Annotated in this window: 58 protein-coding genes and 2 tRNA genes (2 of these 60 only partly in view); 28 read left to right on the top strand and 32 right to left on the bottom strand. The window is 64.4% G+C overall.

Annotated elements, in window-relative coordinates; all coding sequences use genetic code 11:
• The 15 genes from H0274_RS13760 to trxC form a co-directional block, all read left to right on the top strand.
• A protein-coding gene (locus tag H0274_RS13760) for a hypothetical protein (RefSeq protein ID WP_264295652.1) crosses the window boundary here: on the top strand, positions 1–543 show its 3' portion. 321 nt of this gene lie to the left of the window's left edge; only the last 543 of its 864 coding nucleotides appear in the window; the start codon falls outside the window, past its left edge; its stop codon occupies positions 541–543.
• A gap of 40 nt (positions 544–583) precedes the next feature.
• Positions 584–659: transfer RNA gene (locus H0274_RS13755), tRNA-Thr, on the top strand.
• Between the two features lie 164 nt (positions 660–823).
• Entirely contained in the window at positions 824–2,080 is a 1,257-nt protein-coding gene (locus tag H0274_RS13750; protein WP_226796060.1) for a tyrosine-type recombinase/integrase, read from the top strand.
• A 96-nt stretch (positions 2,081–2,176) separates the two neighbouring features.
• Entirely contained in the window at positions 2,177–2,611 is a 435-nt protein-coding gene (locus H0274_RS13745; RefSeq protein ID WP_226796059.1) for a hypothetical protein, read from the top strand.
• Positions 2,604–2,870 (top strand): hypothetical protein, encoded by a 267-nt coding sequence (locus H0274_RS13740; protein WP_226796058.1) that lies wholly within the window; start codon positions 2,604–2,606, stop codon positions 2,868–2,870. The genes H0274_RS13745 and H0274_RS13740 overlap by 8 nt, the downstream gene beginning before the upstream one ends.
• Positions 2,871–3,266: 396 nt before the next feature.
• Entirely contained in the window at positions 3,267–3,923 is a 657-nt protein-coding gene (locus H0274_RS13735; RefSeq protein ID WP_226796057.1) for a hypothetical protein, read from the top strand.
• 95 nt (positions 3,924–4,018) lie between these two features.
• Positions 4,019–4,267: a hypothetical protein gene (locus tag H0274_RS13730; protein WP_226796056.1), complete on the top strand. Its 249-nt coding sequence runs from the start codon at positions 4,019–4,021 to the stop codon at positions 4,265–4,267.
• 3 nt (positions 4,268–4,270) lie between these two features.
• Entirely contained in the window at positions 4,271–4,507 is a 237-nt protein-coding gene (locus H0274_RS13725) for a hypothetical protein (RefSeq protein WP_226796055.1), read from the top strand.
• Entirely contained in the window at positions 4,504–4,707 is a 204-nt protein-coding gene (locus tag H0274_RS13720) for a hypothetical protein (protein ID WP_226796054.1), read from the top strand. Before H0274_RS13725 ends, H0274_RS13720 begins: the two co-directional genes overlap by 4 nt.
• A gap of 34 nt (positions 4,708–4,741) precedes the next feature.
• Positions 4,742–5,812 carry a MarR family winged helix-turn-helix transcriptional regulator gene (locus tag H0274_RS13715; protein ID WP_226796053.1) on the top strand — a complete coding sequence of 357 codons (1,071 nt, stop codon included), beginning with the start codon at positions 4,742–4,744 and terminating at the stop codon, positions 5,810–5,812.
• A gap of 74 nt (positions 5,813–5,886) precedes the next feature.
• On the top strand, positions 5,887–9,657 hold the full coding sequence (locus tag H0274_RS13710) for a hypothetical protein (RefSeq protein WP_226796052.1): 3,771 nt from the start codon (positions 5,887–5,889) through the stop codon (positions 9,655–9,657).
• Positions 9,658–9,720: 63 nt separating this feature from the next.
• On the top strand, positions 9,721–10,170 hold the full coding sequence (locus H0274_RS13705) for a hypothetical protein (RefSeq protein ID WP_226796051.1): 450 nt from the start codon (positions 9,721–9,723) through the stop codon (positions 10,168–10,170).
• A complete protein-coding gene (locus tag H0274_RS13700; RefSeq protein ID WP_226796050.1) occupies positions 10,167–10,847 on the top strand; it encodes a hypothetical protein in 681 nt (226 codons plus the stop codon). Before H0274_RS13705 ends, H0274_RS13700 begins: the two co-directional genes overlap by 4 nt.
• Positions 10,848–11,200: 353 nt before the next feature.
• Positions 11,201–12,052 (top strand): hypothetical protein, encoded by an 852-nt coding sequence (locus tag H0274_RS13695; RefSeq protein WP_226796049.1) that lies wholly within the window; start codon positions 11,201–11,203, stop codon positions 12,050–12,052.
• A gap of 199 nt (positions 12,053–12,251) precedes the next feature.
• Positions 12,252–12,695 (top strand): thioredoxin TrxC, encoded by a 444-nt coding sequence (trxC, locus tag H0274_RS13690; protein WP_226796048.1) that lies wholly within the window; start codon positions 12,252–12,254, stop codon positions 12,693–12,695.
• 6 nt (positions 12,696–12,701) lie between these two features.
• Here the strand turns inward: trxC and queF are convergent, their stop codons facing one another.
• Entirely contained in the window at positions 12,702–13,169 is a 468-nt protein-coding gene (queF, locus tag H0274_RS13685) for a preQ(1) synthase (protein WP_226796047.1), read from the bottom strand.
• Between the two features lie 59 nt (positions 13,170–13,228).
• Complete coding sequence (locus H0274_RS13680; RefSeq protein ID WP_226796046.1) at positions 13,229–13,384, bottom strand: hypothetical protein; 156 nt, start codon at positions 13,382–13,384, stop codon at positions 13,229–13,231.
• Here H0274_RS13680 and H0274_RS13675 point away from each other — a divergent pair.
• The 9 genes from H0274_RS13675 (at position 13,383) to H0274_RS13635 (ending at position 21,676) form a co-directional block, all read left to right on the top strand.
• The gene (locus H0274_RS13675) at positions 13,383–14,531 is read left to right on the top strand and encodes a hypothetical protein (RefSeq protein WP_226796045.1); all 1,149 of its coding nucleotides are present in this window, start codon (positions 13,383–13,385) and stop codon (positions 14,529–14,531) included. The two genes, H0274_RS13680 and H0274_RS13675, sit on opposite strands and share 2 nt — an antisense overlap.
• Before the next feature lie 68 nt (positions 14,532–14,599).
• On the top strand, positions 14,600–15,457 hold the full coding sequence (gene sseA / locus H0274_RS13670; RefSeq protein ID WP_226796044.1) for a 3-mercaptopyruvate sulfurtransferase: 858 nt from the start codon (positions 14,600–14,602) through the stop codon (positions 15,455–15,457).
• On the top strand, positions 15,450–16,673 hold the full coding sequence (gene metC, locus H0274_RS13665; protein WP_226796043.1) for a cystathionine beta-lyase: 1,224 nt from the start codon (positions 15,450–15,452) through the stop codon (positions 16,671–16,673). The genes sseA and metC overlap by 8 nt, the downstream gene beginning before the upstream one ends.
• Positions 16,673–17,668, top strand: a complete 996-nt coding sequence (locus tag H0274_RS13660) for a mechanosensitive ion channel family protein (RefSeq protein ID WP_226796042.1) — start codon at positions 16,673–16,675, stop codon at positions 17,666–17,668. Before metC ends, H0274_RS13660 begins: the two co-directional genes overlap by 1 nt.
• Positions 17,669–17,743: 75 nt before the next feature.
• Complete coding sequence (gene cobA, locus H0274_RS13655) at positions 17,744–18,523, top strand: uroporphyrinogen-III C-methyltransferase (RefSeq protein ID WP_226796041.1); 780 nt, start codon at positions 17,744–17,746, stop codon at positions 18,521–18,523.
• Positions 18,520–18,819: a DUF2849 domain-containing protein gene (locus tag H0274_RS13650; RefSeq protein ID WP_226796040.1), complete on the top strand. Its 300-nt coding sequence runs from the start codon at positions 18,520–18,522 to the stop codon at positions 18,817–18,819. Before cobA ends, H0274_RS13650 begins: the two co-directional genes overlap by 4 nt.
• A complete protein-coding gene (locus H0274_RS13645) occupies positions 18,819–20,453 on the top strand; it encodes a nitrite/sulfite reductase (protein WP_226796039.1) in 1,635 nt (544 codons plus the stop codon). Before H0274_RS13650 ends, H0274_RS13645 begins: the two co-directional genes overlap by 1 nt.
• Positions 20,446–20,886: a DUF934 domain-containing protein gene (locus H0274_RS13640; protein WP_226796038.1), complete on the top strand. Its 441-nt coding sequence runs from the start codon at positions 20,446–20,448 to the stop codon at positions 20,884–20,886. The genes H0274_RS13645 and H0274_RS13640 overlap by 8 nt, the downstream gene beginning before the upstream one ends.
• Positions 20,873–21,676 carry a phosphoadenylyl-sulfate reductase gene (locus H0274_RS13635; RefSeq protein ID WP_226796037.1) on the top strand — a complete coding sequence of 268 codons (804 nt, stop codon included), beginning with the start codon at positions 20,873–20,875 and terminating at the stop codon, positions 21,674–21,676. Before H0274_RS13640 ends, H0274_RS13635 begins: the two co-directional genes overlap by 14 nt.
• Before the next feature lie 1,122 nt (positions 21,677–22,798).
• Here H0274_RS13635 and H0274_RS13630 read toward each other — a convergent pair.
• The 29 genes from H0274_RS13630 to H0274_RS13490 form a co-directional block, all read right to left on the bottom strand.
• The gene (locus H0274_RS13630; protein ID WP_226796036.1) at positions 22,799–23,707 is read right to left on the bottom strand and encodes an NAD-dependent epimerase/dehydratase family protein; all 909 of its coding nucleotides are present in this window, start codon (positions 23,705–23,707) and stop codon (positions 22,799–22,801) included.
• Entirely contained in the window at positions 23,704–24,837 is a 1,134-nt protein-coding gene (gene proB / locus H0274_RS13625; RefSeq protein WP_226796035.1) for a glutamate 5-kinase, read from the bottom strand. Before proB ends, H0274_RS13630 begins: the two co-directional genes overlap by 4 nt.
• A gap of 44 nt (positions 24,838–24,881) precedes the next feature.
• Positions 24,882–25,940, bottom strand: coding sequence for a GTPase ObgE (gene obgE / locus H0274_RS13620; protein WP_226796034.1), 1,059 nt, complete (start codon positions 25,938–25,940; stop codon positions 24,882–24,884).
• A 132-nt stretch (positions 25,941–26,072) separates the two neighbouring features.
• Positions 26,073–26,148: transfer RNA gene (locus H0274_RS13615), tRNA-Ala, on the bottom strand.
• 109 nt (positions 26,149–26,257) lie between these two features.
• A complete protein-coding gene (locus H0274_RS13610) occupies positions 26,258–27,172 on the bottom strand; it encodes a hypothetical protein (RefSeq protein WP_226796033.1) in 915 nt (304 codons plus the stop codon).
• Between the two features lie 191 nt (positions 27,173–27,363).
• A complete protein-coding gene (locus tag H0274_RS13605; RefSeq protein WP_226796032.1) occupies positions 27,364–28,110 on the bottom strand; it encodes a Bax inhibitor-1/YccA family protein in 747 nt (248 codons plus the stop codon).
• Positions 28,111–28,222: 112 nt separating this feature from the next.
• Complete coding sequence (locus H0274_RS13600; RefSeq protein ID WP_226796031.1) at positions 28,223–29,038, bottom strand: pyrroline-5-carboxylate reductase family protein; 816 nt, start codon at positions 29,036–29,038, stop codon at positions 28,223–28,225.
• A gap of 130 nt (positions 29,039–29,168) precedes the next feature.
• A complete protein-coding gene (locus tag H0274_RS13595) occupies positions 29,169–29,672 on the bottom strand; it encodes a type III secretion system chaperone family protein (protein WP_226796030.1) in 504 nt (167 codons plus the stop codon).
• Between the two features lie 162 nt (positions 29,673–29,834).
• Positions 29,835–31,592 (bottom strand): tetratricopeptide repeat protein, encoded by a 1,758-nt coding sequence (locus tag H0274_RS13590; RefSeq protein ID WP_226796029.1) that lies wholly within the window; start codon positions 31,590–31,592, stop codon positions 29,835–29,837.
• A 138-nt stretch (positions 31,593–31,730) separates the two neighbouring features.
• A complete protein-coding gene (ftsZ, locus tag H0274_RS13585) occupies positions 31,731–33,401 on the bottom strand; it encodes a cell division protein FtsZ (RefSeq protein ID WP_226796028.1) in 1,671 nt (556 codons plus the stop codon).
• A gap of 133 nt (positions 33,402–33,534) precedes the next feature.
• Complete coding sequence (gene ftsA, locus H0274_RS13580) at positions 33,535–34,815, bottom strand: cell division protein FtsA (RefSeq protein ID WP_226796027.1); 1,281 nt, start codon at positions 34,813–34,815, stop codon at positions 33,535–33,537.
• Entirely contained in the window at positions 34,815–35,780 is a 966-nt protein-coding gene (locus H0274_RS13575; RefSeq protein WP_226796026.1) for a cell division protein FtsQ/DivIB, read from the bottom strand. The genes ftsA and H0274_RS13575 overlap by 1 nt, the downstream gene beginning before the upstream one ends.
• Positions 35,781–36,743 (bottom strand): D-alanine--D-alanine ligase, encoded by a 963-nt coding sequence (locus H0274_RS13570; protein WP_226796025.1) that lies wholly within the window; start codon positions 36,741–36,743, stop codon positions 35,781–35,783.
• 1 nt (position 36,744) lies between these two features.
• Positions 36,745–37,680 (bottom strand): UDP-N-acetylmuramate dehydrogenase, encoded by a 936-nt coding sequence (murB, locus tag H0274_RS13565; protein WP_226796024.1) that lies wholly within the window; start codon positions 37,678–37,680, stop codon positions 36,745–36,747.
• Positions 37,677–39,092 (bottom strand): UDP-N-acetylmuramate--L-alanine ligase, encoded by a 1,416-nt coding sequence (gene murC / locus H0274_RS13560; RefSeq protein ID WP_226796023.1) that lies wholly within the window; start codon positions 39,090–39,092, stop codon positions 37,677–37,679. Before murC ends, murB begins: the two co-directional genes overlap by 4 nt.
• Positions 39,089–40,270: an undecaprenyldiphospho-muramoylpentapeptide beta-N-acetylglucosaminyltransferase gene (murG, locus tag H0274_RS13555; RefSeq protein ID WP_226796022.1), complete on the bottom strand. Its 1,182-nt coding sequence runs from the start codon at positions 40,268–40,270 to the stop codon at positions 39,089–39,091. The genes murC and murG overlap by 4 nt, the downstream gene beginning before the upstream one ends.
• On the bottom strand, positions 40,267–41,490 hold the full coding sequence (locus tag H0274_RS13550; RefSeq protein WP_226796169.1) for an FtsW/RodA/SpoVE family cell cycle protein: 1,224 nt from the start codon (positions 41,488–41,490) through the stop codon (positions 40,267–40,269). The genes murG and H0274_RS13550 overlap by 4 nt, the downstream gene beginning before the upstream one ends.
• Positions 41,491–41,555: 65 nt before the next feature.
• Positions 41,556–42,911 carry a UDP-N-acetylmuramoyl-L-alanine--D-glutamate ligase gene (gene murD / locus H0274_RS13545; RefSeq protein ID WP_226796021.1) on the bottom strand — a complete coding sequence of 452 codons (1,356 nt, stop codon included), beginning with the start codon at positions 42,909–42,911 and terminating at the stop codon, positions 41,556–41,558.
• A complete protein-coding gene (gene mraY, locus H0274_RS13540) occupies positions 42,908–43,978 on the bottom strand; it encodes a phospho-N-acetylmuramoyl-pentapeptide-transferase (RefSeq protein ID WP_226796020.1) in 1,071 nt (356 codons plus the stop codon). Before mraY ends, murD begins: the two co-directional genes overlap by 4 nt.
• Positions 43,978–45,465, bottom strand: a complete 1,488-nt coding sequence (locus H0274_RS13535; RefSeq protein WP_226796019.1) for a UDP-N-acetylmuramoyl-tripeptide--D-alanyl-D-alanine ligase — start codon at positions 45,463–45,465, stop codon at positions 43,978–43,980. Before H0274_RS13535 ends, mraY begins: the two co-directional genes overlap by 1 nt.
• Positions 45,465–46,952 carry a UDP-N-acetylmuramoyl-L-alanyl-D-glutamate--2,6-diaminopimelate ligase gene (locus H0274_RS13530; RefSeq protein ID WP_226796018.1) on the bottom strand — a complete coding sequence of 496 codons (1,488 nt, stop codon included), beginning with the start codon at positions 46,950–46,952 and terminating at the stop codon, positions 45,465–45,467. The genes H0274_RS13535 and H0274_RS13530 overlap by 1 nt, the downstream gene beginning before the upstream one ends.
• Positions 46,949–48,673, bottom strand: a complete 1,725-nt coding sequence (locus H0274_RS13525) for a peptidoglycan D,D-transpeptidase FtsI family protein (RefSeq protein ID WP_226796017.1) — start codon at positions 48,671–48,673, stop codon at positions 46,949–46,951. Before H0274_RS13525 ends, H0274_RS13530 begins: the two co-directional genes overlap by 4 nt.
• Positions 48,670–49,203: a hypothetical protein gene (locus H0274_RS13520; protein ID WP_226796016.1), complete on the bottom strand. Its 534-nt coding sequence runs from the start codon at positions 49,201–49,203 to the stop codon at positions 48,670–48,672. Before H0274_RS13520 ends, H0274_RS13525 begins: the two co-directional genes overlap by 4 nt.
• Positions 49,203–50,147 carry a 16S rRNA (cytosine(1402)-N(4))-methyltransferase RsmH gene (rsmH, locus tag H0274_RS13515; protein ID WP_226796015.1) on the bottom strand — a complete coding sequence of 315 codons (945 nt, stop codon included), beginning with the start codon at positions 50,145–50,147 and terminating at the stop codon, positions 49,203–49,205. Before rsmH ends, H0274_RS13520 begins: the two co-directional genes overlap by 1 nt.
• Complete coding sequence (locus tag H0274_RS13510; RefSeq protein ID WP_226796014.1) at positions 50,144–50,713, bottom strand: division/cell wall cluster transcriptional repressor MraZ; 570 nt, start codon at positions 50,711–50,713, stop codon at positions 50,144–50,146. Before H0274_RS13510 ends, rsmH begins: the two co-directional genes overlap by 4 nt.
• 269 nt (positions 50,714–50,982) lie before the next feature.
• Positions 50,983–51,762, bottom strand: coding sequence for an ABC transporter (locus H0274_RS13505; RefSeq protein WP_226796013.1), 780 nt, complete (start codon positions 51,760–51,762; stop codon positions 50,983–50,985).
• Positions 51,740–52,093, bottom strand: coding sequence for a hypothetical protein (locus H0274_RS13500; protein WP_226796012.1), 354 nt, complete (start codon positions 52,091–52,093; stop codon positions 51,740–51,742). The genes H0274_RS13505 and H0274_RS13500 overlap by 23 nt, the downstream gene beginning before the upstream one ends.
• Positions 52,094–52,131: 38 nt before the next feature.
• Positions 52,132–53,142: a cysteine synthase A gene (locus H0274_RS13495; protein WP_226796011.1), complete on the bottom strand. Its 1,011-nt coding sequence runs from the start codon at positions 53,140–53,142 to the stop codon at positions 52,132–52,134.
• Positions 53,143–53,308: 166 nt separating this feature from the next.
• The gene (locus H0274_RS13490) at positions 53,309–53,626 is read right to left on the bottom strand and encodes a 2Fe-2S iron-sulfur cluster-binding protein (protein ID WP_226796010.1); all 318 of its coding nucleotides are present in this window, start codon (positions 53,624–53,626) and stop codon (positions 53,309–53,311) included.
• A 105-nt stretch (positions 53,627–53,731) separates the two neighbouring features.
• Here H0274_RS13490 and H0274_RS13485 point away from each other — a divergent pair, with 105 nt between their 5' ends.
• The gene (locus H0274_RS13485) at positions 53,732–54,349 is read left to right on the top strand and encodes a DNA-3-methyladenine glycosylase family protein (RefSeq protein ID WP_226796009.1); all 618 of its coding nucleotides are present in this window, start codon (positions 53,732–53,734) and stop codon (positions 54,347–54,349) included.
• 92 nt (positions 54,350–54,441) lie between these two features.
• Entirely contained in the window at positions 54,442–55,251 is an 810-nt protein-coding gene (locus tag H0274_RS13480; RefSeq protein ID WP_226796008.1) for an SDR family oxidoreductase, read from the top strand.
• Positions 55,252–55,389: 138 nt separating this feature from the next.
• Here H0274_RS13480 and H0274_RS13475 read toward each other — a convergent pair whose 3' ends face one another.
• Entirely contained in the window at positions 55,390–55,680 is a 291-nt protein-coding gene (locus H0274_RS13475; protein WP_226796007.1) for a 4a-hydroxytetrahydrobiopterin dehydratase, read from the bottom strand.
• A gap of 53 nt (positions 55,681–55,733) precedes the next feature.
• On the opposite strand from H0274_RS13475, the gene ccmA reads away from it, so the two are divergent.
• Positions 55,734–56,315 (top strand): heme ABC exporter ATP-binding protein CcmA, encoded by a 582-nt coding sequence (ccmA, locus tag H0274_RS13470; RefSeq protein ID WP_226796006.1) that lies wholly within the window; start codon positions 55,734–55,736, stop codon positions 56,313–56,315.
• Positions 56,312–56,587, top strand: partial view of a heme exporter protein CcmB gene (locus tag H0274_RS13465; RefSeq protein WP_226796005.1) — the start only. The gene runs 384 nt beyond the window's last position; only the first 276 of its 660 coding nucleotides appear in the window; its start codon is at positions 56,312–56,314; its stop codon lies off the right edge, out of view. Before ccmA ends, H0274_RS13465 begins: the two co-directional genes overlap by 4 nt.

Genomic DNA, 56,587 nt, shown 5'->3' with positions numbered 1-56,587 from the left:
GCATCCACTCTCGTCGCCCATCAGGAAGCCCGCCGCCATTTCCGCCATCGGGGCGAGGAAGGCGACATGTTCGGCGGAGGTCGTGGCCGTTTCCGCGTGACCGAACATGCCCAGAGGCTGGCGGGCTGCAATCCCTATTCGAACTTCAACCTCGTCGGCGCGGCGCAGGTCGGCAAGTCGAGCCTTACGGGCATGCGCGTGCTGCACCGGCTGGCGGGCCGCGTGCCCGTCTGGCCTGTCGATCCGCTGCCGGGCGCGGGCGGTTCCGCCGTGGTGGAAATCTACACCTCGCTCGCCGCGATCCATGCCGGACGACGCGCGGGCCAGACCAAGCTGCACAGTTACGAGGAGCTGAACCACGCCCTCGCCGCGCTCGGCAGCGCACCCGTGCCCGCCCACGGCCCGGTGGACGATCACATCAGCGACGCCCTGCTGACCGCCGCATGGCTGCGCGAAGTGGCCCATCTGCCCGAATATTGGCAGCCTCCCGCCATGACGGAGGAAATCGCCCAAACCGAAGGCTGGACCTTCGGCGCAGTTTAGAGCAGAGGAGCGACGCACAGGCGCGTCCACAGCGCCACGGGCCGGCTTAGCTCAGTTGGTAGAGCACCTGATTTGTAATCAGGGGGCCACGGGTTCGAATCCTGTAGCCGGCACCATTTCAAGCATCGTGATGCATCGCATCACCCTTTACAACATCAGCATTTCTGCGGTATTTATCCACGCATAGCATCGTTTTGCGTCGGCATGGACCGCCTACATTCGGTGCATTTGTGGCCCCCAATGGGGGCCACGGACTGGAGCGCAGGGGGCCACGCCGCCGATGAAACTGACAGATGCACCCTTCCGGAACGCGAAGCCGCGCGAGAAGCCCTACAAGCTGAGCGATTCAGGCGGACTATTCCTTCTGGTGCAACCAACGGGCGGAAAGTTCTGGCGCCTGAAATATCGGATCCACGGCAAAGAGAAGAAGCTCGCCCTGGGCGCCTATCCCGAAACCGGCTTAGCCAAGGCCCGCGAGCTGCGCGACGCCGCAAAGGCCGAGCTGGCAGCGGGCAAGGATCCCAGCCGGGAGAAGAAGCTGGCAAAGGCCCGGCAGAAACAACAGGCCAGCCACACCTTTGCTGCAGTCGCGGCCGACTATTTCGACAAACGCAACAATGACGGCAACAAGGCATGGGCCAAGGGCACGGCCGCAAAGAACGACTGGCTCTATCGCCAACTCGCGCCGGCGCTGGGCAACGTCCCCGTCGCCGAGATCGAGCCGCTTGAGGTGTTACAGGCCTGCCAGAAGATCGAAGCTCGTGGGAACCGCGAAACCGCCATGCGCGCGATGCAGTTGGCAAGCAGCATCTTCCGCTATGCAGTGGCGACAGCCCGCCTCCGCTCAGATCCCACGCGCGACCTTAAGGGGGCATTGCGAACGCCGAAGACCAAGCACCATGCGGCCATTCTGGAACCGCTCAAGCTCGGCCAACTGCTCCGGGCGATCGATGGCTACAGCGGCCACTACGGCACGAAGTTCGCTCTCGAACTGGCCCCGCATGTCTTCCTGCGGCCCGGCGAGTTGAGGCAGGCCCGCTGGAGCGAGATCGATCTCGATGAAGGCGTGTGGATGATCCCAGCCGAGCGGGCGAAGATGCGCCGGCCGCACCACGCACCGTTGTCGCGGCAGGTTCGGGAGATGCTGCAGGGCCTCCGCGCGCTCACCGTACGGCAAGACGGCTTTGTCTTCCCGTCGATCCGGTCACACACCCGGCCAATGTCCGAGAACACCCTCAACGCCGCCCTGCGGCGGCTGGGCTACACCAGCGAGGAAGTCACCACGCATGGCTTCCGGGCCACGGCCTCCACCCTGCTCAATCAGGCGCGAGATCCAGAAACCGGCCGCTCGCTATGGTCGGCCGACGCCATCGAGAAGGCCCTCGCCCACGGCGGCGATGACAAGGTGAGACGGGCCTATCATCGCGGCGATCATTGGGATGAGCGCGTTGAAATGGCTCAGTGGTGGAGCGATTATCTCGATCAGCTCCGCAAGGGCGCCGACATCATGAAGTTCCCGGATCGCGAGGCCGGATAGAGTTCAGCGGGCGCGGTGCCCGATGAAACGGCCCGGCGAGGTGCTCGAACCACCCAGCCGGGCCTGATCACCAACCGACGACATAGGAGTCGATCAATGACTGAAATTGCACATACGGCAGCAGGCGCGGCGGGCAAGGCCAACCTGCCCACGCTCATCCAGAAAGACCTGACAGAGGCACGGCGCGCTCTGCCGACCTACCTCAAGGGCTCTTGGTCCAAGTTGCGGGCTGACTATACAGTCGCTCAGGCTGAGATGACTCTTGCCTATGCCCAAGCTGATTGTGCCGAGGTTTCCGACCAAGCGGAAACAAAGCACGAAATCCATACTACGGCGGTCAACGCCATCCTTCTGACTCCAGCCGAAACGGCAGCCGACATCCGGTTCAAAATCGAAGTGATCGCAGCCGAAGAGATCGCAGACGGCTGGTGGTGTGCAGAAGAAGCCATGGCACTTCTGGCGATTGATGCGAAACGCCTGTTGCCAGTGGCGAACGAAGCCCAACAGCCACTGGAGGCGTCCCATGTCTGAGGCAGGCATCTCCGCAGCTTGGAACGCCGTCTGCGCGCTCGACTGCTTCACGCTGGAAGTCCAAGCGCTTGGCGCAATCGCGGAGCTGTTGGCGTCGTCCGAGTATCTAGACAATCGAGAGCGGGCGGCTTTTCGCGGCTTCGACGATTCACTGAGGGGGATCGCGGCGCGAATGGAGGCGAAATGCAAAGAAATCGCGTCGCAGTATAGAGCCGAGGGCAACGTCGCCTGGATTAACCCAGCCGGTGCGCAGCGATGACCTCCGGTCACCCAGGCGGGGAGCGGGGCGACTTTAACATCCTGCCCTTCGCGCTCAAAGATCGCTGGGTTGTGACAGTTGAGAGCGAGCGGCGACTTGTGAAGGTCCGCCATCGCACTCGCTGGTATACCGTCGCGCGCCGCATTGGACATGACGAACGCCGCCATAGGTGCGCCAGCCGAGAAGACGCGCTTATCATTGCCGGCTGGCAACGAGAGGCTTTCGATCTTCTGGCTGCACTGTAGGGCCAGTTGTCCACAGATCGGCCGGCGCGGAGTTGCACAGCACCGGGCAGGGGGCGATTTTCGTGACAGGGGATAGGCCGGCCAGCCGAAAAGCGCACCCCCGAAGCGCCTGCCCCTCACCATCGCTCGGGACCGCATCGGAGGGCGGACAATGGCAACGACCAAAAGCCGTGTTTGGATCAACTTCGGTGAATTCTTCGAAGAGGCCAGCATCAAGGGTATTTCTGAACTTGATGCGGCTGAGGCCCTGCTTTCAGCCCTGAGACTGCGCGTGCATGCCTACGGTCATCGCAGGCGCTATTTCACCGACGGCAGCGAGTTGCTGCCGCGAGACATTCAACCGCAGCGAGTTCCCGTCGAACTCTGGCGAGAAATACAGGATGTGGCCCCTGATCTTTCTTCGCGCTGGGTTGATGATGAAGGTGACCCAGAGCAATGGGTCAATGTTGACTGGGTCTCGGGCAATCTAAACTCTGGAATCTGGGACCTTGGGACAATTACATTCCTGCTGAGAAACTACCATGCGCTTCGCATTCCCGCCGCGGACGGGAAAAAGATCCTCAGTTCCTTAACCGGCGCCCCGCTTAAGCGACGCGGGGCACCTGCCGGCCCTAGGTGCTCTAAAGAGCGGACTCTCGTCGCCCTGGGGTTTGATCGATGGGTTAAAGAAGGCGGCGATCAGCCAGGCGGTCCGTCAGTTGCAAAAATCGCCACCGAATTATGCGATATTAATCTGTCCGCTGATGATTTCGAGAATCAGAAACGCAGGATTCATGCGGGAATCAAGACGATTATCGATAGGCGGTAAATTCTCTGCCCGAATAATCCGATTTAACCGCTGCGGACTTAGACCGCCACTCAGCGATAAAACACGCCCCGTTCCAACATTGAACGGAGGCATTCGTGTCCAACTCCACCGTTACCCCAATCCGCTCCCGCACCAAGACGAAAGCTGCGCCAACCCGCACGGCCAAGCCGGTCCAAGCTGAGGCTGTCGCGGTTCGGCTTTCGCAAATGTGCCAGATGCTCAATGTGGGTCTGACCAAGGGCCAAGAGCTTGTGAAGTCCGGCGCGGTCGAATCTACGCTGGTGGGCAAAACCCGTCTCATCTCGGTGCGGTCGATCAAGGCCCTTGTCGGTGAGGTCGCCTGAGAGGTGGCCGACATCCTGCCCTTCAGTATGGCAGCCGAGCCATTCGCCCGCGTCGAGCAGGCCGGGGATCGCTTCTTCGTCGAGTTCGCCAACGCGCCGAAACTCTCCGCACTTAGCCGGCATTTCGAAGATGGATGGAAGGCCTACCGCCATGCCACAAGATACGCGACGGCCGAAGACATCTCCCTCGTCATCCGTCCCCGATTGTTGCAGCAGATCCTCCAGGGTGGCCCGCGATGACGGCGAACTACATTCGCGGGTCGCATCCCGAACTCGGCGACATGTTCGCTGCATGGGATCCGTCATCCCATCATGTCGAGCCCGCTGTCCGGCCAAGCCGCTTCGGCGCTCGGCTGGCACCGTTCCGCTCTCGTTTGGAAGCCGAGCAGGCCTTGCTCGAAGAGGGCGCGGTGATCGAGGCCGGGGGCGCGCTTGGCTAAGCCCCGGCTCTTCACAACACTTCCAACGCGAGCAATGGCAGACACGCGCCTGACCGCCCTCGATTTGCGTTGCCTTATGGCCATCTCGCTGCATGACGGTATGAGCCAGAAGCTCGGCAAGGGCAGCGGCTGCTACGCCAAGAGTTCGACGCTCGCCGGCTACGCCAAGACCGATATTTCCAACTTCAGTAAGGCGGCAAACCGCTTGCTCGAATACGGCTATATCAGCCGGAAGCGGCAGGAAGCTGATCAGCGCCGTTTCACGCTGAGATTGATCTTCACCGAAGGAGATAGTTGGCAGAGCGACCAACAATCCGAAGGCCCCCACGAGGTGCCCGAGAATCAGATAGTTGGTGAGGTGGCCAACAGTGCAGGGGGGATAGTTGGCGAGCCCACCAACAAGATAGTTGGTGAGCCAGAAACACAACCCGATGTAATTTCGAGCGAAACACCCCCCTACTACAGCCATAGACTAGATTCAGTAGAAACTGAGGAACTAGATTCAGTAGAAACTGCGCACCGCGCTGCGAGCGCGATGCGCCTCGATGATTATCCACCTCAGGACTGCGAGAATACCCTGTTCGGACAAGATCCCGCAGAAGCGGGGCTTGGCAGGAAAGAGCCTCGCTCGATCGCGGCACTCCTGCCGGCTGGGTTCTACGACATGGAACCGGATGCGCAGCTGTCAGCATTCGAGCGCGCCTTCGCGAAGATCGGCCGCGATCCGGATATTATCGAACCCACAGAGCGCGAAGTGCTGGAAAGCCTGCTCATGGCCCTGTGGGACGTGCATCACGGCGAGCCGACCGGATACCGCGCCGCTCGTCTGTTGGGTGAAATGGATACGCCGCGGAGTGTGATCAAGCGGCCCGAGTTCGACTTCCCCGACGCACTGCCGCTTGATGAGCTCCGCAAATGGGCTGCGGCAGCCGCACTTACACTGGGCACGGGCGGCGTAGGCAGGCTGGCAGAACAAGCTGGAATTCCGCCTCAGGTGTTGAGCCGGTTTCGTGGAGGCAAGGCACTGCCTGAGCAGCACCGCGTCTCCCTGCAGGAGGCCTGCGAGCGTGTCCTGCCAAACCAGAACTGGAGGGCCGCCGCATGAACCGCGCCCTCTCCCCCATCCCTCATGACGCTGCGCAGATCCTGCCGCGCGTCACCCCCGAAAGGAATTGAACCATGGGTGCACCCGCAGAAGTGTTTCCCGCATTCATCAAGTTGGAGCACAAAGACAGCCCCGAGGCCCAGGCAAGGTTCCAGGCTGAGGTCAATCGCATCCTCGGCGGCGCGAGCCGCAAGCTCGATGACTTCTCCGCCAAGGCACAGGCGACGCTCGACCGGGCGCTGTCCACGCAGCGCAATGCCGGTGGTAGTCTCGACCTCGGCATCGATCAGTTGAACGCCGCGGCACAGGCTCAGATGCAACGAGCGATGGCCGCACAGGAGGTTTATCAGGCGACACTGCAAGCTGCTCGGGCTGAAGGGCTCTATTCCGTCGAGACGCGCCAGTCGATCGCCGCAACGAAAGCGCTATGGCTCGAAGAGGAGCGGGCAGCGAAGGCCGCACAGGCCCACGCCCGCGCAGCAACCGCCGTCCAAGCCGAACTGAACAAGCAGGCCAGCGCGACCGACATTGTGGTGCAATCCACGCGCCGCGGGGCGATGGAACAGGCGAGCGTGGCCAATTCGATGAGGGCCAGCCGCACCGCCTACGCCCAGCTTGGCCAGCAGATGCAGGACATGACGATCCAGGCGCAAATGGGCACCAGCGCCTTCGTGATCTTCTCCCAGCAGGTTCCGCAAGCCGCATTCGCGCTCAGCCAGTTGGAGCGCAGCGGCAGTGCGGTCGAGCGCCGCATCGGCTCGGTCGCGACGTTCCTCTCTGGGCCATGGGGCGCCGCGATCTTCGCTGCTACCGCGATCCTTGGGCCATTCGTGGCCAAACTGTTCGAGAGTGGCGAGGCGGCCGACAAATCGGCTGGCGCCATGGAGTTGCTGACCGACCGGCTGGACCTGTCACGGAACAGCTATGCCAGCCTCACCGCAGTGGTCGAGGAATACAACAAGGCGCAGGACCGCAGCACGGCGCTGACCTATGCCGCAATCGTCGCAACGGAGCGAAAGGCCGCCGCGATCCTCAAGGAGGCCAAAGCGGAACTGGCGAGGTTGCAGGCAACGCCGGCCAGTTCCTTCGGCGAAGTCTCCGGTGCCAGCATGGGCATTCCTGGCGTCGTCGTGACCGGTGACCAGCTCAAGCAGACCAATATTTCCCGTGTCGAAGCGGCCATCGCTGCAGCGGAAAAGGAACTCGCCAGCGCCGGCGTCGCGGCGGGAACGGAGCGGGTGAAGCGCGCGACAGACGAACGCTACAACATCGAGATCAGCTTCTCCGAGCAGCAGGCACGGCTCGATGAGCGCCGCAAACGTAACCTGATCGACCAGACCACATATGAGCGCGAATTGCTCCGGGTCACGCAGCAGAAAGACGCCGCGCTCAAGGCCTACGACCAGTCGCAGAAGAAGGATCGGCTCAGCAAGCCCGACACCAGCGCGGCCCGTGCAGCGGAGCGGCTGGAGAACTTCGGCGACCGTGCCGCGGAGTCGATCGCGCGGATCAATGAACGCTTCGATCAGCAGCCGCGCCTGATCGACCAGGCCGCGCAAGCCACGCGCCAGCTCGACATGTTGATCGCCGACCTGGCCGAACGGAAGCCGCCGAACTTCGAGCAGACCATCGCCAGCGCCGAGGCGGCGAAGCGCGCCGTGGAAGAGGCGCTTGTCCGGCCCCTCGAAGACATGGCCCGGGAATCCGAGCGACGCCTGCAACTCGCCGAACTGCTCGCCAGCGGTCGCGAAGAGGAAGCGGCGCAGTTGCAGGCCATCTGGACGCTGGAAAGCCAGCTCGGCACCGAAGAAGCCCTCCGCGCCCAGGTGCAGCAACTCATCACGGACGGGCGCAAGGAAGAAGCGGCAGCTCTCGCCAAGCTGCTCGCCATGTATCCCGACATGAAGCAGGAAGTGGCCGACATCGCGGGGCATGAATTCGCCCGCACGAAGGAACTGGAAAAGCAGCGCGACCTGCTCGGCGCCTATCTCTCGACCACGCAAGGCATTCGCGGCGAGTTGGAAAGCATCTTCTCCGGGGAAGGCTCAATCGCGAATTTCGGCAAACTCTTCTCCGACCTCCAGTCGAAAGTGTTGGTTGAGAAGATCTTCGGCCCCGCACTCGAAGAGCTCGACCAGTTCGTGAAGGGCGAGTTCGGCGTAAAGAGCGCCAACGACTTCCTGGCCAGCGAAACGAAGCGAGCGGGCGGCGCGGCTTCCGACTTTGCCGACGCGCTTGTGGTCGCAACTGAGAAGGTTCTCAATCCCTCCGCCGCAGTCGCGACGGCTGGTATGACCTTCGAGCAGGCATTCGGCCCGCCCTTCATCGAAAGCCTGAAAGCAGCTGGCGCCATGCCAGCGAATGACAACGGCGGCGCTATTGTCGTCGAAGGCTCTGTGATGTCTCTGACGCCGGAGCAGTTTTTCGAGCAGCTCACCCGGAAGATTGTTACCCCCGCACTCGACGGCCTCAACGAGATCTTCGGCGTGAAGTTCTTCACCAGCCTGCAAGGCGTCATGTCCGGCGCGCTGTATGGATATTCTACGGCTGGCGATGTCGGCGCAATCCTCGGTGCACTCAAGGGAATAGAGGGGCTTCCCAAAGGCATCACGGACGCTCTGGATGTTGCACTCAAGGGCGCGCAGACCGGCACCATGGTTTCCGGCCTCGCTGGCGCGTTCGGTATCGAACTGGGCCAGACCGGCTCCCAGATCGGTGGAGCCCTTGGCGCTCTGACTGGAATCCCCGGTGGCGACATCATCGGCGCCATCGCGGGCGGCATCCTCGAAAAGATCCTTGGCGGTATCAAAAAGGGCACCGTCACGATCAACGGCATGGACATCACCAGCACCTATGGCGGCAATGACGATCGCATTCAGGCCGCTACCACGGGTGCCAATTCGGTGCTGGACTCCATCGAGCGCATTGCCGACGCGCTCAATGCCAATGTGAACGCCGCTGCCGGCGCAGTTTCGATCGGCATCCGCAAGGACAGCTGGCGCGTCGACCCCACGGGGCGCAACCTCACGAAGATCGAGGATGGCGCGATCGACTTCGGCCAGGATCAGGCCGCCGCGATCCGCTACGCCATCATGGACCTGATCAAGGATGGCGTGATCGATGGGCTGACAGCATCGGAAGAACGGCTTCTGATGCTGGGCGATGACCTCGAAAAGTCACTGCAGAAGGTGCTCGATTTCCAGAGCGTGTTCGACCGGCTCAAGCAGTATCAGGACCCCATCGGCGCCGCGATTGATGCAGTCGACGAAGAATTCGACAGGCTGCGCGACATCTTCGCAGAAGCCGGGGCAAGCGCCGAGGAACTGGCCCAGCTCGAAGAGCTTTACGGGATCGAGCGGAAACAGGCGATCGAGCAGGCCTTCGAATCCGTCGCAGGGTCGCTGCAGAACCTGCTCGACGCCCTCACCGTCAACAATTCCGCGCTGTCCCTGCGAGAGCGCGAGGCCATGGCGAAAACGGAATACCAGTCACTGGCCGCACGGGTGCAGGCTGGCGACACTACCGCCTATGACGACTTTGCAGAGGCCGCCCAGACCCTGCTCGAGATCGAGCGCGAAATCTACGGCTCGCAGCAACCCTATTTCGACCTGCTCAACGAGGTCACGGCGCTGACCCGCACCGCGCTGGAAACGGCCGAGAACCGGGCCGACCCCAGTTCGACCAGCGCCGTTCCGGTGAATGACAATTCGGCCATTGTCAGCGGTATCGACGGCACCAACGCCAGGCTCGACGCCCTCAATCAAAATGTCGGTCAGCTCATCGCCCTGCAGCAGGTCGGTGGACAGGCCACGGGCAGCTCGGCCGCCAAAGTCTCCAACTACTAACCCGCCCTCCCCGCGCTCCGGCGTGGGAAGTGCCAACCAGTCACAACACGAAAGGAAGTCGCAATGTCATATGAAGCACTGAGATTGAGCGTCAAACGGTCGGCCAGTCAGCGGGCCGCTCGGGCGAACAACAGCGCCCCTGCTGCGCCTGCCCGTGCCGCCCAGTACAACTCTCCACCCGCGCCTGACACAGAGAAGGCAGCGCAGGCCGCCCGTGTAAGCGAGCGCGCCCGTATCGCTACCGTCTTCGGCTCGCCCCTCTCGCTGGGTCGCGAGCGGTCATGCGTTCGCCTGCTAATCCATGACCATGGCTGGTCAGCCAGTTCGATCGTTTCATTACTCGCCGAACTGCCGACCGACGCCGAGCAGGAACGGCACGCCCGTGCAGCGAAGCAGGCTCGAACTGCTGACGTTTGGGATCGAGCCCTTAGCCCTAAGAACGAAGCAAGCGAGAATTCGAGGGCCGGTGACATCTGGGATCGCGCCATCAAACTCAACAACAACGAGGCATGAAAATGGACACCAGCATTCTCAAGCGTGCCGGCGCACAATCCGCGGCGCTCGACTTCTCGGAAGAGAACGCCCGAATTGCCGAAGTCACGGCCGAGATCGACCGCACCGAGGCAGCCATCACAACCGCCGAGCAGCGATGCACCGAGATCAGCCGCGAACTGGTCGATTATCGCGGCCCGAACGCGAGCGCAGTGGCAGAGGCCATGCTCTCCGGTGTCGCACCTGCACAGGCAGCAGCTGCGGCTCCCAATCGTGCCGAACTCGAAGCCGAACGCGGTGCGCTGCGATCCGGGATCAGGGAACTGCGGCAACGGGTCGAAGATCTTCAAGCCGAAGTTGCCGGTATCCAGCGTGCCGCCTTTTTGCGGGTCAGGCCTGCAGTGCAGGAGGTGGTGAAGACCCTCACCGATGAAGCTCGGGCGGCAGCGCAGAAGATCATTGATGCGGCCGTCGCCTTGGACGCCATCGCCTACGCGACGAAGCAGGGGGACCATGAAGCCGGGGCGGTCAGGCGGGCAGCAGCCGGCGTCATCGGGCAAGACCGACTTATACCGGGGCGCCGCGACTATCCCGTGCCGCCTGAGATCGTGAGCCTCCTGCAGAACCTGGCGGGCAAGCGACCCGCCCTCCCGGCTCGCTTCGTCTCCGATGTGGAGATCACGCCCCCGCTGCGCTGAGATCAACTCCAACCGGCAGTTTTTGTCTTGATCCTTCCTGCCGGTGAACTCGGGCGGTCAGGTCTTCGGGCCCGACCGTCCATTTTTTCGCCCAACACACTGAAACTTCAAACTGTCCGACTGCCATGTGGCCGGTTCTGGGGGGCAAAAAGCGGTCCCTATGCGCTTTGGGCGCTCGGAGGCCGGGGGTAGGACCCGCAAAAAGCCGCCTCGTATTGGCGCCACGATAGGCACACAGAGGCGATCCCGCTCGATATGGCGGCGTTGATGCTGCAAAGGCTCGACGCACTCTAACCTCCGTTTCCGAGCAATTCACAGCGGGGCAAAATGCATGGCTGCAGACAGGCTCTTTTATGGGCAAGGTTCCAGTTCCAGCCATGGGTGCCAAGTCATTGAGGCCACCCTCCGCAAAACCCCTTAAATTGCCAACGCTCAAAAAAAGGCTTCACCTTGTCCGCGCGAGTCGGGATTTCGCAGATTTAGGGGGCATCATGAAAGTATTCGCCAATGCGTTTGGCGTCGCGATCCTGTTCGCGGCTACCGCTGGACACGCGCAGACCACGACAGATGGCGGCGTCGCGCCAATGCAGGTGACGAAAGCGGGGCCTGCCGCCTCAGCCTACTTGCCAGCCAATACCGAGGTTCTGGTATCGATGAACCAGGAACTGACAACAAAGGGCAAGACCTGGAACGAAGGCGATACCTTCAACATGACTGTCGTGCATGACGTCATGTATGGCGACTATGTCATCATCCCCAAGGGTAGCCGCGCGGTTGGCCGCATCTCCTGGCTCACCAACAAGGGCGCCTTCGGCAAGTCAGGCAAGATGGAGATCGAGATCGAGTATGCACAGGTCGGCGGGCGCCGCATCCCGTTGACCGGTCAATATCGCCAAGAAGGCGAAGGCAATACCGTCGCGACCATTGGCGGCGTAGTGGCTGCTGGCGTCTTCGCTGCCTTCATTACAGGCAAGAGCGGCAGGATCCCTGCCGGCCGTGAACTGATGGCCTACACCAAGGAAGACCTTCCGCTCGCTTTCGACGGTCCGCCGCCTCAGCAGAATGCGGCCTTCACAGTTCGGCAACCCGCACCAATGGGTGTGGCTGCCCCCGCTCCTGTCGAAGCGCCTGCGGAAGCCGCTATCATCGAGCCTGTGGCGGAAGAGGCTACCAAGCCCGTCCTAGTGCCGGTGACCGCGAACTGATCGAGGCGGTGAGACTGAAACTTCTGCACAAAAAAGACGGAGCCACAAATACCAAAGGGGGCCAAGTTGGGGGCCTCACCTCAGCCCATATTCAGAATAGTGTTGGTTTTCCGACATTCTTGCAGCTCTTTGCGATGACTGTAGCCGCACCATTTCCTTTTCGCCCGCGCTTCCTATCTTCGGTGAAAGAGGTGATGCGATGTCCGATGCGATGATTATTGCCTGCCCCAATTGCGCCGGGCTCAACCGGGTTCCGCGCGAGAAGCTGGGCGCGGGTGGGAAATGCGGCAAGTGCCATGGCACCCTGTTTACAGGCGCGCCGGTTACGCTGGCTGCCGCGAATTTCGATGCTCATGCCGCACGCAGCGATATTCCCCTGCTGGTGGATTTCTGGGCGAGCTGGTGCGGCCCGTGCCGCCAGATGGCGCCTGCCTTCCATACGGCGGCAGGGCAGCTGGAACCGGCAATGCGGCTGGGCAAGCTGGATACGGAGGCGGAGCAGGCGCTGGCGGCCCGTTATGGCATTCAGTCCATCCCGACGATGATCCTGATCCACAAGGGGCGCGAGATCGCGCGACAATCGGGGGCCATGCCCGCAGGCGCGATCGTCAACTGGGCGCGGCAGGCGGCGGCTTCTGCCTAGGCTGGCCTAGCCCCGCCCGCGATAGGAGGCGACGCCCTGATCGGGCACCCACAGCCCTTCAGGCGCCGCGCCGGTCTGCCAGAAGACATCGATGGGGATGCCGCCGCGCGGATACCAATAGCCGCCGATGCGCAGCCACATCGGCTTCATCTCCTCCACCAGCCGCTGGCCGATGCCCACGGTCACATCTTCATGAAAACCGGCATGGTTGCGGAAGGAGCCAAGGAAGAGCTTGAGGCTCTTCGATTCGACGATGGTTTCACCCGGTGCGTAATCGATCACCAGATGCGCGAAATCGGGCTGGCCGGTCACGGGACAGAGCGACGTGAATTCCGGCGCGGCGAAGCGGATCATGTAAAGCGATCCGCTGCGCGGGTTGGGCACGTAATCCAGCACAGCCTCTTCGGGCGAGGCGGGCAAGGCGCTGGACTGGCCGAGATGGAGGGGCTTCATGGCCTCGGGTGTGTCGTTCATGTCGCGCGTGATGCCGCGAACATGCCCGCCGCACAAGTCACCGGTTTGACGCATCGGATTCAGCCGCTATTCAGCGCCGCCTGCGCTTGCAGCCCGCAACCGACGATGCGCATGCCAACAAGGGTCATGAGGCCAACAAGGGTCATGAGGATAGTTCCCGAACCGAAAATCCGCCGCATGAAACTGCCCTTCCTTTCTGGAAGCGGCGTGGCCATGGCGCTTGCCCCCTTTGCGCTGGGCTTTGCTTCCGCGAACCCGGCAATGGCCGCCGTCGGCGATTTCGAGCTTCCGCCCGGCGATGCTTCCGGGCCTCAGGGGCCGGTTGCCCCCGGCGAAGCTCCGCCGCGTTCCACCGCAACGCCGACGCCCACGCCCTCGCCCACACCCTCGCCCACACCGCGCCCTACGTTTGCGACACCCGCGCCGAGCCCCCGCCCCACCCCGACGCGTGCGGCACCCACGCCGGCACCGGCCGCTCGACCGACCGCGAGCCCCTCTCCGCGCCCCTCCGCAACGGCCAGCGTCAGTCCGGCGCCCACCGCGAGCGCCTTACCCACGCCCGAGGCGAGCCCTGCCGCAACCACTCCGGCACCCGTTCCTGCACCAGCATTCACGCCCGCGCCCGCCACCTCTGCCGCGGCTGAAACGCCCGACGCACTCCCGGCTTCCGACTCGCTTCCCTGGGGCTGGATCGGGGCGATCGCGGGTATCGTTGCCGCGCTGGGCGCCGCAGCCGGTGCGGCCTGGTTCCTGTTTCGCCATCGCAGCGATCCGGCCATCCGGGTGCCCCAGCTTCAGCGGCCCGACCTCGATGCGGCCGCCGCCGCCAAGCCGCCTGCAAAGCCTGCTCCTGCACCCGCCGCAGAAGCGGAGGCGGAAGACGATGCCCCCCTCAGCCTTGCACTGGAAGCTCGGGAAATGGCGATCACCCTTACCGCCGCCACGCTCAGCTACCGGGTGACGCTCACCAATATGAGCAAGGAGGTGATGGAAGGGGTGACGGTAATGGGCGACATGATTTCCGCCCACGCATCCCTGCCGGAAGAACAGCAGCTTGCCACCGATGACAGCGAATTGGTGACCAAGCATGTGATCCAGCAGTTGCGCCCCGGCGAAAGCACTCAGGTGTCGGGCGAGTTCCGGCTCAATTTCCCGGCCATCCGTCCGATCCGCAAGGGCAGCGCACTGATGTTCGTGCCGCTGGCCCGGCTGCGGGTGGAAACCGCCTCCAGCACTGCCGCAGCCATGGTGCGCACTGCCCTGGTGGGCCAGCGTTCATTGCGCCCCGGCGCGGGATTGCAGCCGTTCCGGCTGGATCTGGGGCCACGCATTTACCGAGAAGTCACACAAAGAATCTTTTGAACGAGCCCCCTCGACTGGCAAATGGCGCGGGTTTAACCGTGGTTGTTCACGCGATGAGGAGCGCGCGAATGGAATCGCTGGTTTCGACCGAATGGCTCGCAGAAGAGATTGGCTCCTGCGACCTGAGGATCGTTGACGCATCTAGTCACTTACCCATCGCCGGGCGCGATGCCCGGGCCGAATACGAGGCCGGGCATATCCCCGGCGCCGTATTCATGGATCTCACCCATCTCGTCGATCCGGCGAGCCCGGTGCCCGCTGCCTTGCCCACGGCGGAGATGTTCTCCAGCCGGATGCAGAAGCTCGGCCTGGGGGATGGCAGCCGGATCGTGCTCTATGACGATAGCGACGTGAAGACATCGGGCCGTGCCTGGTTCATGTTCAAGCTGTTCGGCGCGCAGAATGTCGCGATTCTGGATGGCGGGCTGGCCAAGTGGAAGGCCGAAGGGCGTCCGCTGGAAAATGGCGTGCAATGCCTCAAGACCCGGCATTTCACGGCGTGGCAGGAACCCGGCAAGGTGCGCAGCAAGGCCGATATGATGGCGAATCTCAGCTCCCGTGCCGAACAGGTAGTGGATGCGCGCGATGCCGGGCGCTTCTCGGGCGAAGTGCCCGATTTCCGCCCCGGCGTGCCCAGCGGGCATATCCCCGGATCGGTGAACCTGCCCTTTTTCGAGCTGTTCAATCCTGACGGCACTTTCAAGGACAAGGCCGGCTTGCGCGCCGCGTTCGAGAAGGCTGGCGTGGACCTGTCCCAGCCGGTCGCCACCACCTGCGGCGGCGGCGTGACGGCCGCCGTGCTGTGTTTTGCCCTCCATCTGCTGGGCAAGGACAAGGATGTCTCCCTCTATGACGGGAGCTGGAGCGAATGGGCGGTGGATCCGGCAACCCCCAAGGAGACAGGCGCGGCGCTGCAGGATGTCTGATCCCCGCAAGGAACAGGGGCCGGCCACCCGGCTTGCAGCCGCGGGCCGCCGCGCTGAATGGACGAGCATCGCCGGCCGTAAAGGTGGGGTCGTCAATCCGCCCATATGGCGTGGCAGCACTCATCTTTACGAGGATTCCGCCGATCTCGCGGCGGGCCGTCCCAATGAGGACGGTCATTTCTATTACGGGCGCCGGGGTTCCCCCACTCAATGGGCGCTGGCCGAGGCCCTGACCCAGATCGAGCCCGGCGCGGCCGGGACCATCCTTTATCCCAGCGGCGTTGCGGCGATTGCAGGCGCCTTGCTGGCGGTGCTGCGCGCGGGGGATGTGCTGCTGATGACGGACAATGCCTATCAGCCCAGCCGCGCGCTTGCCGAAGGGCTGCTTCAACGCATGGGGGTGGAAACCCGCTGGTTCGATCCGCTGGACGTGGCCGGCTTCCCCGCCCATTTCTGCAAGCGCACCAAGGCCGTTCTGCTGGAAAGCCCCGGCAGCCTGACGATGGAACTGTGCGACACTCCCGCTCTTGCCGCCATCGCGCGGGAAAAGGGCGCGGTCAGCCTGATCGACAATACCTGGGCCAGCCCGCTGGGCTTCCCCGCGCTGGAACGGGGATACGACATTTCGATCATGTCGCTCACCAAGCATGTCGGGGGCCATTCGGATGTGATGATGGGCTCCGTCAGTGCGGGCGAACCGCATTTCAGCCGTATCCGCCGTATGTCCCAACAGCTCGGGCAAGTCGTCTCACCCGATGATGCGGCCCTGGCCATGCGCGGCCTGCGCAGCCTTTCGCTGAGGCTGGAACGCGAATCGGGCAGCGCGCTGGAGATCGCGCAATGGCTTGCCGGGCGCCCGGAAGTGGCGCGCGTCCTGTGCCCCATGCTGCCCGGCGCGCCGGGCCATGATCTGTGGGCGCGCGATTTCACCGGCGGCTGCGGCTTGTTCAGCTTCGTCATCAAGGGGCGCGACGATGCCGCCCGTGCGCGCTTTCTCGATGCGCTGGAATTGTTCGGCATCGGCTATAGCTGGGGCGGTTTTGAAAGCCTGGCGATCCCCTTCGACCCGCAGGGCGCCCGCAGCGCCACCAGCTGGCCCCCGCCCGGCACCGATCCGGCCGACCGGCTGGGCATTCGCCTGTCCATCGGCCTGGAAGACCCTGCGGACCTGATCGCCGATCTGGAACGCGGCTTTGCCGCAATGGATCGCGGCTGATGGCCAGCCCCGCCCTCGACGATCCCTTGCGGGGTGCGGAGGGGCTGAAGGACGCAGTCGTTTCCGGCAGTGGGACGCTGGGCGAATATATCGAATGGCTGGACAGCTATGGCGTGCAGGTGGGCACCATGCATTTCTCCGCCTGGAGCGCGCTGGTGGTGGTGTCCGTCATTGCCGGGGTCATCATCGTCTCGCGGCTGGGCGGCAAGCTGGCCCACTGGATGCTGGGCAAGCTCACCGGGCTCGATCTCACGCAGAAGCTGCTGGCCGAAAAGCTGGTTTCCATCGCGATCTGGGCGCTGGCGATCCTGGTGGGGATCGATATTCTCGGCATCGATCTCACCGCGCTGACGGTGTTTTCCGGCGCCTTCGGCCTCGCCCTCGGCTTCGGCCTGCAAAAGACCTTCGGCAATCTTCTGGCAGGGATCATCCTGCTGATGGACCGTTCGATCAAGCCGGGCGACGTGATCGCGGTGAGCGACCAGTCCGGGCGGGAGAGTTTCGGCCAGATCCGCAAAATCGGCATCCGGGCCATTTCGGTCATCACGCGGGACAAGAAGGAATATCTCATCCCGAACGAAAACCTGATGATCAATCAGGTGGAGAACTGGTCCTATTCCGCGCGCGACGTGCGCGTGAAAGCGCCGCTTAGCGTGGCCTATACGACCAACCTCGAACAAGCCGAGGAACTGATGCTACAGGCCGCGCGGGAAACGCCGCGCGTGCTGGAAACGCCCGAACCCAAGGTGCTGCTGATGGGCTTTGGCGAGAACGGCATCGCCTTTGAAATCCGCTTCTGGATCGTGGACCCGGAAGAGGGAATCAGCAGCGTCCGCTCCGACGTGTATAAACGGGTGTGGCAGCTGTTCTGCGAGGCCGGCATTCACATCCCCTTCCCCCAGCGCGAGATCAACATCTCGAATATCGAGCAATTGGGAGATCTTGTGGCCGGATTGAAGGGGCGCAAAGGGAACGAAAGTACGCCTACGGGCTGACCCCTAAAGCTCACCTACCCCCTGGCATAAGCATTCTCGCTGGCACTTGCCCGGCACCGGGGCCATGTGGCCTGCATGAAAAATGCCGCAACTCCCGCTACCGTCTATCTGGTCGGCGCCGGTCCGGGCGATCCGGACCTGCTGACCCTGCGCGCGGCGCGCCTGCTGATGCAGGCCAAGCTGATCGTGCATGACGGGCTGGTGGATCCTTCGATCCTGGCCCTCGCACGGCCCGATGCACGGCTGGTTTCCGTGGCCAAGAGCCGTTCGCGCCACACCATGCCGCAGGAAGCGATCAACGCCCTGCTGGTGCGCGAGGCGCTGGCCGGAAACTCCGTTCTGCGCCTGAAGGGCGGCGATCCGTTCATTTTCGGCCGCGGCGGCGAAGAAGCAGAAGCCTGCCATGCGGCGGGCGTTCCGGTGGAAGTGGTCCCCGGCATCAGCGCCGCCATCGGCGCTGCGGCAGCCGCCCAGATTGCCCTGACGCACCGCGAAGGCGCCAGCATCGTCAGCTTCGTGGCTGGCCAGTGCAAGGGCCTGACCGAGCAGGACTGGTCCGGCCTTGCCGGCAAGGGCCGCACGCTGGTGATCTATATGGGCGTCAGCACCGCCCCGCAGATCGCGGAAAAGCTGATGGAAGACGGCGTCGCCCCGGATTGCCCGGTGGCGGTTATCGAAAATGCCGCGCGCCCCACCATGCGGGTGCTGCGCAGTTCGCTGGCGGGCCTGCCCGATCTGGTGACCGGCGCAAAAGTGAAGAGCCCCGCCGTAATCGTGATCGGCGAGGTTGCATCTCAGGATTTCGGCCGTAACGACGCGGCCCTCACGCAACTGGCGCTGGAGGCGCAGGGATGAAGATTCTTACCGGAAACGACCTCAAGAGCGGGGCCGTCGTGTGGTGGACCGGTTATGACTGGTCGATCCATGTCGAAGACGCAGTGGATGTGGGCGATCAGGCCGACGCCATCCTGCAGCGCGAGGAAGGGGCCCGCCGGGTCAACGCCTCCTACGCTATCGACGCGGAGCCCGATGGCGAACGGGGCGTGCGCCCTGCCCATATCAAGGACCGTATCCGCGCGCTGGGCCCCACCGTGCGCCCTGACCTGACTCTCAAACCCGCCGATCCCAACGCCGGCAACTGGGTGATCTGATGTACCGTTACGACCAATATGACCAGGCGATGGTCGATACCCGCGTCGCGGAATTCCGCGACCAGACCCGCCGCCGCCTCGAAGGCAAGCTGACCGAGGACCAGTTCAAGCCGCTGCGCCTGCAAAACGGCCTCTATCTGCAGCTGCATGCCTATATGCTGCGCGTGGCCGTGCCCTATGGCACGCTGAACTCCGCCCAGATGCACGTTCTGGCCAACATCGCGGACAAGTATGACCGCGGCTATGGCCACTTCACCACCCGACAGAACATCCAGTACAACTGGATCAAGCTGGAAGACGCGCCCGACATTCTGGCGGACCTTGCCGCCGTGGAAATGCACGCGATCCAGACCAGCGGGAACTGCATCCGCAACATCAGTTCCGACCAGTTCGCCGGTGCCGCCGGTGACGAGCTGATCGACCCGCGCCCCTATGCGGAGCTGCTGCGCCAGTGGTCCAGCTTCCATCCGGAATTCCTGACCCTGCCGCGCAAGTTCAAGATCTGCGTGATCGCCAGCGAAACGGATCGCGCGGCGATGAAGCTGCACGATATCGGCATTCGCATCGTGAAGAACGCAGCCGGAGAAATCGGCGCCGCCTTCTATGTCGGCGGCGGCATGGGCCGCACGCCCATGATCGCGCCGCTGATCCGCGACTTCGTGCCGCTGGACCAGCTGATCACCTATTCCGAGGCCTGCCTGCGCGTTTACAATCGCTATGGCCGCCGCGACAACAAGTACAAGGCGCGCATCAAGATCCTGGTCCATGAACTGGGCAAGGAAGAATATACGCGCCAGGTGGAGGAGGAATTCGCCCACCTGCTCACTCAGGGCATTGAGCCCCCGATTGCCGAGCTGGAGCGGATCAAGGCCCACTTCACCGACCCCGCCTTCGATCAGGGCGCGAGCGACGATCTGGACCTGTCGGACCCGGCCTTTGCCCTGTGGGTGGCGCGCAACACCGTGGCGCACAAGCAGCCCGGCTATGTCATCGCCAATATCAGCCTGAAGCCGGTCGGCGGCATTCCGGGTGACGCTTCTGCCGCGCAGATTCACCTGATGGCCGATCTGGCGAAGGAATACAGCTTCGATGAATTGCGCGTTACTCACGCCCAGAACATCGTGCTGCCTCATGTGAAGAAGGCTGACCTCCACACATTGTGGCAGAAGCTGGACGCCGCCGGCCTCGGCGCGGCCAATCTCGACACGGTGGAAGACATCATCGCCTGCCCCGGCCTCGATTATTGCAGCCTGGCCAATGCCCGCTCCATCCCGGTGGCGCAGAAGATTTCGCAGCGTTTCGCCGCCAATGGCAAGACGGGCGAACTGGGCGAGCTGAAGCTGAAGATCAGCGGCTGCATCAATGCCTGCGGCCACCACCATGCGGGCCATATCGGCATCCTGGGCGTCGACAAGAAGGGGCTGGAAAACTACCAGCTGCTGCTTGGCGGATGCGAGGGTGACGATACTTCGCTGGGCAAGATCACCGGCCCCGGCTTTACCGAGGACGGGATCGTGGATGCCGTGGAAAAGGCCACCGAGGTCTATCTGGCCGAACGCGCCGAAGGGGAACGCTTCCTCGATACCTACCGCCGCATCGGCATGGAGAAGTTCAAGGAGGCGATCTATGCTTGATCATCTGCGTTTCCGCGAAGACGAACCGGCCGGTGCCCCCGCGGTTACCGTCGATGCCTTCCTGACCCAGACCAATGCCGCCGCCGTCCGTATCGAGCCGGGCGACGATGCGCGCAGCCTGCTGCCCTTCCTCGAACAGCTGCGGCTCGTGGAAGTGAACTTCCCCAGCTTCGGCGACGGGCGCGGCTATTCCAGCGCGCGTATCCTGCGCGAGGCAGGCTATCAGGGCGAATTGCGCGCCGTGGGCGATGTGCTGGTGGACCAGCTTTCGCACATGCGCCGCTGCGGCTTTGACAGCTTCCTGCCCGAAAAACCCTTCGACCCGGAAGATGCGCAGGCCGCGCTCAACCGTTGGCCCGAAGTCTATCAGGCCACGGGGGACGGCCGCCAGCCCATCTGGGCAAAAAGGCACCCTGCAAATGAACGAGACTGAAGTGTCCTCCCGCCCGCGCGACCGGATCGATACATCGGCCCGTTTCACGGAAGGCGATGCCATTCGCCTGAACCGCATGTTTCGCGGGCAGGAAACGCTTGAGATGCTCTCCAGCGTGCTGAAGGACCATCTGGCAGGCGACATTGCCGTCGTTTCCAGCTTCGGCGCGGAAAGCGCGGTGCTGCTGCATCTGGTGGCGCAAGTGGACAAATCGGTGCCGGTGCTGTTCCTCGAAACGGACAAGCACTTCCCCGAAACCATCGCCTATCGCGACGAACTGGTCGAATTCCTCGGCCTCACGAATCTGCGCATCCTCACTCCCGACGCGGAGGAAATCGTCGCCAAGGATGAGGCCGGCCTGCGCTGGAGCTGGGACCCGGATGGCTGCTGCGAAATCCGCAAGGTGAAGCCGCTGGCCAAGGCCCTGGCGGGCTTCGATGCCTCGATCACGGGCCGCAAGGCTTTCCAGGCCAGCACCCGCGCGCAATTGCCGCGTTTCGAGATCGACAGTTCGGACGCGCAGGGCCGCCTGAAGATCAATCCGCTGATCGACTGGTCGGCAGAGGATCTGGAAGCCTATTTCGAGGAACACGGCCTGCCGCGCCATCCGCTGGTGGCGCAGGGCTATCCCTCGATCGGCTGCTCCCCCTGCACGCACAAGGTCGCGCCGGGCGAAGACCCGCGCTCCGGCCGCTGGAAGGGCTGGGACAAGACCGAATGCGGCATCCACAGCCCCAATAATCCGGACGCCTATCGTCTGCCCCCGGAAGGCTTCGACCCGGCCCTGTAAGCCGGGTGCCGGGAGGGAATGCCCTTCCCTCCTGCACCGGGCGCGATGCCCGCTGAGGCGCAGAGTTTTTGGTTCGCGCAAAAACCGCAAAGCGCGCGAAGATGTGGTGCTTGGCCTGCCCCTTCTCGTCATTCCCGCGAACGCGGGAACCTAGCTGCAAGCGTTGAACTGGGTTCCCGCGTTCGCGGGAATGACGAAGGGTGGGCTTGGCGCAGCCCCTCAGCGTTCTTCGCGCTCTTTGCGCGAACCCAATAATACTCACGCGGAGACGCGGAGACGCGGAGGCGCAGAGGGAAAGCGCCCAGCCGCTCCTCCCTGCACCTCTGCGCCTCTGCGAGCACCCACTCTCTCTCCGCGTCTCCGCGTCTCCGCGTGAAACCCTTCCACATCACCCACGCAATCCCGCCAGCGGTCCCAGCCTTCGCTGGGATGACGACAGGGGGATGGTGTAGATGGGTACGGGCACAATTGGCGATTTGACTTGACATGATGAACCGTTTCGGTTATATGCCCCAGCACATTGCAGGACTACCAACCCTGCAATTACCTACCAGTCCGGAGGTGCGCGTAGTCGACCGCAAGCCTCCCTTGTTCAACAGAACAACGCGGCCGGCGCGGGTGTGTGCTCCCTTGGGCGGTTCTCCCAATGGCAATGCCTCCCAGCGCTCAGACGCGGATGATCGGATGTGTGGTGCTCTCCTCTGCCCGTGCACACCTGTCCCTGGAGGACGGGCTCTCCGGGACGGATCACCGCCAGTGGCGCGAGATGATCACTCGCGAGGGAAAACACGCCGCACGCGAGCCCGTGGCGCCTTTCCTGGCCGATCACCGAAAAAAGGGCCGAACCCAAGGCGCTGCGGATGGGCGCCCGGTCTCTCGCAACTCCCTCCGCCCGCTCCGCACGCGCCTCAGTTCCTGACGCCGTGCCGGCCGCGCGATTGGTTTGTTCTACACACTGGCGTTACGTCCGGGCTCGCCGCCGGATGGGGCTTGGTGCCCTACCCAACTCTACCTTCGTCATTCCCGCGGTTGCGAAGCACTGCCGAAGGCAGAACGCGGGAACCCAGCAGCAACGGTTGACCTAGGTTCCCGCTTTCGCGGGAATGACGAAAGGGGGCTCGCCTAAAGCCACTTATTCTCGCGATACCACGCAGCCGTGGCCTTCAGCCCTTCGCGTGTGTCGATGAGGGGGGCCCAGCGGCTTTTCGGCGGGGCCTTGCCCTTGGCACAGACCCAGTCCGGGTGAGACATATAGTTCACCCGGTCGATAGTGAGCTTGGCCTTCTCCTTGCGGAAGCGGGCATCCAGTGCGGCGGCGCGCAGCAGCATCGGCTTGGACAGGCCCGGCGCCAGCACCCTGCGGCCCATGGCCTCGCCAATGGCGCGGGCCATTTCCTTATGCGGCCAGCCGCCCTTGCGCCCGTCATCGGGTTCGAAGATCCGGTGCCCCACATCGTCGCCCGAAGGGACCAGCGCGAAAAGCAGGCGCGCCAGATCGGCCACATGGATCATCGAGGCGCCGCCATCCGCCGGCACGGGCAATATGCCCCAGCGCGCGGCGCGGAACAGCTCGAACATCTCCCTGTCGCGCGGGCCATAGATTGCCGGAGGGCGCACGATCGTCCAGTCGAGAGCGGAAGCCTTGACGATCTTCTCCGCACGAAACTTGGACGCGCCATAGGCCGACAGTTTCGGCTCTCGCGCCGCGAGAGAGGATACCTGCACGAAGCGCTGCACATCGACCTGTTTTGCCGCTTCCACCACGGCCAGCGTGCCTTCCACATTGCCCGCTTCGAAGCCGGCGGCATCGGGCGAATTGACCACGCCCGCGACATGGATGACCGCTTCCACGCCCTTCACCAGCGTAGCCAGCGCCCTGCGATCGGCAAGATCCCCCTGCACCCATTTCACGCCCTTGCGCACGGGTTGCTCGCGCCGGGTAAGCGCATGGACGGCGATGCCCTGTCGGGCCGCCTCGTCCAGGATTGCCTGTCCTACAAAGCCGGTCGCCCCGGTGATCGCTATCGTCACAAAAGCACCAACTGGTCGCGATGGACCACGGCAGAACGGGGCGCATAGCCCAGAATCGCGGCATGCTCATCGCTGCGCGTGCCCTTCAGCCGCTCGCATTCGGCGGAGGAATATTCGGCCAGCCCCTGCGCGATGGACTTGCCCACCGCATCCTGCACGATCACGGGATCGCCCCGCTCGAAATTGCCGTCCACGCCGGTCACCCCGGTGGCCAGCAGGCTGCCGCCCTTCAGCAGCGCCTTGGCACAGCCCGCATCCACCGTCAGCGTGCCCATCATCCGCATCCGCCCGCCCAGCCAGGCCTTGCGCGCGCCATCCTTGCGCAGGGGCAGGAACAGCGTGCCGGTGCCATTGCCCATGGCGCGGCTGATCGGGGAGGCATGGGTACCGTTGAGGATGGCCAGCGCAATGCCTGCCCGCTCCGCAATCTCGGCCGCCTGGAGCTTGGAGGTCATGCCGCCCGAACCGAGGCCGGAGCCGGAGCGATCGTCCGCCATGGCGTAGATCTCTTCCGTAACCCCGCGCACCTGCGGCAGCATCTGCGCGCCGGGCTGGCTGGGATTGCGATCATAGAGACCGTCCACGTCCGACAGCAGCAGCACGCCCTTGGCATGGGCCGCCTGCGCCACGCGGGCGGCAAGACGATCATTATCGCCAAAGCGGATTTCCTCCGTCGCGACGGAATCGTTCTCGTTCACTACCGGCACGGCGCCAGCCTTCAGCAGGCGGCCCAGAGTGGCGGCAGCGTTGAGATAGCGGCGGCGATCTTCCAGATCGTCCAGCGTCAGCAGCAATTGCGCGGCAGTGAGGCCATGGCCAGCCAGCAAGTCCGACCAGATGCCCGCAAGCCCGATCTGCCCCACGGCGGCGGCAGCCTGCGCATCGGCCAGATTGCCGCGCCCGCCCTTCTCCAGCTTGAGGCGCGCGGCACCCAGCGCGATGGCGCCGGAACTGACCACCACGACCTGCTGCCCGCGCGAGCGGGCTGCGGCGATTTCCTCCACCAGCGAGGCCAGCCATTCGCGGCGCGGCTGCCCGTCCGGCCCGACAAGCAGGGCGGAGCCCACCTTGATGACAAGGCGGGGGCAGAGGGCCGCATCGGCCAGGTCAGTGAGATGCGTGATCGTCATGGCGGGCGGGCCTTAGCCTTTGCGCGATGGCTTTGGAAGCTCCGTCAGAGCGGCGACCAGGGCTTCTCGTCGCGCGCTTCCTCCACTTCGCCGTCCGGGCGTTCCGTAGTGGTCTTGGCGGGCAGGTAAGTCAGCACCGCATCGAGCAGTGCCTCCATCCCTTCGCCCGTGGCGCCGGAGATGGGGAACACTTCCTCCGCACCGGCGGCCTTCAGTTCGCGCGCATAATCCCCCGCCAGTTCGCGGCCGGAAATATCGATCTTGTTGAGCGCCACCAGACGCGGCTTGCCTTCCAGATCGCCGCCATAGGCTTCCAGTTCGTCTTCCACGATGCGCATCGCCTCGACCGGGTCCACCCCGCCAATGTCGATCAGATGCACCAGCACGCGGCAGCGTTCGATATGGCCCAGAAAGCGGTCGCCAATGCCCGCACCATCCGCCGCGCCTGCGATCAGGCCGGGAATGTCCGCCAGCACGAATTCGCGGTTCTTGTGCCGCACCACGCCCAGCTTGGGCACCAGAGTGGTAAAGGCATATTCCCCCACCTTGGAGCGCGCGTTGGACACGGCATTGAGGAAAGTGGACTTGCCCGCATTGGGCAGGCCGACAAGGCCGACATCGGCCAACAGCTTCAGCCGCAGCCACACATACATTTCCTCGCCCGGCATGCCGGGCTGGTGCTGGCGCGGGGCACGGTTGGTGCTGGTCTTGTAGCTGGCATTGCCCCGGCCGCCGATGCCGCCTTCCAGCAGGGTGACGCGCTGGCCCACTTCGGTGAAGTCCGCCAGCACCGTTTCGCCATCCTCGTCGGAGATGATCTGCGTGCCCACCGGAACGGGGATCACCAGATCGGGCGCGGCAGCGCCGGTGCGATCCTTGCCCATGCCATGCCCGCCGCGCGATGCCTTGAAATGCTGGGCATAGCGGAAATCGATCAGCGTATTGAGGCCCGGCACGGATTCGAAAATGATATCGCCGCCCTTGCCGCCATTGCCGCCATCGGGGCCGCCATATTCGACGTATTTCTCGCGCCGGAAGCTGACCGCACCGGGCCCGCCCGCGCCGGAGCGAATGTAGATCTTGGCCTGGTCAAGGAAATGCATGTCTGTTCGCCTCTAGCGCCGGCAGGGCCCTTCAGCCTTGCGTTCGGCTTCTAGCCGACAGGATTACTCAAAGCCACCTTGCTCGCCGAAGGAGGCTGATCGGAAGCTGAGATGGAGCAGTTCTCAGCGCACTGGTGGAGCCGAGGGGGATCGAACCCCTGACCTCGTCATTGCGAACGACGCGCTCTCCCATCTGAGCTACGGCCCCGTTCCAGTGCGATTGCGGCGCCCCAAGGCCCCGCAAGAGGGCGCCTCTTAGCGAAGAGGCACCGTGCTTGAAAGAGCAAAAATGCGTTTGGTCCAGCCGGCCCGGCCGGTCAGGGCACCTGCTGGACGACCGGCTGCGAACCGAAAGCGGGCTGATTGCCGGATGCGTCGGCAATTCCGGTCTGCACCCCGCCGGGCATGGCGGAATAGCTGGTCTGCGGCGAAGGCAGGGCATAATCCGGCACTACGGGCGGGGCAGAAGGCGAAGTAACGTCAGGCGCGCCGGCCGGACCATAATCGGCCCGCAGATAGGCGGCACCGCCCGCGGCGCTGCCATAGACCGCGCCATATTTGTTATCCCAATCGGCCACGGCGATTCGATACTTCTCCATTTCCTGGAAGAACTGCTCGAACGCAGCTTCGATCCGGGGCAGGCTCACCTGGGCGAAGGCATCGATATCGGCAGGCGGCGTTGCCAGGGCATCCTGGCTTACCTGCAGCGCCGCATCGCAGAAATACTGCCGGGCGGGCGGCAGGGCGAAGTAATTATAGACCTGCGTCATATAGGCTTCGCGCGCGCGGGTCGCCTTGGCCCCCGCCCCGAATTCCTTGCGGTACTGCTTGTCCAGATCGGCGTTGACCTTGCTCAGCCGCTTGCCCTGCTTGGTCAGCAGGGTTTTGTAGTTATCCAGGATCGGCTGATACTGCGGATCGAGGCAGTTGAGCGCCGCGACGTTCAGGGCCGAGCGGAAATTCCACACCGTTTCGAGCGGATCGAGATGGGCATTCACCGTCTGGCGCACGCCATCCACGCCGAGGACCGGGATCGTCATGTCCGCTGCCGCGCCGCCCGGAGGGATCGGGCGCATGGGGATGGGTTCCGGCTCAGGCACGACGACCACTGCGACCGGCGGAGGCGGAGGAGCAGGCGGCGGAGGTGCGGCACAGGCCGCGAGCATGGCCAGACCAGCGGCTGCGGTAATTGCGGACAGCTTACGTAACGGCAATTGCACGATCCTGCTCATTCGAATTTGGGCCCCCTCCAACCCTATTTTCCGGCTTTCCCACGGATGACAGCGGCAGAAAATGGCTTCCACCATAGTCCCTGCGAGCTTTCGCTGGGATGAAGAATGCCCCTATCGTAGTTAATTTGCAAAGAAAATGCCCGGGATACCACGTGGCACCCCGGGCACGACATTCTCAGGCCTGTTTGCGATCAGTCGCGGTTGCTGCCCATGAAGCGCAGCAGGAACAGGAACATGTTGATGAAGTCGAGATAGAGGCTCAGCGCCCCGAGCACGACCGACTTGCCGGCCCACTGGGTTCCGGCGACATGGTAATATTCTTCCTTCAACCGCTGCGTGTCATAAGCGGTAAGGCCCGCGAAGATCAGCACGCCCAGTGCGCTCACCGCCCAGGTCAGGGCCGGCGACTGCAGGAAGATGTTGATCAGGCTGGCCACAACCAGGCCGATCACGCCCATGATCAGGAAGCTGCCCCAACCGCTCAGATCCTTCTGCGTGGTATAGCCATAGAGGCTGAGGCCCGCGAAGGCGCCTGCCGTGGCAAAGAAGGTCGTGGCGATCGATGCGCCCGTATAGACGAGGAAGATCGTCGAGAGCGAAAGGCCCATCAACACGGCATAGCCCCAGAACAGAGCCTGGAGGGTGCCGGTGCTGAAGCGGTTCGCGCCGAAGCTCATCGCGAAGACGATGGCCAGCGGGGCCAGCATGATCACGAAGCCGAGCCCGCTCGACATTACCGAAAGGGCAAGGCCCGAACGGGCGAACAGCATTGCGACGACGCCGGTCAGCAGCACGCCCGACGCCATGTAATTGTAAATCGACAGCATGTGCTTGCGCAGGCCGGCATCAAAGCCAGCGCGGCTGGCAACATCGCCGCCAAAACCGGTAGACGCGCCGAATCCCGGCTGCGAGCGGCGGGGTTCGTTCCAATCTGCCATTTTCGTTTCCTAACTCCAGTGCCGGCCTTCCAGAGCGGGGCCGGTCTGACAGGAATATCGAGGCTTCCGCCTCCGATTTCAAGGAAAACCGGACAGGATCGCTCCGGTTCTGTTAACTTTTGGCAGCAGTCCGTGCTTCCGCGGCCATCTGGACCGAACGGTCCCGCGCACCGCGCAATGTATCCTCCACCAGCGCGGCCAGCGCATTGCCCTTATCGAGTATGTCGAGCCCCACCTGAGTGACGCCGCCAGGGCTGGCCACGCGCCGCGCCAGTTCGCCCGGCGAATGTTCGGAAGCAGCCGCCAGGGCCGAAGCCCCTTCCACTGTCGCGAGAGCCAGGCGCTGGGCCTGCTCTGCCGGGAGGCCGAGATTCGCCGCGCCCTGCGCCAGCGCATCGATGAAGCGATAGACGAATGCCGGGCCCGATCCGGCAAGTGCCGTCACCAGATCCATCAGGCTTTCTTCCGCCAGCCATTCGGCCGTGCCGAGCGGCGCCATCAGGGCATCCACCTGCGCCTGCCCTGCCTCGTCGAGCCCCGCGCCCACCAGAGCGACCGGCGATTTGCCGAGCGCCGCGGCCAGATTGGGCATCACACGCACCTGCGCGGCCGAGCGCGGGAAATTGCCCGCCAGCGTTTCCAGCTGCACACCAGCCAGCACGGACAGCAGCACCGTGCCCGGCCCCACCAGCGCTTCCACCTGCGGCGCGACTTCCGCCAGCTTCTGCGGCTTCACTCCCAGCATAACCGCATCGAAGCGACCGGTTTCGGGAAGAGCGCGCAGCTGCGTCACGCCTTCGGGCAGGTCACGCGGGCTGGGATTGACCACAGTGAAGGTTGCAGGAGCAATGCCGCCCGCGATCCAGCCGCGAATCATCGCGCCGACCATATTGCCGCAGCCGACGAGGAGAATGGAATTGAAGGTCATGATGGAAGTGCAATCCCGCTAGGTAAGTCGTCATTGCGAAGGGCCAAGGGCCCCGCGGCAATCCAGCGCAGAACTCGCAGCGCCCCGAATTGCTTCGCTACGCTCGCAATGACGAATAAGGAACGCGCCTTCAAGCCTCTCCGGCGGCGTCCACCAGCGCACTGGCAAGGGCATCTGCCGGATTCTTGTCGCCCCACAGCACGAACTGGAAGGCGGGATAGAATCGGTCACACTCCGCAACCGCGCTTTCGACCGCGAATTGCGCCTGACCGAGGCTCAGCAGGCCATCGTCGCCCAGCATCAGCCCGTGGCGATAGAGCAGCACCCCGCCATTGGACCAGATATCGAAATGCCCCAGCCAGAGCTGTTCGTTAACCAGTGCGAGCAATTCGAAGGTCTGGCGGCGCTTGGCATCGGGCACGCGGATGTCGGGCAGGCAGAGCAGCTGCAACACCCGGTCCTCGGCGCGCCAGATGCACCGCAGCTGATACCGCGTCCAGCTGCCCTGAATCTCGCCCGAAATCTCATCGTCGCTGACGAATTCGCAGGGCCAGCCCCGCGCATCGAACAGCTGCGCGAGCATTTCGACCGGAGCCGCATCATCGCGGTCGATGTCCTCTTCGCTTGTTCTCATCGCATAGCTTCCCACGCTTCTCGCCACCCTTCCGCTAACCAATGCGTTGCGCAGCACCGTGGCGGCAATCCATCTTGCAGGTCCCGCTGGGCAAAACTCGATAACCCTGTTTACAAGTTGTGTAAAAACAGCGCCACCCCGGTTTGCCCATCCCTATAATGATCAGGAAACCGGGGAGACTTCTTCGCCCGCATCGCTGGTGAAGATGAAGCAATCGATTCCGGCAGCTTTAAGCTGCTTGATGAAGGCGTTAGCTTCTTTCGCGCTGGAGAAGGGACCTGTCAGCAGGCGATTGGTGCGGCCCCATGCGGCGACATAGCCCTTGCGGCTGCCGAACAGCTTGGACTGCTCTTTCTGGAACTTGCGCCAGGTGAAGGCGATGGCTGAACGATTCTGCCCGGTGCCGACCTGTACCCATACGCGGCTGGGATTGGCGGCCTTCTTCTTGGCTTCGGCCTTCTTTTCGGCCTCCAGCTTCCTCTTCTCGGCCTCAGCCTTCTTACGCGCCGCCTCGGCCTTCCTGTCCGCTTCAGCCTTCGCTTCAGCCTTCGCCTTTTCCGCCTCTGCCTTCGCCTTCTCGGCTTCAGCCTTCCTGTCAGGCTCGCGGCGGACAGCAATGCGGGTGATGTCCACCGCGCCCGGCGCCGGAGCAGCCTTGGCCGGGCCGCTCGCGAATTCGGCAAAGGCATCGACCAGGCTGGCCGGAGCGGGCGGGGGCGTTTCAATGGCCGGCAGGGGTGCGGATTGCGCAGCGGCAGCGGGCGGAGAGGCCAGAGCAACCTGCGAACCGGAGGACGGCGGCTGAGAGAAGGCGGGTTGCGGAGCAGGCACGGGCTGCGCGGCGACGGCGGCAGGCTGCTGCGCGATCACCGGAGGCGGCGTCTGCGCCGGAACCTTTGCCCCGGATGCCGGTTGCGGCGTCTTGCCCCGGTCAGCCCTACCCTTATCAGCCCCACCCTTGTCACTCAGGGCGATGACTGTTCCGACGGGCGGAGAGGCAGGCTTGCCCTTCCCCTTGTCGCTGGTGCCCAGAGGCGCGCCCGAGGGAGTAAGCCGGGCATCGAGCGGCGCGGCGGCCACCTGCACCGGCCGGGCCTGCGCAGCATATTGTGCGATCGCGGGATCGTCCTTGCCGATCATGTCCGCATCGGGAAATTGGCCGAAATTGCCCGCAGCGGCCTGCTGCGCGCGGGTCAGCTTGGGCATGTAACGCAGATAGGGCGCGATCCGGCCCGCCAGTGAAGCGGGCATCACGGCATTGGCGATGGATACAGCCTCTTCCGTCTTGCCCAGCGCTGCCAGGGCGAAGGCGCGAGTACGATAGGCGGCCAGATCGCGGCGGTTGAGCAGCGGCAGCAGGGTCGCCTCCGATCCGGCCTGATCCCCGCCAATTGCCTGGCTGAGCGCCAGCTGGCGCGTGATTTCCTGCTCTTTCTCGTCGGACAGGCCGCCCGCCTGCAGGGCCACGCGATAGAAGGGCTGCGCCCGCGCATTATCGCCCACCATGTCATAGGCAAGGCCGCGCACGGCTGCGTGCTTGCCCAGCTTCACGCCCGCCGCGTCCGCCTCGTCAAACAACACGAGAGCCTCAAGCGGGCGCTTGCGGAACACTTGCGCCGCGCCCAGCCCGGCCTTGGCCTCGCCCGCGAATTGGGGAAGTTCCTGCGCGCGGGAGAAGAAACCCACGGCGGCCGTTACATCATCCAGTTCGAGCGAGGCCCAGCCCGCATCGAGCATGGCCCGGCCATCCAGCGCATTGGTGCCAAGGCGCCTCAGGGCGGAGCTGAGATCGTCAGCCGCCCTCGGCGGGAGCGGTTGCACCACCTCGCGCGAGCCGACCTGCGGCGCCGATTGTGCGGCGGCAGCCACCGGAGAAATGGCGGCAAGCACTGCCGCACCAATCACTCCGTTACGCCCCATTGCCTTAAGCTTTGTGGAATTCACTGGACCCGAACCTGTTATCGCCAATCGTCACGCCTACGACCGGCTGGCGCGACCGGCCAGTGCGTCCTGCCCAGGCGCGGCTGAACGGGGGACGAACGCCCCCCGTTCATGCGATCACTGGTTGTTCTGGCGCCCCAGAAAACGCGGAATGCTGAGCGACGGGCCCGAAGGATCATCATCGCCATCGTCATCGGCCGCATCCCTTGCGGCCCCGCGCGAGAGATTGGCCATCCGCTCGAACAGGGTGGAACCGCCAACCGGCCCGCCGGCAGCGCCACCTGCCGAAGGAGCAGGCGCGGCAGCCGGGGCAGGAGCGGCCCCGGTATCGCCGCCGCCCAGAAGGCCGCGGCGGCGCCCGCCGAAAGGCGGCGGAGGCGCGGCGGCCTCGTCCTGCGCGGTAAAGTCCTGCGCAGCAAAGCGGCTGGCATCGAGCAGCAACTCGTCCTGCGCACGATTGCCGTCGCCGGCATCGGGTGCTTCCAGCGTCAGTTCCAGCTCGCTGCCCGCGCGGGCCTGCGGCGGAGCGGCGTTCCAGTCATCGGCGATGCCGTCGTCTTCCTCTTCCTCCAGCGTCAGTTCGCCGGTCTGGATTTCATCGCCGGTGAGCGAGGCATAGCCCCGGCCCGCATCGTCATAACCCTCGTCCTCATAGGACGGCTCATAGGCCTGGGGCATGGCGGGGGTAGCAGCCGCCGGCGCGAAGCCCGACGCCGCATCGACGGCAAGTTCATCCTGCGTGGGCAGAGGCAGCACAGGCCGCTTGGGCCCGCGCGAGGCGGAAAAGTCCATCGGGCGAGTGGCCTGCACGGCCTGATCCGCCGTCTGTTCGATACCGGTGGCCACAACCGAGACGCGGATCTTGCCTTCCAGATCCGGGTTGAAGGCCGAACCCCAGATGATGTTGGCATCGGGATCGACCAGTTCGCGAATGTGGTTCGCGGCCTCGTCCACTTCCAGCAGCTTCATGTCTTCGCCGCCGATGATGGAGATGATCACGCCCTTGGCGCCCTGCATGCTCACCCCGTCGAGCAGCGGGTTGGCGATGGCGCGTTCGGCAGCCTGCAGGGCGCGGTTCTCGCCCTCGGCCTCGCCCGTGCCCATCATCGCCTTGCCCATTTCGCCCATCACCGAGCGGACGTCGGCAAAATCGAGGTTGATCAGGCCCGGCATCACCATCAGGTCAGTGATGGAACGCACGCCCTGCTGCAGCACTTCATCCGCCAGGGCGAAGGCTTCCTTGAAGGTGGTTTCCGCCTTGGCCACCAGGAACAGGTTCTGGTTGGGAATGACGATCAGCGTATCGACGTGCTTCTGCAGTTCCTCGATACCCGATTCAGCCGAGCGCATGCGCCGCGTGCCTTCGAACAGGAACGGCTTGGTCACCACGCCCACGGTCAGCACGCCCTTGCGCCGCGCGGCTTCCGCGATAACCGGCGCAGCGCCCGTGCCCGTGCCGCCGCCCATACCGGCCGCGATGAAGACCATGTTCACGCCTTCCAGCGAGCGCTCCAGTTCTTCCACGGTTTCTTCCGCGGCGGCCCGGCCCACTTCCGGCCGCGACCCTGCACCCAGGCCCTGGGTAATATCCGGGCCAAGCTGGATGCGATGTTCCGCGATCGAATTGTTCAGCGCCTGCGCGTCTGTATTCGCGACGATGAAATCAACGCCCTCGATCTCGGACTTGATCATGTTGGCGATGGCGTTCCCGCCCGCTCCGCCTACACCGATCACTACGATACGGGGGCGCAGTTCTTCAACCGAAGGCGGGCCGATATTGATGCTCATTGAAGCTCTCCAAGGGGGCACGTAGCACGGGCATGCTCATTGTTGCACTTGTGCCATAAAGGGAATCGCTCGCGCAAAGCGTAACTATCCTTATCCACAGTCTGACAAGCGCGTTGCAAATCGCATCGCTCCTTCAAAAATACTGCTTCAACGCCTGGAACACACGCTGCGCAAGCGCCAGCCCTGTGAGGCGAGTTGTGTCCTGATAGCCTTGACGGATGGAGCGGATGTCCACCGGATCGGCTGCGGCATAGAGAACCAGCCCGGCGAGCGTGGAAAAACCGGGCACGCCATGCGCCTCCGGCAGGCCCTTCAGCGTGGGCGGTTTGCCGATCCGCACGGGGCGGCCCAGCGCGCTTTGCGCATAATCGGCAATGCCCGCCAGCTCCGCCCCACCACCAGTCAGCACGACCTGACCATTGCGGCCGGAAAAGCCCAGAGCCTTGAGGGATTTGGATATTTCGCTGACCAGCCGGTCAAGCTGCCCGGTAATGACCGAGATCAGCTCGGCGCGCGGCACGCGGTTCTTGTCGTCCGCATGGCGCGCCAGCGGCCCGGCCTGTTCCTCGCCCGGGCCGTTCACCGGGATCATTTCGCGATGGTCGGCAGGCGAGGCGATGGCCGAACCGGCCACGCATTTCAGACGCTCCGCCTGATAGCGGCGAATGCCGAAATGGGAGGCTATCGCATCGGTAATATCGGCAGAGCCCATCTGGATCGCCAGCATCCCCAGCAGCATTCCGCCGGCATAGACCGAGACATTGGTGACTTCGCCGCCCAGCTCGATCAGGGCCACGCCCAGCTCGCGTTCTTCCTGGCTGAGGCAGGCGTAGCCCGCCGCAACGGGCGAGGCGACCACCGACTCGACATCGAGATGGGCGTTCTGCACCGCTTCGGTGATGTTGCGGATCGGCGCGCCATCGGCGCACATCACATGGACATCCACCCCCAGCCGCTCGGCATGAAGGCCCTTGGGATTGGACACGCCATGGGCGCCGTCCAGCGTGTAATGAGCAGGCTGGGCATGCAGCACGGTGCGGCCATCGGGCTGCAACCCGTCCCGCGCGGCGACGAGGAGATGCTCGATATCCTCTTCCTCGATCCGGCGGCCGCCAATGTCGATCTCGACCTGCGCGATCTTGCTGGAAAGCCCCGCGCCCGAACAGCCGATCCACACGCTCGACACGCTGGTTCCCGCCAGCTTCTCCGCCCGCTCGATCGCGTCGCGCACGGCATAGGTGGCGGCCTGCATGTCGGTCACATAGCCGCGCTTGATGCCCTGGGCCGCACGGTGGCCCGATCCCAGCACGATCATCTCGCCCGTCTCGCTCACCCCCGCGATCATCGCGGAAATGCGGAACGAACCGATATTGATCGCGCCAAAGACCTTGGTGATGCGCGGGGTGGAAGCCATCAGTCCGGCACCCCCACTTCGGCTTCATCCTTCGGCGTGGTGCTGCTCGCTTCATTGGCGGGCGCAACGCTCATCTCGCTGGGCTGCTCCGACAGGCCGGGGATGCGCATATAAATCCGCTCGGGCGCGCGCATGTCGAAAGTGGCGACCTTGCCGCCGAGCAGGCGGTTCACCCCGTCAAGCCGCGCAAAGGCGACCAGCGCACCCGCCGATTCCTTGTCCCCCTGCGGCAGGGCGAGAACCTGGCCGGTCTTGAAAGTGAGGTTCCAGCGGCGATTGCCGACCCATTCGGCGCTCGCCACCTGCGGCTCCAGTGCCGGGGCGGCATCGAGCAGATCGCCCAGCGCGGCCACCTGGCGGCCAGCGCCCGGCCCCTCGATCACCAGCGCACCCCGTGCGGCGCCGGGAGAAACGGGTTCCAGCTCGTGCCCGGTCTCGTCGATCAGAACCAGTCTGTCCGCCTTCTTCAGCACGGCATGGGGCGTGCGCTCGACAATGTCGATCACCAGCGAATCCGGCAGGCGGCGGGAAACCCGCGCATCCTTGACCCAGCTGAGCGCCAGCAGCCGCACGCGCACCGCATCGAGATCGACCAGCGGCATTGCCTGATCGCGCTCGCCCAGCACCCGTTCATAGACCTTCAGCTCGTTCATCCGCTGCACGCCGCGCACTTCCACCCGGCGCACTTCGAACCCGGCATCGGCGGCCAATGTGGCGATCTGCTGGTGGATCAGGGCGGGCAGACCGGCGAGAACGGCAATGAACAGGGCAAGCGCCATCGCGCCGCCCAGGATCAGGGCGAGGAAAATCTTCTGGAGCTGTTCCTCGGTGAAGGGCAGCCAGCGCATCAGCACATCGGCCAGCGCCCCGGTGGTGGAGCGCGCCTTCTTCACCTTCCGCGCAGTGCCCCGGGCCGCCGCCGCGCGGCGCACTCCCTGAGCCTTGCGCTTGATCGTTTGCGCCACCTACGCCCCCTTTTCTCCGTCAGAGGCCGCGGCGCGCTCCAGCGCGTCGGCAATGATGGCCTCCACCAGATCCCCATACTCCATTCCGCAATATTTTGCCTGCTCGGGCACCAGGCTGAGCGGAGTCATCCCCGGTTGCGTGTTGACTTCCAGCAGGAAGAGCCCCGCCTGCCCCTGTTCGTCATCCCAGCGGAAGTCCGAACGGCTGGTGCCGTGGCAGCCCAGCGCCTTGTGCGCCTTCAGCGCATAGGCCTTGCACAGTTCCATGATCTCCAGCGGAATGTCGGCGGGGCAGATGTGATCCGTCATTCCGTCCGTATATTTCGCCTCGAAATCGTAGAAGCCGCTCTTGGGCACGAGTTCGGTCACGGTAAGCGCCTTCCCGTTCACCACCGCGCAGGTCAGCTCGCGCCCCCTGATATAGGGTTCGGCCAGCAGCTGGGCGAATTCCTGCCATGGGCCCACGGCATCGCGGCGGATCGGATCGCCATAATTACATTCCGCCGTGACGATCGCCACGCCGACCGAAGAACCTTCATTCACCGGCTTGAGCACATAGGGGCGCGGCAGGGGATCGCGCTCGAACAGTTCTTCCGACTGGACGATGCGCCCGCCCGGCATGGGAATGCCATGGGGGACAAGCACCAGCTTGGTGAGTTCCTTGTCAATCGCGATCACGGAAGTGGCAAGGCCGGAATGGGTATAGGGAATGCCCATCAGGTCCATCAGGCCCTGCACCGTGCCGTCTTCCCCCGGCACGCCATGCAGCGCGTTGAACACTACATCGGGTGCAGCCTCGGCCAGCTTTGCGGCCACGCTGCGATCCATGTCGATCCGCGTCACCTTGTGGCCGCGCGCCTCCAGCGCATCGGCCACGCCATTGCCGGACATCAGCGAGACGGGCCGCTCATTGGCCCAGCCGCCCATCAGGACTGCGATGTGAAGTTTGGGAAGCGCACCCATCTTACGGCCTCCCCACGCGCTGGATTTCCCATTGCAGGTCCACGCCCTGGCTCTGCGCCACGCGGCGGCGCACTTCCTCGCCCAGCCCTTCGATATCGGTGCTGGTGGCACTGCCGGTGTTGATCAGGAAATTGGTATGCTTTTCGCTCACTTGCGCGCCACCCATGGTCAGGCCCCGGCAACCGGCGGCATCGACCAGCCGCCATGCCTTGTCGCCCTCAGGATTCTTGAAAGTCGATCCGCCGGTCTTGGAACGGAGAGGCTGCGATTCCTCCCGCGCGGCGGCGATACGGTCCATTTCCGCGCCGATTGCCGCCGGATCGCCCGGCTGGCCGCGAAAACGCGCCGAAACCACGATTGCCCCGTCCGGCAAAGCGGAATGGCGATAGGAATAATCAAGATCGTCCGGTGCCAGCGTCACGAAGGCGCCATCCGGCAGGATCACGTCGCAATCGACCAGAATGTCCGAAACCTCGCGGCCATAGGCGCCGCCATTCATCCGCACGAAACCGCCTACCGTACCGGGAATGCCCCGCAGGAATTCCAGCCCGGCAATGCCTGAATCGCGCGCGGTGGATGCCACCAGAATGCCGCTCGCCCCGCCGCCGCAACGCAGGGTGACCGCGTCTTCCTGCTCCACCTTGGCAAAGGGCTTGCCCAGCCGCACGACCACGCCCGGCACTCCGCCATCGCGTACGATCAGATTGGAACCCAGCCCCAGCGCCATGACCGGCACCTGTCCGCCCAGCTGGCTAAGGAAGGCTGCCAGATCCTCAAGATCGGCAGGCTCGAACAGCCAGTCCGCCGCGCCGCCGGACTTGAACCACACCAGCGGCGCCAGCGGGGCATTGCGGGTCAGCTTGCCGCGCACATTCCGCACCGGCAGGCTGGATGAAACCATCACCTCGTCGATCTCGGAATAAGGTGCGCTCGTCATGCCTTTTTCCCGCGCCGGGCAGCGATCGCCGGGGCGAGGCCAGCAGCCCAGCGGGTGATGTCACCCGCGCCGAGGCACACCACCATGTCGCCGGGCTCGATGATGTCCGACAGCACGCCCGCCAGATCGTCCGCGCCGGAAACCTCGGCGGCCGAACGATGCCCCCGTGCCTTGATCCCGCTGACCAGCACATGGCTGTCCACGCCCTCGATCGGGCTTTCACCGGCCGGATAGACCGGGGCGGCAAACACCATGTCGGCATCGTTGAAGCAGGTCTGGAATTCTTCCATCAGGTCGCGCAGGCGCGTGAAGCGGTGCGGCTGGACCACGGCGATCACGCGGTTCTGCGTCGCCTCGCGTGCAGCGGCCAGCACGGCTTTGATCTCTACCGGATGGTGCGCATAATCGTCGATGATCGTGGCCCCGTCCACTTCGCCTACGCGCGTGAAGCGGCGGCGCACCCCGCCGAAATTGGCGAAGCCGGCGCGGATCGTATCGTCGCTGCAGCCCATCTCCACCGCCACGGCAATCGCGGCGAGCGCGTTCTGCACATTGTGGCGGCCGGGCATGGGCAACACCACGCCTTCGATCCGGCGATCTTCCTGCCCACGCTGGCGGATCACGGCGTCAAACACATTGCCGCCGCCTTCCGGCCGGACATTCACGCCGCACACATCCGCCTGCAGCGAGAAACCATAGGTCACCACGCGCCGGTCCCGCACGAGGCCGACAACGGACTGCACTTCAGGGTGATCGATGCACAGCACCGCCGCGCCATAGAAGGGCACATTCTCGATGAATTCGACGAAGGCCTTCTTCACCGCATCGAACGAACCGTAATGGTCGAGATGTTCGGGATCGATATTGGTGACGACCGCGATGGTGCCATCCAGCCGCAGGAACGAACCATCGCTCTCATCGGCTTCCACCACCATCCAGTCGCTGGCGCCAAGGCGCGCGTTGGAGCCGTAGCTTTCGATGATGCCGCCATTGATCACGGTGGGATCGATCCCGCCTGTATCGAGCAGTGCGGCGATCATGCTGGTGGTGGTCGTCTTCCCATGAGTGCCGGCCACGGCCACGGTGTTCTTCAGCCGCATAAGTTCAGCCAGCATTTCCGCCCGGCGGACTACAGGAATGCGGTGTTCCAGCGCGGCGGCGACTTCCGGATTGGTGCGGCGCACGGCGGTGGAAGTCACCACCACAGCGGCATCGCCCAGATTTTCCGCCGCATGGCCGATCATCACCTTGATCCCGCGCGCGCGCAGCCGTTCAACCGACGGACCTTCGGCAATGTCCGAGCCCTGAACTTCATAGCCCAGGTTCTTCATCACCTCGGCAATGCCGGACATGCCGATCCCGCCAATGCCGACGAAGTGGATCGTCCCGATATCGGTGCCCACCCCCTTCACTGTGCATTCTCCCGAGCCAGAGCCTCGCGCCCGTTGGGCTTGGCTTCCCCGCCGTTCACCCGGATCACGTCCATCAGCGGGGCCCCGCCGAAGCTTTCGACCAGATCGGCAAGATCCTTTGCCGCATTGGGGCGGCCACAATTCCATGCGGCATGGGCCGCATTGGCCAGGGTTTCAGGGTGCTGGGCCATGGCCTGTATCTGCTTTGCAAGTTCCTTGGCGGTAAAGCCCGTCTGGCGGATAGAGCGCGCACCGCCCGCCTTCACCATTTCACGGGCATTGGCCGCCTGATGATCGTCCGTGGCGATGGGCAGCGGCACCAGTATCGCCGGGCGGCCCACCGCTGTCAGTTCTGCAATGGTGGAAGCCCCCGCGCGCCCGATGAACAGATGCGCATCGGCAAGCCGCGTCGCCATGTCCTGAAAATAGGTGCCGAGTTCCGCCGGAATGCCGTGGCTGGCGTAACGCTGCCGCACCGCTTCCAGATCTTCCGGACGGCATTGCTGGGTAACCTGCAGGCGCGACCGCAGCGCGGGCTGCAGCATGGCCAGCCCATCCGGCACCACTTCGGAAAGCACGCGCGCCCCCTGGCTGCCGCCGGTCACCAGCACGCGCAGCAGTCCGTCTTCGGTAAAGGGCGGATATGGCTGATCCCGCAGGGCCAGCACTTCGGCGCGTACCGGATTGCCGACGAGATGCGTCTTGCCCTGCCACTTGTCCTTCAGCCGGTCTACCTGCGTATAGGCAGTGGCAATGGCATTCACCCTGTTCGCCAGCAGCCGGTTGACCCGGCCAAGCACGGCGTTCTGTTCATGAACTATGCTGGGAATACGGGCGGAGGTGGCCGCCAGCAGCGCAGGCAGGGCCGGATAGCCGCCAAAGCCGACCACGGCCGAAGGCTCGAACGCGTCAAACAGGCGCAGCGCCATCTGGCGGCCTTGCCACACGGCCCGCGCGCCGCCGATCCACTTGAGCGGGTTCTTCCCGAAGCGTCCGGCGGGCAGCACATGGACAGGCATGAATTCCGGCTTGCCCGGAATGGCCGCGCCGCGTTCGTCGGTGATCAGCGCAACATGATGCCCGCGCCGTTCAAGCTCGGTAGCGAGCGCGAAGGCGGGGATCAGATGCCCGCCGGTTCCCCCGGCGGCGAGTACGTAATGTTTCGAAGCGGAGCTCAACGCCGCCCTCCCTTGCCCCTGGTAATCCGCCGGCTGCTTTCCCTGGGGCCTGCTTCCTTCGCCCCTTCTTCCCTGGCAAGCGCCGCCATGAGATCGAACCGTTCCCGGCTGAGATAGGGGTTGCGCCGCGTCATGGCCAGCATCAGCCCCACGGTAAGGCACAGCGCAATTGTGGACGAACCACCATAGCTCACCAGCGGAAGCGTCATGCCCTTGGAGGGGAAGAGCTGGAGGTTGACGAGGATGTTGATGAAAGCCTGCCCGCCGATCAGGGCGATCAGCCCCGAGGCGGAAAGGATGGTGAACAGGTTTTCCTCATTCACCAGTCGCACCAGCACGCGGGCGATGATCGCCAGATAGAGTACCACCACCAGCGCGCAGATCAGCAGGCCGAATTCCTCCCCGATCACGGAGAAGATATAGTCCGTATGGGCTTCCGGCAGGGAAAGCTTGCGCGTGCCCAGCCACAAGCCGCTGCCCGTCCAGCCCCCGCCCATCAGCGTACGCCGGGCAAGGTCCACCTGATCATAGGCCGTGCCGCCGCCCAGGAAGGCGTCGATACGATGGCGGGCATTGTCATAGAGCAGATAGGTAGCCACGATGCCCGCGATCCCGGCGCCGGCCAGCAGGCCGATGCGGCGGATGTCGATGCCCGAAAGCAGCACCAGCACAGCCCAGCAGCCGACATAGAGAATGGCGGAACCGAAATCGGGCTGCATCATCAGCAGCGCCACGATCAGGCCCATCAGACCGGTGGCAATCGCGATCACCGGCAGGCGCGGATCACGCACCCGCCACGACAATATCCACGCCATGGTGATGGCATAGGCGGGCTTGAGGAATTCGGAAGGCTGCAGGCTGATGCCGAAACGCAGCCAGCGCTTGGCGCCGTTCACTTCGGACCCGACGAAAGGCACCAGGATCAGCGCCGCAAGCATCACCGCGCACAGCACGATTCCCCCGCGCCGCGCCCAATCGCGAGGCGCCATGGAAACGGCCAGCATGGTCAGTATGCCCAGGAACTGCCAGCGCAGATGCAGCCAGTAGAAATAGAGATCGTCCAGCTTGACGGCCGAGGTCGAAAGGCGCCGCGCACTGGCCGGGGAAGCTGCCGCCACCGCAACCGTGCCGATTGCCATCAGCAGCAGGATCATCACCAGCAGCACCCGGTCGATCTCCCGCCACCAGATGCGCAGCTGACTGCGCTTGTCGAGCCGCATGCGCGATTTCTGCGCACGCTCCCCTGCGTTGGGAATATAGGGCTGGGAGATCTGCGGGGCGGCGTTCACGAACCGACATTCCCGTCAGTGAGGCAGGCGGCGATTTCGCGGAAGGCGTCGCCGCGCATCTCATAATCGCGGAACTGGTCGAAGCTGGCACAGGCCGGGGAGAACAGGATCACGTCCCCCGGCTGCGCCGCTTCCATGGCGCGGCGCACGGCCTCCGCCATCATCTCGCAGCGTTCCACATGGGTTACCGGATCGAGGATCTCGGCGAATACCGGGCCAGCTTCCCCGATCGTATAGGCAGCGGCGACATTGCCGAAATATTGCTCGCACTCGCCCAGATTGTCGCCCTTGGGCAGGCCGCCCAGAATCCAGTGAATGCGCTTTTCCGGCCCGTTGGGGCCCGGCCGGGGAGGATAGGCGGCCAGCGCGGGCGCGGTGGAGGCGGGGTTGGTCGCTTTGCTGTCGTTGATGAACAACACGCCGCGATATTCGCCCAGTTGCTCCATGCGGTGCGGCAGTCCGCGGAAACTGGCGAGCCCCGCCAGAACCTGATCGCGCGTGAGGCCCAGTTCCTCCACCAATGCGGCGGCGACCGCCGCGTTTTCCAGATTATGCGGGCCCTGCAGCGAAGGCCAATCCGGCTGATGCGGCAGGATGGCAGCCTTGTTCACGCAGGCTACCCGGCCAGCGGGGCGCCGTGCCCGCTCCACCTCGCAGATCGCACGGGTGGGATTATCCGCACAGCCGAAAACGGCGAACTGATCGGCATCCTGCATGGCGAACAGCCGCGCCTTGGAGGCGGCATAGGCCTCGAAGCCGGCATAGCGATCGAGATGGTCCGGCGTGATATTGGTCAGCGCGGCGGCTTCGCATTTGAGCGAGAAAGTCAGGTCGATCTGATAGCTGGAAAGCTCCAGCACATAGACGCCGGTGCCATTCTCATTGGGCGTCAAAGGCTCCTGCGCCAGAATCGGCAGGCCGATATTCCCGCCCATCCGCGCCGGAACGCCCGCGCTGTCCAGCAAATGGTGGACCAGCGCCGTGGTGGTGGACTTGCCGTTGGTGCCGGTGATGCCCACCACGCGATGCGCGGGAAGGTCTGCCCGGGCGAGCGCGAACAGCTCTATATCGCCGATCAGCGGCACACCGGCATCGTGGGCGCGCTGGGCGATGGGGTGAATGTTGATCGGCACGCCAGGGGAGACCACCACCCCGTCAAAACCCGCCAGATTGATTTCCAGCGGATCGGCCAGCCGCGCGCGCCCTTCCAGCGCGGAGCGGGCATTGTCCTGCCGGTCCCACGCCACCACTTCGGCCCCGCTGGCCAGCAGGCATTCAGCCGCCGCGAGCCCCGAACGGGCGAGGCCCAGAATGGCGTAGCGTTTGCCGGAGAAGTGGGTTGAGCGGATCACCTGAGCTTGAGCGTTGCCAGGCCCGCCAGCGCGAACACGATCGAGATGATCCAGAAGCGGATCACCACGGTCGATTCAGGCCAGCCGAGCTGTTCGAAATGATGATGGATCGGCGCCATGCGGAACACACGCTTGCCGGTCCGCTTGTAGAAGAACACCTGGATGATGACGGAGGCCGTTTCCAGCACGAACAGCCCGCCGATCACCAGCAGCACGATCTCGTGGTGGCTGGCAACGGCAATGGCACCCAGTGCCCCGCCAAGGGCGAGGCTGCCCGTATCGCCCATGAAGACGGCGGCAGGCGGTGCGTTGAACCACAGGAAGGCAAGGCCCGCCCCCATGATCCCGGCGCAGAAGATCGCCAGTTCACCCGCACCGGGCACATGCGGAATGCCCAGATAGGTCGCATAGTCCACGCGCCCCGCGAGGTAGCAGATCAGCGAGAAAGCCCCCGCCGCGATCACCACCGGCATGGTGGCAAGCCCGTCCAGCCCGTCAGTCAGGTTCACGGCATTGCCGAAGCCCACGATTACCGTGGCGGCAAAGACGTAATAGAACGGCCCCAGCGGAATGCTCACCCCTGAAAGGAAGGGGATATAGAGGTTGGTGCTGATCTGGCTGACGATGATCCAGCTGGCCACACCCGCCACGGCGAATTCCGCCAGCAGCCGGACCTTGCCCGAAACGCCCTTGTGGCTGCGCTTGGTCACCTTGTCATAATCGTCGAGGAAACCGATCAGGCCGAAGCCCGCCGTCACCGCCATGCAGGCCCAGACGAAGGGGCTGGCAAGGTTCATCCACAGCAGCATGGAAAGCATCAGCGAGACGAGGATCATCAACCCGCCCATGGTGGGCGTGCCGCGCTTGGCCAGATGCGTCTGCGGCCCATCCTCACGGATCGGCTGCCCCTTGCCCTGGCGCACGCGCAGCATGTTGATGAAGCGAGGGCCGATCACCAGCCCGATCAGCAACGCCGTAACCAGCACCGCGCCCGCGCGAAACGTCTGATAGCGCACCAGATTGGCCGGTCCTTCGAAATCCAGCCATTGCGCGATGAGATACAGCATTAGACTTCCTTGCGACCCCCGGCGCCTTCCGCACCGGCGAAGTGGGCCACCACGCGTGCCAGGCCCACCGAATTCGATCCCTTGACCAGCACCGCGTCACCTCCCGAAAGGCCGAACTCCGCAAGCGCCGCGATGGCTTCTTCAGGAGAACCGCAATGGGCGAAGCGAATCGGCTTGCCAAGCGCGTTAGCCGCCCCTTTCCCCAATTCCTGCGCCAGCGCATCCATTTCCGCGCCGACCAGAAGCGCAAAATCGACATTTGCCGCCGCAAGAGGCTCGGTCAGCTGCGCGTGGAAGGCCGGGCCGAAATCGCCCAGCTCGCGCATGGAGCCCAGCACGGCAATGCGGCGCGTGGCAGGCGTCTGTCCCAATTGCGCCAGCGTGGCCCGCATGGAGGCCGGATTGGCGTTGTAGCTTTCATCGATCAGCAGGGCCTGCCCGCCTGGTGCCTCCACCCGATGGCGCGCGCCCCGGCCCTTGAGCCCGCCCATTTCGGCCAGCGAAAGCCCCGCCGCTCCCATATCGCCGCCAGCGGCACGCACCGCCGCGATCACCGCAAGGGAATTGGACACCCAATGTTCGCCCGGTTCGGCCACGGTGTAGCACAGCCGGTTCTCGCCAAGGTCCGCCGTCACCAGCGAACCGCCATGGGCCTGCGGGATCGCATCCAGCAGCCGCACATCGGCATGGCGCGCCTTGCCGAACGACACTACCCTGGCGCCCGCCGCCAGGGCAGCGGCGCGCAGCCGCTCGAAATGCGGGCTATCTGCCGGGATCACCGCCGTGCCGCCTTCTTCCAGACCGAGGAATATCTCGGCCTTGGCATCGGCAATCGCCTCTTCGCTGCCCAGCATCTCGATATGGGCAGGCGCGATAGTGGTGATGACCGCCACATGCGGGCGCACCTGCGCGGTCAGCGCGGCGATTTCGCCTGCATGGTTCATGCCCATCTCGAAAATGCCGAACTTGCTGCGCGCATTCATCCGCGTAAGGCTGAGCGGCACGCCGACATGGTTGTTATAGCTGCGCACGGAACGATGGGCCGCGCCCCGGCTCGCGCGGTCAAGCGCGGCGAAGATCGCTTCCTTGACGCCCGTTTTCCCGACCGAGCCGGTGACGCCGATGATCTTTGCAGAAGCCCGGTTGCGGGCGGCCCGCGCCAGCTGTTCCAGCGCGGCGGACGTATCTTCAACCAGAATGTGCGGCTGCGGGATCGGGCGATCCACCACGGCGGCAACAGCGCCATTGGCAAAGGCCTTGGCCAGATAATCGTGCCCGTCGCTCGTCTCGCCCTTCAGCGCGAAGAACAGATCGCCCGGCACCACATCCCGGCTGTCGATCTCCACACCTGATATCTGGAACTGGCCGCTGGGCTTGCCACCGGTGGCCAGGGCGATCGTCACCGCATCCCACAGGGCCAGCGGCAATGCGTCAGAGGATTGAGGCAGCCATGCAATGGGCAGCGGCAGGATCGGAAGGGAGGCCATCAGGCGGCATCTCCTGCATGGGATGGCGCGGCAGAGCCAGCACATTCGCGTGCGACGGTCACATCGTCGAAGGGAAGGATACGCATGTCTTCTCCCGCGCCGATGATCTGGCCCTGTTCGTGGCCCTTTCCGGCGATCAATACGATATCCTGCGGCCCGGCCTGCGCAATGGCTGCCGCGATTGCTTCCCGTCTGTCCCCGATTTCCCGCGCATCGGGCGCCCCCGCCAGCACCATGGCGCGGATCGCGGCCGGATCTTCGCTGCGCGGATTATCGTCCGTCACGATAACCACATCCGCAGCGCGCGCGGCGACCTTGCCCATTTCCGCACGCTTGCCCGTGTCCCGGTCACCCCCGGCGCCGAATACCGCGATCAGCTTCCCCCCTTGCGTCACATGCGGGCGCAAGGCGGCAATGGCGGCTTCCAGCGCATCGGGCGTGTGGGCATAATCGACATAGATCGGCGCACCCGCCGCACTGATCGCGGCGCGTTCCAGCCGCCCGCGCACGGGCTGAAGGCGGGACAGCGCATCAAAGGTCGTCTTGGGATCGCCGCCTGCCGCCAGTACCAGCCCGGCGGAAACCAGCGCATTGGCGGCCTGATAGCCACCGATCAGCGGCAGTTTCACTTTCCAGGCGGCACCGCCAAATTCCAGATCGAGTTCCTGGCCCAGCTGGCCGGGGCTACGCTTGACGAGACGAATGCCCTCGCCCCGTTCCCCCACGGTGAGCAGTTTCAGCCCGCGCCGCCGCGCGTGGTCTGCCGCGCGGGCGGACCATTCATCATCAGCCCACACCACTGCCGCGCCGCCATCTTCGACAACTTCGTCAAACAGGCGCATCTTGGCGGCGAAATAATCCTCCATCGTCGGATGATAATCGAGGTGATCGCGGCTGAGATTGGTGAAGGCCCCCGCCGCCACTTTCAGCCCTTCCACGCGATATTGCGACAGGCCGTGGCTGGATGCCTCATAGGCGACATGGGTGACGCCTTCCTGCGCCAGACCGTGCATGTTGGACAGAAAAGTGACGATGTCGGGCGTGGTCAGCCCGGTGGAAACGCTCTCGTCCGGGGTGGTGACGCCCAAAGTGCCGATGGAGGCCGCCCGCTGGCCCGCCATGCGCCAGAGCTGGCGGGTCATCTCCACGGTGGAGGTCTTGCCATTGGTGCCCGTCACCGCGACGACGACTTCCGGCACGGGCTGGAAGAACCGGGCCGCAAGGCACGCAAAGGCGCGGCGCGGTTCGGCATCGGCGATATGCACCGCGCCTTCCACCTTCGCCTCCGGCCGGGCGACGATGGCGATGGCTCCCGCAGCAATGGCGGCGGGGATGAAATCCTCCCCATTGAACTTCGCACCCCGGAAGGCACCGAACACGGTGCCCGGCGCGATCTTGCGGTGATCGATGGCAAAGCCGGTCACTACATCGGCCGGCGCATTATCCACGGCAATGCCCGCCGCTTCTGCAAGGCGGGCCAGATTCATTCTTTCTTCCCACCAACCAGCGGAGCCAGATCGGTCAGGTCGATATCGTGGTTTTCATCGGGCATCACGCCCAGCAGCGGGCCGATGCGCGGCACCAGCCGGCCAACGATCGGCGCCGCGTTCCACGCCGCCGTGCGCTGATAGGAACTGGCCGCCGTGCCCTTGGGCTCGTCCAGCATGGCGATCACTACATAGCGCGGGCGGTCCATCGGGAAGGCGGCGGCGAAGGTGGAGACCAGGCTGGATCGGCGATAACCGCCCACACCCGGCTTTTCGGCGGAGCCAGTCTTGCCGCCCACGCGGAAGCCCGGGGCATCCGCGCTCTTGCCGGTGCCATAGACTGCAATCATGCGCATCAGCTGGTTCATTCGCGCGCTGGTGCTGGCCTTGAACACGCGGCGGCCCTTGGCGGCATGGCCCGGCTCCACCTTGTACAAGGTGGCCGGGCGCCAGATGCCGCCATTGACCATGGTGGCATAGGCGCTGGCAAGGTGCAGCGGCGTAACTGCGATACCGTGGCCATAGCTGACCGTCATGGTGCGCAGGCGCGGCCAATCACCCTTGTGCCAGATGGGGAAGCCGCGCGCGGGCAGCTCGATATAGGGCCGCTCATGCATGCCCAGATCGGTCATGTAGCGCTGCAACGCCTTGCCCCCCAGTTCGTCAGCGACCTGGGCGGTTACGATATTGGAGGAATGGATCAAGGCTTCGGGCACGTTCAGGGTTGGCCCCATAACGTGACTGTCGCGAATCCGGAAGCCACCCATTTCAAGCGGGCGGGCAGACTGATAACGACGCGAAAGATCGGTCACCACGCCCGCATCGATGGCGGCGGCCATAGTCAGCGGCTTGAAGGTGGAGCCCAGCTCATAGACCTGATTGGTCACGCGGTTGAACATGTTCTTCTCACCGGCCACGTCGATCTTGTTCGGATCGAATTCGGGCAGGGATGCCAGCGCCATCACTTCGCCAGTATCGACATCCAGCACCAGCCCGGCCGCGCCCACGGCATCCACCGCCAGCATCCCCCGGCGCAGTTCATCCTCCAGCGCGCCCTGCACGCGGCTGTCGATGGAAAGCATCGCCGGCTTGCCGCGTTGCGCGGGATCGAGCAGTTGCTTGTCCAGCACCGCTTCCATGCCAACCCGGCCGTGGCCGTCAGCCCCGACATAGCCCAGCACATGGGCCGCCATAGTGCCTTGCGGATAATGCCGGTCCGCCTCGCGCGGCACTTCCAGTGCCAGTTCGCCGATGGCCTGCACCCGGTTCGCCTCTTCCGGCAGTACGCGTCGCCGCAGATAACCGGCCTTCCCGCTGGCGAGGCGTCGGGCGAGCCATTTGGCGTCCATATCCGGGAAGATCTGCACCAATTGCGCAGCCACTTCCGCAGGGGTCTTCACCAGCGGCGCGCCGCCATCGCCCAGCGCCGTGGGGTTGAACCACAGGGCATAGGCGGGGAAAGCGCGCGCCAGCGGCACGCCATTGCGATCGGTGATCTCACCGCGCGGAGGCAGCAGCGCCTCGGCCATGGAAGTATGCGCGGGGCCCGGCTGGACCACGCCGATATAGGCAATGCGCATCAGGGCGACGATCGCGATCAGGGCGAATAGCGCCACCACCCACAACACGCGAAACCGGGCAGTGAAAAGCGAACGCTGACGAGTGTTGACCAGTTCGACACGGCCGGTGGTGATTGCCGTGCTGATCGTGAGTGCGTTCACTCCGTCCCCCCTGCGATGGACCCGATCTTCACCCGCTGGGCGGGGCGAACCAGGCGAGCGGAAAGATTTTCGCGCACGACCGGCTCAGACGGCCCGCCGCGCGGAACCTCCGCGGCTATCGCCTTGCCGGTGATGGGCGAAACCATGGCAGGGAAAATGGAGCTTTCCTCGGCTTCCGCGGGGGCATTGGCCACCATGATCGGCTCCGGCGCGCCCTTGGCGCGGGGGGTGCCGAACTGGGCCAGCTGTCGCTCGCCTTCCAGGAACTGCCCGGCGGTCGGCGCCTTGTAACCGAAATCGACTTCGTTCCACGCAGCCAGCTGCTGCTGGTTGGCGCGCGTCTCGAATTCGGTTTCCAGCATCAGCTTCTGTTCGCGCAATGCCACGATGCGCCGCTCGGCCTGGCGGACCTCACTCTTCACCGAATTGACCTTGAGGTGCAGCGCACCATAGGCGCTGGTGCAAGTCAGCAGCACGGCTGCCCAACCGATCTTCCTCATCCTGCTACCCATGATCGGCCTGCCCGACATCACGCTGCCTCCCTTGCTGGCGCGCCGGTGCGGGTCGCGGCGCGCAAGGTGGCGGAACGCGCACGGGGATTGCGCGCGATTTCCGCATCGGTGGGACGGATCGCCTTGGAGAGCGAAGCGAAAGTAGCGGCGTCGCCATCATTGGCCGCCGGAAGATGACGCGAGGTACCGGCCGAAGCCCCGGAAGCATCGCGCAGGAAGCGTTTCACGATCCGGTCCTCAAGGCTGTGGAAGCTCACCACAGCGAGCCGGCCGCCCTCCGCAAGCAGAGCCTCTGCTCCGCCCAGCGCCGCCTCAAGCTCTTTCAGCTCTTCATTGATATGGATGCGGATTGCCTGAAAACTGCGGGTTGCCGGATCTTTCGGCGCACCGGGCCGATGGCCCAACGCCTTGCGCACCACACGCGCAAGCTGCGCGGTAGTGGCCAGCGGACGCGCCGCCACGATGGCGCGGGCTACCCTGCGAGACTGCCGCTCCTCCCCATAAAGGTAAAGAACATCAGCGATTTCCGCTTCATCGGCGGTGTTGAGGAAATCGGCGGCGCTCTGCCCTTCCTGGCTCATCCGCATGTCCAGCGGGCCATCCGAAGCAAAGGCAAAGCCCCGCTCCGCCTGGTCAAGCTGCATGGAGGAGACACCGATATCCATCACCACGCCATCCACCTGCTCAACCCCCGCTTCCCGCATGGCATCCGCCATCTCGGAAAAACGGCGGGGATGGAGGATCAGGCGCGGCGGATTTTCACGGGTTTCAGGCCATTGCCTACCCGCAGCGATAGCGTCCGGATCGCGGTCGAAGGCATGGACGGTGGCCCCCGCATCCAGCAGTCGACGGGTATAACCGCCCGCGCCGAAAGTGGCGTCCACGATTACATTGCCGGGCTGCGGATCGAGCGCATCGATCACTTCATCGAGCAGGACGGGGATGTGCGGGGCGTCGGTCATGCCTTCTTCCCCTTCGCGTTCTCGGCGGCGAGCGCGCGGCAAGCAGCCTGCGCACCTTCCCAGCCTTCGCCCATGCGATAGAGCTCTTCGGGGTTCCACAGGGTGAAGAAGCTGCCCGCGCCCTGAAAGAACACCTCGCCCTGCAAGGCACCGAGCCCGGCCAAGTGATCGGGCATGATGAAGCGGCCAGAAGCATCGAAGGGAATCTCGATGAAGCCGAACAGCTGGACCCGGCGCAGATCGGGATCGAAGTCGCGGCCAAGGCGGATAGCGCGTTCTTCTTCGCGCTCGATCTGGGTTTCCAGTTCGTCGCGGCGCGACAGACCGAAGCCGGTCAGGCAGTTCCAGCGTTCATGCTTGGCGAGACAGAGGATCTTGCCGTCGCTCGATTCCGATACCGATTTGCGGAAGGCCGGAGGCAGCACAAAGCGGCCCTTCTCGCCCTTCAGCGAGAAGCCTTGACCGCTATAGATGACCTGCCTTTCCCCTGTCACTTTGCCCCATCCCGCCTGCGGGCGCTGATCCCTCGAAACCGGCAAACCATCCTCGCTCCGGACCGTGTTCATCCACGGCCCGCCCACTCCGTTTGTGCGGAGTGCAACGAGAACAGGTTTCCGATGGAAACATTGTGTAACCCGCACAAAGCGGGGATGAAAGGGAAAATCACGGGAAATTCGGGGATTACGATATATAGCACTGAATTATCGTCATTTTTCAAGATTTCATAAAGTCATTCAAAGGCGAATGTTCACACAATGTTCCATTGAAATTCAAGGGTTTGCGCGCGAATCCCCGATGGATCGGAGTCGCAATCCCGCAAAATCCCCGGATTCGATCAGTGGTGAGTGAAGGCTGCTTCCAGCAGGCGGGAAAGCGCCGCCTCGCGGATAGGCTGGGCGGTTCCCCCGCCAGCATCGCCATGCCCGGCATGGTCGAGCAACGCGGCATCGGCCACGATCAGGGCATGGCCCGCACCGATCCGGCATTCCGCCGCCAGCCCTTTCGCCAGCAGGTGGCAGGCGGCAGGCGCGTCGGGCTGCGTAGGCATCAGAATGAAACGCCCTGTCTGATCGACAGGCAGCGCCCCGCCCAGCAATTGGACCTGACGCTCACCTTCAGGCTCCGCATCGTCCATCGTCAGTGCCAGCCCCCAATGGGTCAGGATCGGGGACAGCAGGGCTACGCCCATCGGCCGCCGCCGATCACCCAGGCCGAATTGGGAATGCTGGGTCAGCAGCGGGTCCGCGAACAGCAAGACATGGCCGCCACCCCGTACCCAGCCATCGAGCGCCACATTCTCCGCCGCTCCAAGCGCTCTTGGCTGGGCTATCAGAATATCCGTGAAAGGCGCCAGCGCCTGCGGCGTGAGCACATCCAGCGGCTGCAAATCCCGCCGCCGTTCGATCAGCCTGCGCGCCCAATGCGGTTCCGCATCGGAGGACAGCATGGCGGAAATATCCGCCGCTTCGCTCCAATAGATCGGCAGGCTGGTAAAAAGCCCCAGAGGCGGGAGCCGCTCCTCCGGCTGGCGGCCCAGTGTGAACCATGCCGCCGCGCCAGCAGCCACCAGTGCGAGCAGAAGAAGACCGAGTTTAAGGTAGCGTGCCGGTGCCATCTGTACCCTGCCCCGCCGAGCCCGCAGAGCTTGCCGAAGCGACCGGATCTGCTGGAAGTTCAGGCACTACGCCGGCATCAGCGAGCGGGTCCTTGGCCGGGGCATGTGGCGCGCGCGTGGCCACCGTGGGGGCAGCTTCGGGCACGGCCGCCAGTTCCGACTGATCTGCCCGGTCCCGGATGATATTGGCCAGCCCCACCACCAGAATGACCCCGGTAATCCCCGCAAGGCCGATCTGCAGGCGCTTCACTGCCTCGGCGCGCATCCGGCTGCGGCCGACGAGCGGCTTGTCGTCATCCAGGTCACGATCGAGCTGCTGTTCGATGCTCATGGCAGGCTGTTAGCCTAAGCCGGGCCTGGCTCCAAGCGTTACGCTTGCTCCAGCCAGTCGAACACCGGCAGGCCCTTAGCTTCCAGCCATTCGCGGTTGTAGAGCGAGGAGAGATAGCGGAACCCCGTGTCGCACAGGATCGTGGCCACGCGGGCGTCCGTCTTTCCTTCCGCCACCAGCTTGCGACCCAGCGCCACAGCGCCCGCCACATTGATGCCGGAAGACAGGCCAAGGCACAGCCCCTCTTCCTTCAGCAGGCGGCCCACCCATTCCAGCCCTTCCTCATCGGAAATGCGGAACTGCGTATCGATGGGCGCCCCTTCCAGATTGGCGGTGATCCGGCCCTGCCCGATCCCTTCCGCCACCGAAGAACCTTCCGCCTTCAGCTCGCCATGGGCGTAGTAATTATACAGCGCCGCGCCGTAGGGGTCGGTCAGGGCGATGGTGATATTCTCGTCCAGCGACTTGAGGCCCAGCCCCGTCCCGGCAATCGTGCCACCGGTGCCCGCCGCACAGGTAAAGCCGTCGATCCGGCCTTCCAGCTGCGCGAAGATCTCGGGCGCGGTGCTCTCGATATGGGCCTTGCGATTGGCCGTATTGTCGAACTGGTTGGCCCAGATCGCGCCCGGCGTCTCTTCCGCAAGGCGGCGGCTGGTATGCACGAAATGGCCGGGGTTCTTGTAGGGCGCGGGCGGCACCAGCACCAGTTCCGCCCCCAGCGCGCGCAGGGTGGCCATTTTCTCGCGGCTCTGATTGTCAGGCATGACGATAATCGTCTTGTAGCCCAGCGCATTGGCCACCAGCGCGATACCAATGCCGGTATTGCCCGCCGTGCCTTCCACAATGGTGCCGCCGGGCTTCAATTCGCCCCGTTCTTCGGCGTCGCGGATGATCCACAGGGCCGCCCGGTCCTTCACCGAGGCGCCGGGATTGGCAAATTCGCATTTGCCCCAGATCTCGCAGCCTGCGGCATCGCTGGGCCCCTTGAGAAGGACGAGCGGAGTGTTGCCGATCAGGTCGAGCGTATTGCGGTAGGTGGCACCAGTCATGGAAGGTGAGTTAGGATGCAAGGGGCCATATCGCAATGCAAATGCGCTTGGGAGGCCCCTAGCCCGACTTCACAGCGCCCGACTTCACGGCGCCCGACTTCATGGCGCCCGCTTCGTGCCTGCCGCCATGCACCCGGCAAAGGGTACATGGCACAGGCAGGGTCGATCAGTCTTCCTGAGCGATGGTGACCTTCATCCCATCCATCGCATCGGTGAAGGGGATCTGGCAGGAAAGACGCGAATTTTCGTCACGATGGTCGGAACTGTCCAGCAGGTCGTCCTCATCCACCGTCATCTTGGGCAGCACTTCCTTGAAGGCCGGATCGACATGCACATGGCAGGTTGCGCAGGAACAGCAGCCGCCGCACAGGGCCAGAAGTTCATCGAAACCATTGTCCCGAATGGCTTCCATCACAGTCAGGCCCTGGCCGACCTCGATGGAAGTTTCTTCACCAGCGCGGTTGACCACGATCAGCTTGGGCATATGCACGTCCTCATCGTCTCGAAAAAAGGAGCCTTCGGCCGGACGGCCGTTTGGCCGGGCTGCTAAGGGCTGAGGCAGGTTTTGGCAAGAAGGCGGCGAGGATTTATGGGCCTTTCGGCGGAATTATTGCGACAGGGAATCGACGAGTTATCCGCTCGCGAACCAGCTTTTGATCGTGCACGCCAGATCGCCGGATATCCCGAACCACGCATCCGCCCAACAGGCTACGCCACCATGTTGCGCACCATTGTTGGCCAGCAGGTGAGCGTAGCGGCGGCGGCATCGATGTGGGCAAAGCTTGAGGCGCTGGTGGGCGCTGGCGTGCCCGCCGCCACGATCCTGGCGCAGGATTTCGATGCATTGCGCGCCTGCGGCCTTTCCCGCCAGAAACAGTCCTATATCCGCTCGCTCTGCCAGCTGGTTGCCGATGGCGAACTCGATTTCGATGCCCTGCCGCGGGACGACGAGGAAGCGATTGCCCAACTCGTCCAGATCAAGGGCGTCGGCCGCTGGTCTGCCGAGATCTATCTGCTGTTCGCGGAAGGGCGGCCCGATATCTGGCCTGCGGGCGATCTGGCGGTGCAGGTTGGCATCGGCAAGATCCTGCAATTGCCGGAACGTCCGAGCGAAAAGGAAGTGCGCCTGCTGGCCGAAGCATGGCGCCCCCATCGCGGGGCAGCGGCGATTTTCACCTGGCATTGCTACAACAATGCGGCACTATAGAGGAAGCGATCTGGCCCCAATCACACGCCGTTGCTGACGAGGCTGTAAGCAGGCATTATCCCTCCTCCCGCACTCTGGGGAGAGGATAGGAAATGGCGCGCAAGGCGATCTTCATCACGGGCGGCGGCTCGGGCATAGGGCGGGCCATCGCCCTCCGTTTCGCGGCCGAAGGCTGGTTCATCGGACTGGGCGATATTGACGAGCAAGGCATGGAAGCTACGGCGGCCATGCTGGCCGGCGCAGCCTTTCGCTTCCGCTTCGATGTGCGCGATCGCGAGGCCTGGGACGAGGCCTTGCGCGGCTTCGCCAATGCCTCGGGCGGGCGGATCGACGTACTGGCCAACAATGCGGGCGTGCCCCTGGGAGGGCCACTGGCGGAGCTTTCGCGCGAGGAGATCGACCGCACGCTGGACATCAATCTCAAGGGCGTAATCTATGGCGCACAGGCAGCCTATCCCTGGCTGAAGGCCAGCGCGCCTGGCAGTTGCCTGCTCAACACCGCCAGCGCCGCCGCGCTATACGGCATGCCCAGCCAGAGCATCTATGCCGCCGCCAAAGCGGGCGTGCGTTCGCTCACCGAAACGCTGGACGGCGAATGGCAGCCCGACGGCATCCGCGTGCGCTCGCTGATGCCCAGCTTCATCGATACGCCGCTGCTGTCCCATGCCCCTAATGCGCGCAGCAACGTGCCGATCCGGCAGGTGGTGACCACGGCTGGGCTTGAGTTCACTCCGGTGGAAGAAGTGGCTGACAATGCCTGGGCCGCCATTCAGGGTGACAAGGTGCATTACCTGGTGGGCAAGACCGCCCGGAAAATGCGCTTCGCCGCCAAATGGATGCCGGGCCAGTTGAGGAAACGCGCTGCCCAGCTGATGAAGGCGCATGAGGATGCGACGGAGTGAGGCATCGCCCATCACTGCGAGCGAAGACAAACTCGGCATCCCCTCGTCATCCCAGCGAAAGCTGGGATCGCTGGCGACCGGGTAGAATGTTCGACAGGCTCAGGACGAACGGCGGCGGGAAGAATCCTCCAATGCCCCCTAAGCAATCCGGTCAATCGCCTTGGCCATGGTAACATCCCGCGCCGAAAGGCCGCCAGCATCATGCGTGGTCAGCGTGATTTCCACCCTATTATAGACGTTCGACCATTCCGGGTGATGGTCCATCTTTTCCGCCAGCAGCGCCACGCGCGTCATGAACGCGAAGGCCTCGCCAAAGTCACGGAAGGCGAATTTTCGGGTGATCGCCGTCTTGTCGATATGCAGATCCCAGCCGGGCAGATGAGAGAGCGCCTCGATCCGTTCTCCGTCAGTCATTTGCGGAATGGGCATGGCGTGGCTCCTCTGCTTGTCGCTTACCGGGGTTTCGCCTAAGCGCCTTGGCCATGCAAGCGGCTCATCTTTCTGCCAGCAATATTGCCTGCCGCCGGGGCGACCGGCTGCTGTTCTCCGGCCTCGGCTTCACGCTGGGTCCGGGCGAGGCCCTGCAAGTGGCTGGCGCTAACGGCATCGGCAAATCGAGCCTGCTGCGTATCCTCGCCGGCCTGGCCCGCCCCTATGTCGGCGCGGTGGAGCGGAAAGGCACGGTGGGGCTGGTGGATGAAAGGCTGGCGCTGGACGAGCACTTGCCGCTGGGCAAGGCGCTCGCTTTCTGGAGCGCCCTGGATGGCGAGGACGAGGCGCAGCGCGCCGCCGCGCTGGGCCTGTCGGAACTGCTGGACGTGCCGGTGCGCTATCTCTCCACCGGCCAGCGCAAACGCGCGGCGCTCGCCCGCCTGCTGGGTCAGAAGGCCACGATCTGGCTGCTGGACGAACCGCTGAACGGGCTGGACACTGCCGCCGCAACCCTGCTCACCCGGCTGACTGCAGAGCATTGCGCCAGTGGCGGCATTGCCGTGGTCGCCTCTCACCAGACCTTCGCGCTGGCGGGAATGCAGCAATTGCCGCTACGGGATTTCGTGGCATGAGCGCCCTCTTGCGCCTGCTGCGTCGCGATCTGGCGGCCTTCATGCCCGGTGGAAGGCGCGGGGGCACCTTGCTGCCGATCCTGTTCTTCCTGGCCGTAGCGATGCTCTATCCCTTCGCCGTCGGGCCGGACGCGCCGGTGCTGGCCCGCACAGGCGGCGGTGTGGCGTGGATCGGCGCGCTGCTGGCGGCGATCCTCCCACTCGACCGGCTGGTCGCCCCCGATCTGGAGCAGGGCTTCTTCGACCATTGGGCGCTGCGCGGCATTTCGGAA

The sequence above is a fragment of the Fulverythrobacter ferritrahens genome, from assembly GCF_020539485.1.
GTDB lineage: Bacteria > Pseudomonadota > Alphaproteobacteria > Sphingomonadales > Sphingomonadaceae > Andeanibacterium > Andeanibacterium ferritrahens.
The sequence above is the reverse complement of the archived record's forward strand: the minus strand, read 5'-3'. Positions and strand labels throughout refer to the sequence as shown.

Bases quoted from the DNA above. Each gene is read 5' to 3' on its own strand.
- H0274_RS13750 (WP_226796060.1), top strand. From the start codon at position 824: ATGAAACTGACAGATGCACCCTTCCGGAACGCGAAGCCGCGCGAGAAG.
- H0274_RS13745 (WP_226796059.1), top strand. From the start codon at position 2,177: ATGACTGAAATTGCACATACGGCAGCAGGCGCGGCGGGCAAGGCCAAC.
- H0274_RS13740 (WP_226796058.1), top strand. From the start codon at position 2,604: ATGTCTGAGGCAGGCATCTCCGCAGCTTGGAACGCCGTCTGCGCGCTC.
- H0274_RS13735 (WP_226796057.1), top strand. From the start codon at position 3,267: ATGGCAACGACCAAAAGCCGTGTTTGGATCAACTTCGGTGAATTCTTC.
- H0274_RS13720 (WP_226796054.1), top strand. From the start codon at position 4,504: ATGACGGCGAACTACATTCGCGGGTCGCATCCCGAACTCGGCGACATG.
- H0274_RS13715 (WP_226796053.1), top strand. From the start codon at position 4,742: ATGGCAGACACGCGCCTGACCGCCCTCGATTTGCGTTGCCTTATGGCC.
- H0274_RS13710 (WP_226796052.1), top strand. From the start codon at position 5,887: ATGGGTGCACCCGCAGAAGTGTTTCCCGCATTCATCAAGTTGGAGCAC.
- H0274_RS13705 (WP_226796051.1), top strand. From the start codon at position 9,721: ATGTCATATGAAGCACTGAGATTGAGCGTCAAACGGTCGGCCAGTCAG.
- H0274_RS13700 (WP_226796050.1), top strand. From the start codon at position 10,167: ATGAAAATGGACACCAGCATTCTCAAGCGTGCCGGCGCACAATCCGCG.
- H0274_RS13695 (WP_226796049.1), top strand. From the start codon at position 11,201: ATGGGCAAGGTTCCAGTTCCAGCCATGGGTGCCAAGTCATTGAGGCCA.
- trxC (WP_226796048.1), top strand. From the start codon at position 12,252: ATGTCCGATGCGATGATTATTGCCTGCCCCAATTGCGCCGGGCTCAAC.
- queF (WP_226796047.1), bottom strand. From the start codon at position 13,169: ATGAACGACACACCCGAGGCCATGAAGCCCCTCCATCTCGGCCAGTCC.
- H0274_RS13675 (WP_226796045.1), top strand. From the start codon at position 13,383: ATGGCGCTTGCCCCCTTTGCGCTGGGCTTTGCTTCCGCGAACCCGGCA.
- H0274_RS13680 (WP_226796046.1), bottom strand. From the start codon at position 13,384: ATGGCCACGCCGCTTCCAGAAAGGAAGGGCAGTTTCATGCGGCGGATT.
- sseA (WP_226796044.1), top strand. From the start codon at position 14,600: ATGGAATCGCTGGTTTCGACCGAATGGCTCGCAGAAGAGATTGGCTCC.
- metC (WP_226796043.1), top strand. From the start codon at position 15,450: ATGTCTGATCCCCGCAAGGAACAGGGGCCGGCCACCCGGCTTGCAGCC.
- H0274_RS13660 (WP_226796042.1), top strand. From the start codon at position 16,673: ATGGCCAGCCCCGCCCTCGACGATCCCTTGCGGGGTGCGGAGGGGCTG.
- cobA (WP_226796041.1), top strand. From the start codon at position 17,744: ATGAAAAATGCCGCAACTCCCGCTACCGTCTATCTGGTCGGCGCCGGT.
- H0274_RS13650 (WP_226796040.1), top strand. From the start codon at position 18,520: ATGAAGATTCTTACCGGAAACGACCTCAAGAGCGGGGCCGTCGTGTGG.
- H0274_RS13645 (WP_226796039.1), top strand. From the start codon at position 18,819: ATGTACCGTTACGACCAATATGACCAGGCGATGGTCGATACCCGCGTC.
- H0274_RS13640 (WP_226796038.1), top strand. From the start codon at position 20,446: ATGCTTGATCATCTGCGTTTCCGCGAAGACGAACCGGCCGGTGCCCCC.
- H0274_RS13635 (WP_226796037.1), top strand. From the start codon at position 20,873: ATGAACGAGACTGAAGTGTCCTCCCGCCCGCGCGACCGGATCGATACA.
- proB (WP_226796035.1), bottom strand. From the start codon at position 24,837: ATGACGATCACGCATCTCACTGACCTGGCCGATGCGGCCCTCTGCCCC.
- obgE (WP_226796034.1), bottom strand. From the start codon at position 25,940: ATGCATTTCCTTGACCAGGCCAAGATCTACATTCGCTCCGGCGCGGGC.
- H0274_RS13610 (WP_226796033.1), bottom strand. From the start codon at position 27,172: ATGAGCAGGATCGTGCAATTGCCGTTACGTAAGCTGTCCGCAATTACC.
- H0274_RS13605 (WP_226796032.1), bottom strand. From the start codon at position 28,110: ATGGCAGATTGGAACGAACCCCGCCGCTCGCAGCCGGGATTCGGCGCG.
- H0274_RS13600 (WP_226796031.1), bottom strand. From the start codon at position 29,038: ATGACCTTCAATTCCATTCTCCTCGTCGGCTGCGGCAATATGGTCGGC.
- H0274_RS13595 (WP_226796030.1), bottom strand. From the start codon at position 29,672: ATGAGAACAAGCGAAGAGGACATCGACCGCGATGATGCGGCTCCGGTC.
- H0274_RS13590 (WP_226796029.1), bottom strand. From the start codon at position 31,592: ATGGGGCGTAACGGAGTGATTGGTGCGGCAGTGCTTGCCGCCATTTCT.
- ftsZ (WP_226796028.1), bottom strand. From the start codon at position 33,401: ATGAGCATCAATATCGGCCCGCCTTCGGTTGAAGAACTGCGCCCCCGT.
- ftsA (WP_226796027.1), bottom strand. From the start codon at position 34,815: ATGGCTTCCACCCCGCGCATCACCAAGGTCTTTGGCGCGATCAATATC.
- H0274_RS13570 (WP_226796025.1), bottom strand. From the start codon at position 36,743: ATGGGTGCGCTTCCCAAACTTCACATCGCAGTCCTGATGGGCGGCTGG.
- murB (WP_226796024.1), bottom strand. From the start codon at position 37,680: ATGACGAGCGCACCTTATTCCGAGATCGACGAGGTGATGGTTTCATCC.
- H0274_RS13550 (WP_226796169.1), bottom strand. From the start codon at position 41,490: ATGCGGCTCGACAAGCGCAGTCAGCTGCGCATCTGGTGGCGGGAGATC.
- mraY (WP_226796020.1), bottom strand. From the start codon at position 43,978: ATGCTGTATCTCATCGCGCAATGGCTGGATTTCGAAGGACCGGCCAAT.
- H0274_RS13535 (WP_226796019.1), bottom strand. From the start codon at position 45,465: ATGGCCTCCCTTCCGATCCTGCCGCTGCCCATTGCATGGCTGCCTCAA.
- H0274_RS13530 (WP_226796018.1), bottom strand. From the start codon at position 46,952: ATGAATCTGGCCCGCCTTGCAGAAGCGGCGGGCATTGCCGTGGATAAT.
- H0274_RS13520 (WP_226796016.1), bottom strand. From the start codon at position 49,203: ATGTCGGGCAGGCCGATCATGGGTAGCAGGATGAGGAAGATCGGTTGG.
- rsmH (WP_226796015.1), bottom strand. From the start codon at position 50,147: ATGACCGACGCCCCGCACATCCCCGTCCTGCTCGATGAAGTGATCGAT.
- H0274_RS13510 (WP_226796014.1), bottom strand. From the start codon at position 50,713: ATGAACACGGTCCGGAGCGAGGATGGTTTGCCGGTTTCGAGGGATCAG.
- H0274_RS13505 (WP_226796013.1), bottom strand. From the start codon at position 51,762: ATGGCACCGGCACGCTACCTTAAACTCGGTCTTCTTCTGCTCGCACTG.
- H0274_RS13500 (WP_226796012.1), bottom strand. From the start codon at position 52,093: ATGAGCATCGAACAGCAGCTCGATCGTGACCTGGATGACGACAAGCCG.
- H0274_RS13495 (WP_226796011.1), bottom strand. From the start codon at position 53,142: ATGACTGGTGCCACCTACCGCAATACGCTCGACCTGATCGGCAACACT.
- H0274_RS13490 (WP_226796010.1), bottom strand. From the start codon at position 53,626: ATGCCCAAGCTGATCGTGGTCAACCGCGCTGGTGAAGAAACTTCCATC.
- H0274_RS13485 (WP_226796009.1), top strand. From the start codon at position 53,732: ATGGGCCTTTCGGCGGAATTATTGCGACAGGGAATCGACGAGTTATCC.
- H0274_RS13480 (WP_226796008.1), top strand. From the start codon at position 54,442: ATGGCGCGCAAGGCGATCTTCATCACGGGCGGCGGCTCGGGCATAGGG.
- H0274_RS13475 (WP_226796007.1), bottom strand. From the start codon at position 55,680: ATGCCCATTCCGCAAATGACTGACGGAGAACGGATCGAGGCGCTCTCT.
- ccmA (WP_226796006.1), top strand. From the start codon at position 55,734: ATGCAAGCGGCTCATCTTTCTGCCAGCAATATTGCCTGCCGCCGGGGC.